The following is a 57671-nucleotide window of genomic DNA, read 5'->3' as shown; positions in this document are numbered from 1 at the left end:
GGTTTTATAACTGAAATCTTAAAGGATGATTATGATGTAATTTATTGTTGTGGACCTAATCCTATGATGAATTCTGTTAAAAATTTAGGCTTTGATATACCTGTTTATGTATCTTTAGAGAGTAGAATGGGTTGTGGAATCGGGGCTTGTCTAGCTTGTAGTTGTAAAACTAAAAATGGAATGCAAAGAATTTGTAAAGAAGGACCGATATTTGAAGTTAAGGAGGTGGATTTTTAATGTTAGAAGTAGATATTTGTGGAGTTAAATTTAAAAATCCAGTTATAGGAGCATCAGGAACTTTTGGTTTCGGTAGAGAATATGCTGAATATATCGACTTAAACAGAATAGGTGGTATTTCTACAAAAGGACTTACTTTTGCAGGAAAAGATGGAAACACTGGAATCAGAATTTATGAAACTCCAGCAGGAATAATGAATAGTATAGGATTACAAAATCCGTCAGTACCAACTTTTATAAAAGAAGATTTACCTTTTATGGAAAGTTATGATACACAGATTTTAGCAAATATTGGAGGTTCACAACTTGAAGATTATTTAAAATCTGTAGAACTTATCAATAAAACAAATATAAAAATAATTGAATTAAATATTTCATGTCCAAATGTTAAATCAGGTGGAATGGCTTTTGGTATAAAATGTGATATAGCTGAGGGAATAGTAAGAAAAGTAAGAGAAAATACGGATAAAGTTCTTATGGTTAAACTATCTCCAAATGCTGAAAATATAAAAGAAATGGCAAAAACTTGTGTTGAAGCTGGGGCTGATTGTCTTTCACTTGTAAACACATTTAATGCTTTGGCAATAGATATTTACAAGAGAAAAGCTGTTTTTGACAATGTAACAGCAGGACTTTCAGGAGCTTGTATTAAGCCGATAGCGCTTAGAATGGTAAGAGATGTTGCTTCAGTAGTAGATGTTCCGATTATTGGAATGGGTGGAATTATGAATTGGCAAGATGCTATTGAATTTATAATGGCGGGCTCAACTGCAATTCAAGTTGGAACAGCAAACTTTATCAATCCAAGAGCTATGATTGATATAATCGAAGGAATGGAACAATTCTGTAAAGAACAAAATATAAAGAATTTACAAGAAATTAGAGGAATTGTTTAGGAGGATATCATGGAAGAAAGAGTATTAGAATTATTAAAAGAAAGTGAAGCATTATTAGAAGGACATTTCTTATTATCATCAGGAAAACACAGCGATAAATACGTTCAATGTGCAAAACTTTTGATGTATCCAGAAAAAGCTGAAGAAGTTTGCAAAGTAATCAAGAAAAAAATTGAAGATGCAAATGTTAAAGTTGACGCAGTTGTTGGACCTGCAATGGGTGGAATTGTAATTGCTTATGAATTAGGAAGAGCTTTAGGAGTAAGAGCAATGTTCACAGAAAGAGAAAATGATTTAATGACTTTAAGAAGAGGATTTTTCATTAACGAAGGAGAAAATGTACTTGTTGTTGAAGATGTTGTTACAACAGGAAAATCTTCATTAGAAACAATCAAAGTTTTAAAAGAACATGGAGCAAATGTTGTTGGAATTGCTTCAATAGTTGATAGAACAAACGGAAAATCAGGAATTGAATATCCACTTTTCCCAGCAATTGCATTAAATGTACAAGCATTTGAAAAAGATGATTGTCCAATTTGTAAAGAAGGAAAAATAGAACTTGTAAAACCAGGAAGTAGAAAAAAATTCTAGTAAAATTATAAGAAAAAAAGCGTACTTTTATAGAAAAAATTATAAAAAGTACGCTTTTTTATTTAGTATTTTATAAATATTTACTTTAGCATAATTTTTGAATGCAGAACTGTTATGAAATATACGACAACAAGCATTGCAAATTTAATTATTTATTTAAATATTTACATAGCGTAATTGACCTTACAGTCTAAAAGTGGTATTATTAAGTTAACAATTAATAGTTGTTTTTTATTTATTTATTTTTTAAATAGTTATTAGTTTAGGAGGCTTCTAATAACTACTTATTAATATATTATTAGTGTTTTTAAGTTAAAACATTGATAAGAATATTCTATTAGGAGGAGCACAATGAAAAAGAGGATTTATTGTTTTATTTTGAGTGCCCTTATGGTGTTGAGCGTTGTTTTTCCTTCCTTCAAAGTTTCAGCTGAAGGCGGAAGAAATATTTCACCAAATGTAACTATAACAGATTTTAAAGTTACAACTGGTAATGGACAAGAATTTAACAGAGCAACACGTTGGGAAAAATTTACACTTAAAATAGAATGGGATGCGAAAAATCAAAGTACATTGAACAAAGGCGATTACTTTGAAGTTGAACTGCCAGAGAATTTTAGATTTTTAAAAGATTCTTCAGCAGTTAATTTTAATGTTTACGGTTTAGACGGAACAACTGTTTTTGGAAAAGGAACACTTAATCTTAAAAATATAGGCGGTGGAACTTTAAGGATCGTTTTAAACGAAAAAGTTGAAAATCTATACAATGTTAAAGGGACAGTTTCCCTAGAATCAGTATTTTTCCAAGATAAAATACAAATTGGACAAGATAATAAGTTTAAAATTGAAATGAACGGAAAATCAGTTGAAAAAACTATTCATATTGACAATCCTAAACCACTTAATGAAGTTTTAGGCAAATGGCCAAGTTTATTAAACGGAAAAAGTGATGTAGTAGATTGGAGTGTACGTTTTAATGTTAATAAAAAGAACTTTAAAAATGTTGTAATTGAAGATCAACTAACAATTACTGATGGTAATTTTGATGGACTACATTACATTAAAGAAAGTTTTAAACTTCAAAAAGCAGAAATTGACGAATTTGGAGATGTTAAAAGGTATATTTCAGAAGAGAATGTTGGAGATAGAATTGAATTATCTGAAAATGGTACTAAGTTTAAACTTGTACTTGGTGATATAGATAATGCAGAACAATATATGCTAAGATATCAATCAACTTATAAATCAGGCATTGTACTAAAAAATAAAGTTAAGATGACATCACAAACTGAAACTTATCAATCAGTTGTTAAATATGGACATGCAATTTCAAGTGCAACTATAGATGGAGATTTACTTGGAAAAATCAAAATTTTTAAAGTTGATGAAGAAGATAATCAATTATTATTAAAAGGCGCAAAATTCAAAATTACTAATAAAGAAAACAATCAATCTTTTGAATTAGTTACAAACGAAAATGGAGAAGTTGTTTCAAGCAAATTAGTTCATGGAAAATATGAAATTAAAGAAATAGAAGCTCCAGAAGGTTGGATAAAGAATGATGAAGCTCTTGAAGTTGAAGTTAAAGATGATGTAGCAGTTATAAAGACTATTACTAATAAGAGAGAAAAAACTGAAGTTAAAGTTAATAAAACTTGGGTTGGAGAAAAGGCTTCAAATGTTGTTGTTAAGTTATTAGCTAATGGTGTAAAAGTTGACGAAGTTACTTTAAATGATGCAAATAATTGGGAACATAAATTTACAAACTTAAATAAGTTTGAAAATGATGGAAAAACTGAAGTAAAATATACAGTTGAAGAAGAACAAATCAACGGATATATTTCAGAAGTAACAGAAAATGCTAAAAATGATTTTACTATTACAAATAAAAAGATTGAATCTGAAAAAGTAAATGTTTCAGTTGAAAAGAAATGGGTTGGAAAAGCCTTAAAAGAAATTGAAGTAAAACTTTTAGCAAACGGAAATGAAGTAGAAAGTGTTAAGTTAAATGATGCAAATTCATGGAAACATACTTTCAATAACTTACCAAAAGTTGATGAAAACAACAAAGAAATTGTATATACAGTAAAAGAAGTACAAGTTCCTGGATATGATACAACAATAGAAGGAAATGCAAAAGACGGTTTTGTAATTACAAATAAAGAAAAGCCTTCAAAACCAAAATTGCCAAAAACTTCAGTAGGAACTAATGCGATAGCTTATATGGCATTAGCTGCAATTAGCAGTGGACTTTTAGTGATTTCAAAAAAGAAAAATAATAGATAAATAAAATAAAAAGAGAGCATAAGCTCTCTTTTTTAATTATATAAATTCTATATGTATCTACGATACATTTACTTTTGCTAAAGCAAAAGTATGAGATCTCTCGACTACGCTCGAGATGACGTATAAGGAAAGAACGTAGTTTTGTAGCTAGACGTTAAAAGTAAATAAACTTACAAAAAATAATAAATAGTTTTATAAAATAAAATAGTTCACGTCATAGCACTTTGCAAAGAGATACCCCCAACACGTCATTTCGACTGTAGCGTTAGCGAAATGGAGAAATCTCAATTATTGTTTGTTTACAAACAATAATATTTCTGAAAGAAATAAAAATTTCTATGTATCTACGATACATTCACTTTTGCTAAAGCAAAAGTATGAGATCTTTCGACTTCGTTACACTTCGCTCAAGATGACGTATATAGAAATAACCTTCGTTTAATAGCTAGACGTTAAGAGTAAATAAGCTTACGAAAAATAATAAATAGTTTTATAAAACAAAATAATTCACGTCATAGCACTTTGCAAAGAGATACCCCCAACACGTCATTTCGACTGTAGCGTTAGCGAAATGGAGAAATCTCAATTATTGTTTGTTTACAAACAATAATATTTCTGAAAGAAATAAAAAAAGCATACTTATTTTTATTAAGTATGCTTTTAAATTACTTAAATTTTCTAAAATTTACCAATATCTTCTCTGTAGAAGAAAGAATCACTTCTTAGTTTTTCAACATCTGCATAGGCAAGTTCCCTTGCTTTTTCAAAATCTTCAGCCATTGCAGTTACGATTAGATTTCTTCCACCTTTAGCATATATTTCATTATTCTTTTCTTCAACACCCATAAAGTAAACTTCACTTTTAACAGGAACAAGATTTATTTTATCTTGGCATTTTTCTTTTGAAGGATATCCTTTAGATGCAAGAACTACACCAATACAAACATCATCAGTCCATTTGATTTCAGGTTCTCTATCTTCCATTACATCAAGAATATTTTGAACGAAGTCGGATTCTAAACGTGGTAATAGAACTTCAGCTTCAGGATCTCCAAGTCTTGCATTAAAACTTAGAACTTTGATTCCGTCTTTTGTTACTATTATTTCTCCATATAAAAATCCTTCAAAACCATAACCGTCTTCATACATAGATTTAGCCATTGGCTTTAAGATTTTTTCAACAACTTGTTCGATTTCGTTATCAGTAATTTTTGCAACAGGACTACAAGCTCCCATACCACCAGTATGTTCAGCTTCATCAGTATCTGAAGTTCTCTTATAGTCTTTAACTATTTGTAATGGATAAACTTTACTATTTTTTACAAGCGCAAAAATAGAAAACTCTTTTCCTATAATATATTCTTCAACTAAAATTTTTGAATTTTCATTTTCGTCAAAAATTTCATTTACGATATCTGTTGCCATTTTATTGCTCCTTGCAATAAAGATTCCCATATTCTTTGGAATTGAGTCTATTTTTATTGTTACTGGAAACTTTTCAATACCAGAAACAAATTTTAATGCTAGTTCTCTATCAGTAAATACAACATATTCTGTTGTAGGAATTTTTAATTTTTCCATAAGTTGTTTAGTAAAATATCTACTTGATTCAATTCTTGTTGCAGATTTTGTAGGTCCAAAAAGACGTAAATCATGTTTATTGAATTCATCTTTTATTCCAAGAGCCAAAACATCAGCTGGTCCAACTAATGTTAAATCAATCTTTTCTTTTAATGCAAAGTCTGTAATTTGCTCAATATCATACATATCAATATCTACTCTTGTTGCACCTTTCATCATACAATTTCCGGGTAAAACGTAGATTTTATCAACTAACTTACTTTTTTTACAGGCCTCTAACATTGCATGTTCACGGCCACCTTTACCAATGATTAATATTTTCATAAAATCACCTCTTTATCTATTATTTTATCTATAATTTTAAAATTCATTTAAGCTAATTTCTATATAATATTTACAATTTAAATTCATTAAATTATAAATATTATATCATATTCTCTTTTTGATTAATTTTTGATGTAAATATGATGAAATTAATATAATTTAATGAAATTAAATTATATTAATTATATCGTGTTCTCTTTTTGATGTTTTTAATGTAAACACGATGAAATATTTACAATTTAATTTCATTAAATTATAAATATTATATCATATTCTCTTTTTGATTAATTTCTAATGTAAATATGATGAAATTAATATAATTTAATTTCATTAAATTATATTAATTATAACATTGATAAAAATTTTTTTCAACTTTAATTTTATAAAGCAGAAATAATATTTTTTTCTTTAATTTACTAATTTAGATTTTTCAATAAAAGGGTATAATAGCTTTATGTTAAAAAATATATATTAAAAGGAGGGCAGGGATGTTACAACTTAAAAATATTAGTAAAAGTTATAAAACTGGTGATTTAATTCAAAAAGCATTAGATGATGTCTCCCTTAATTTTAGGGATAATGAATTTGTATCAATCCTTGGACCCAGTGGTAGTGGAAAATCTACTCTACTAAATATTGTAGGTGGATTGGATAAATATGAACAAGGTGATCTTTTAATTGATGGAATATCCACTAAAAAATATAAAGACGAAGATTGGGATAGCTACAGAAATCATACAATTGGTTTTGTATTTCAAAGTTATAATTTAATTTCTCATCAGACTATTTTAGCCAATGTAGAATTGGCTTTAACTATTTCTGGAATATCTAAAGATGAAAGAGAAAAAAGAGCAATTGATGTTTTGGATAAGGTAGGATTAAAGGATCAGATACATAAAAAACCTAATCAATTATCCGGTGGGCAGATGCAAAGAGTAGCAATTGCTAGAGCGCTTGTAAATAATCCGAGCATTGTACTTGCTGATGAACCAACAGGAGCTCTTGATTCAGAGACAAGTGTTCAAGTTATGGAATTACTTAAAGAAGTAGCTAAGGATAGACTTGTAATAATGGTGACTCACAATCCAAAACTTGCGAATGAATATTCAACTAGAATTGTTGAGTTAAAGGATGGAAAAATTATTTCGGATAGCAATCCATTTCTTTTAGAGGATGATAATAATGGAATTCATAAAAATTTTGGAAAATCCTCAATGTCATATCTTACAAGCATTGCTTTAAGTTTTAATAATTTAAAAACCAAATTTAAAAGAACTCTTATGGTTGCAGTAGCAGGTTCAATTGGAATAATAGGGATAGCTTTGATTTTAGGACTTTCTAATGGGGTTAGTCAATTTATTAAGGATACAGAAGAGAAAACTATGATTTCTTATCCAATAGAAATTGATAGCAGTAGTTTTTCCATTGGAAAAGCATTTGAAAATACGGGAGACGAAAGGACTGATGGAGATATTTCCGAAGTGCAAACTATTCAAAAGATGCTATCGGCAATTAATAAAAACGACTTAGCTTCTTTAAAAGAATATTTTGAAAATGGCGGAAAGGCTGTTTATGATTATTCAAAAACTATTGAATATAAATATGATATAACACCTATAATCTACACTTTAAACAAAGATAAATATGTCAAAGTTAATCCAAATGAGTCATTAAATAATATTCGTGTTCCATCTGGTGGTTTTGCGTTTTCAAGAAGTTCGGTAAAGACTTTTTATAAATTACCGAAGAATGAAGATTTATATAAGGATAAATATACTTTAAAATATGGAAATTGGCCACAAAATGAAAATGAAGCAATAGTAATTACAAATTCAAAGGGTTCTCTATCGGATTTTATTTTCTATTCTTTGGGACTTAGAGACAATGAAGAGCTTTCAAAAATGGTAAAAAGTTTGACAAATAGAGAAAAAAACGAAGTTGAAATTGAAAATAGATCTTGGAAATATGAAGATATTGTTGGTAGAGAACTTAAAGTTTTAAGTAATTCACAACTGTATTCATACGATTCTCAAAATAATATATATATTGAAAATTCAACAGATAGTGAATTTGTTGAAAATCTTTTGAAAAATAAGGCAAAGAATTTAAAAATTGTTGGGATAGCTACACCTAATAGCGATGAAAGCTCCCTAATTTTAACAACTGGTATTTGGTATACTGACGATTTAGAAACGAGTTTAAGAAATATCTCAAAAGAAAGTGAAGTTGTAAAGGCTCAAAAAGAAAAGCCAAAAACAAATATTTTAACAAATACTCCTTTTGGAGAAAAAATTAAGCAAAATTTAGATTTTTCAAAGCTGTTTTCAATAGACCAGAAAAAAATATTTGATGCTTTTAAAATAGATAACTCAAAGATGAATTTTAATGCAAATTCAATGACAAATATTGATTTTTCAAAATATTTAAGCAGTGTTGCAGATAGTGAATACATGAAAAATTTAGATATAAAACTTGATTCTGATAAAATGATTAGCTTGATAGGAGATGTTTTAAAAGGATATTTTAATTATTCTTCTAAAGATCCAACAACTAATTATTCTCAGTTATCAAATTCGATTTACGAGTATATGAAAACAGAATCTGTAAAAAATATTTTATCTGAATTTTTTTCAAAGATAATTGCTAAGAGTAATAGGAATTTAATTACAAGTGAGAAAATAACGGATATAATGAAATCAATTATGTCTGGATATCCTGATTTTGCAAGAAGAAATAATTACAATGATCCTAATAAATTTAATGAATATTTACTTGCATATTTTCAATCATCAGAAGCTAAGTCAAAAGTTTCTGCTGAAACTACAAAATTATTAAAATCATTAGGGGAGAATTTTAAACCAGATAGTAAAGATTTAACTGAATTATCAAATTCTTTATCAAATGGTTATATAAAATATGCAAAAGATAATAATAAGCCCGATCCATCTAAAATTAAAGAGTCGTTTAATTCGTATTTATCAACGACAGAAGCAAAAAGTATGATTTCATCAGGAGTAAAAGACTTATTAAATAGCAGTTTATCTTCTAATAATTCTGGCTCCTCACAAAATTTTGTAGATGGTCTAATGAAAAATATTTCATCAGCTGTTGCTAATGGTATTAAAGACATGCTAACAGGATCTATGAAAAATTTACAAAATGCAATATCAATTGACCCAAGCAAATTTAGTAGCGCTTTTTCTATGAACTTAAATGAAGATGAAATAAAATCTCTAATTAGCGCAATGACTAATAGTAATGAAAGTTCTTACGAAAACAATATGAAATTATTCGGATTTGTAGAGGATAATGATATAAGTAAAATTAGCATATATCCTAAAGATTTTGAAGCAAAACAGTCTATAATAAAATTACTTGACGATTATAATGAAATGAGAAAGAAGAATTCTGAGGAAGATAAAATGATAACTTATACAGATTTAGTTGGAACAATACTATCTTCTGTAACTACAATAATAAATGTAATAAGTTATGTATTAATCGCATTTGTATCCATTTCTTTGATAGTTTCTTCAATAATGATTGGTGTTATAACCTATATCAGTGTACTCGAAAGAAAGAAAGAAATTGGTATATTAAGGTCAATAGGAGCTTCAAAGAGAAATATATCTCAAGTATTTAATGCAGAAACTGGAATAATCGGGTTATTTGCAGGACTTCTTGGAATTGGAATAACATATATATTATTGATACCAATAAATATTATAATAAGAAAAGTTTCTGAAATGCCAAATATAACGGCTTATCTATCAATTCCACAAGCTATAGTCTTAATCTTAATCAGCATGATTTTAACTTTACTTGGTGGATTTATTCCTGCTAAGAGTGCTGCAAAGCAAAATCCAGTCGAAGCATTAAGAACAGAATAGAATTTTAAAACTAAGAAGTTTCACTTCTTAGTTTTTTTATGCGCTTTTTAACTTTTATAAAATAATTCCATAGATTTTAGAAAATTCGACTTTATGTATAAAAATTTTTTTCTTTAAAAATTTACAAAAAATTAATAAAATTATTTTAAAAAATTTTTTGAAAGAGTAATTCTTTAAAAAAGCGAATGACAACGATATTTTTAGTGTCAAACAAAAGATATATCCGAATAAAAGTTTTTTAGCAGTAAAAAAGTTATTACTATTCCTACTTTAATATTATAATAGTATTTGAATTATTAATTCCACTAAAAGCTTTGAAAATATTAAATTTTTCTATATTAGGTGTTGTCAAGTTTAAAAAATTGATGTATAATACAGTTGGATAGTAAAAACTTTACCCGATTATTTTGAAAGGAGAATGAATATGAAAAGGATTTTAATGACAGGAGCACTTGGACAAATTGGTACTGAATTGGCTCTTTATTTAGGAGATATATACGGAAGAGAAAATATATTAGCTACTGACTGTTCAGATGCAAACAAAGCAGCTATCGAAGATATTCGTTTTGAAACATTAGATGTTACTGATCCAAAGAGAATGTTTGAATTAGCTAAAGAATTTAAAGCTGATACAATTGTAAACTTAGCAGCAATACTTTCTGCTAGAGGAGAAAGTATGCCACAATTAACTTGGAAGGTTAATGTTGACGGAGTTGTTAATACATTAGAAGTTGCAAGAGAATTAAATGCACAAGTATTTGTACCTTCATCAATCGCAGCATTTGGAGTTGGAACTCCACTTGACAATACACCGCAAGTTACTATTCAAAGACCTAACACAATGTATGGAGTAACAAAAGTTTCAGGAGAACTTTTATGTGATTACTATTATAATAAATTTGGCGTAGATGTAAGAGGAGTTCGTTACCCAGGAATTATTTCTTATAAAACATTACCAGGAGCAGGAACTACTGACTATGCAGTTCATATTTATTATGAAGCAATTAAAAATAAAGCTTACACTTCTTATATAGGACAAGGAACTCAAATGGATATGCTTTATATGCCTGATGCACTTAAAGCTGTTGTAGATTTAATGGAAGCTGATCCTTCTAAACTTAAAGACAGAAATGCTTTCAATATTACTGCAATGAGTTTAACACCAGAAATTTTAGAAGAAAGTATTAAAAAATATATTCCTGAATTTAAATTAAGCTATGATGTAGATCCAATTAGACAAGCTATAGCTGAAAGTTGGCCAAACTCATTAGATGACTCTGCTGCAAGAGAACAATGGGGATGGAAACCAAGCTTTGATTTAGATAAGATGACAGTTGATATGTTAGAAAATTTAAAGAAAAAATTGAAATAGTTATAGATAGGAGATAAAGATATGAGCATTCATGATTTAGAATTTTTAAAAGAAAAAGTTAATAAGTTAAAAGAAGATGGAGTTTATCGTACATTACCTGTATTAAACGGAAGAAATTCATCAACTATTACTCTTGATGGAAAAGAAATGGTAAACTTATCAGCAAACAACTACTTAGGACTTGCTAATAATCCTGTTTTAAAGAAAAAAGCTCAAGAAGCTATTGAAAAATATGGAGTTGGTGCTGGTGCAGTAAGAACTATCATAGGAAATATGGATTTACATGAAGAATTAGAAAAGAAATTAGCTACTTTCAAAAAATCTCCAAGAGCATTCATTTTCCAATCAGGTTATGATTGTAATATAGGAACTATTCAAGCAATTACTGAAAAAGGCGACTTAATCATTTCTGACGAATTAAACCACGCTTCAATTATTGATGGTATAAGAATGACTAAAGCTGATAAAGCAGTTTTCAAACACAGTGATATGGAAGACCTTGAAAGAGTTTTAAAAGAAGCTCAAGGTAAATATAAAACAATCTTAATCATTACTGACGGTGTTTTCTCAATGGATGGAGACCTTGCAAAATTACCTGAAATTGTAGAATTAGCTGAAAAATATAATGCATTAACTTATGTTGATGACGCTCATGGTTCAGGAGTTATGGGTAGTCATGGTAGAGGAACAGTAGATCATTTTGGATTACATGATAAAGTTGACTTTGTAATTGGAACTCTTTCAAAAGCTATCGGAGTTAAAGGTGGATATGTTGCTTGTAACGAAGTTGCTTACGAATGGTTAAACCACAGAGCAAGACCAGTTCTATTTAGTACAACATTATCTCCTGGAGATACTGCAGCTTGTATCGCATCAGTTGAAACTTTAATTGAAACAGATGAATTACAAAAGAAACTTTGGGATAATGCAAAATACTTCAAAGAACAATTAGGAAAATTAGGATTTAACACTGGTCATTCAGAAACTCCAATTACTCCTGTAATTATCGGAGAAGAAGCAAAGACTATGGAATTTTCTAAGAAATTAAGAGAATACGGAGTATTTGGTTCAGCAATAGTATTCCCAACTGTACCAAGAGGAACAGGAAGAATTCGTTGTATGATTTCTGCAGCTCATACTAAAGAAGAATTAGATAAAGCTGTAAAAGCATTCGAATTAGCTGGAAAAGATATGGGAATTATCTAGTTGAATAATCATTTTTCATAATATTATCAAAAATTTTTAAAGAGGAGAAAAATTCGACTCTATGTCAAATAACGTTGGTGATAATTTAAATCAACAAAATCTATTAAATTATGCGGCAACATCCATAGCAAACGGATAACTATGGATGTTGCCCTTTTGTATTTTATACCTTTCCATTAGCATTATCCTTGCTTTAAAATTCCTAAAACTCCTATATCCGTAGGATACTCTTTTAATTTCCTTTTTCTAATATTTTTAAATTTAGTCTTCCCGGTAAGAATCAATGTATTGATGTTTTATTTTATGTAATACGGGTAATAAACAATTGTAAATATAATACAGGTAATAAACAATTGTACAAAATTAACCATAAAAATTGATATTTTGCGTAATTGTTTATCATTTAGATATTTATATTAAGTGTTATACGCATTGGTATAACACACTTCATCAAGGACAAGTACCTATAGGTGAAGAAGATTTGAATTTTATAAAGTAAGAATTTAGGAGGATTTAAAGAATGAAGAAAGTTTTAATAGCATCGGTCACACTAGCATGTACCCTAAGCTCTCCGCAAAATGTTTTACTCGCGGATGAAGCCATCAGCCCACCAACTTCGGCAAACACTAGCATCAGTACCCCTGCTACAAATAATACAGGGGAAACTACAAATGGAGGCAGCGAAAATGAACTTGCTGGTAAGGAAAATAAACCAGAAAGTAAGTCAGTTGAAAACTATGATGATGCCTGTACAGACACAGTTACCACAACTAAAGAGGAAAATAGTGTCAACCTAAAGGCAAAGATGGAAGCAAGTGACGGAACAGAAAGTGAATTAAACAAGGAAAAGACAAAGAGCCCTTACAACAAGGCCCATGACCATACAAATCCTGACTACGAGAAGTTCTATGGAGCTGGTGATATGGAGTTTAACTACTGGACTAACAAGACAGCTAATCAGGAAAATATCAGGGTTAACTTTGCCACTGATTATAAGATAGATGATGCCAAGCTAGAGGTTGGTCTTCCATATGGGGATTTAAATACACTTATAACTAATGGTAAGCTTAAGATATCTAATGCAAGTAAGTGGTTAACAGAAAGATATTATAGAAATGAATCGGGCTATGATACAATAGACCCTAACGTAATACCAGACTATGTAATAGATGCTAATAAGATAATCTTTAATCTTGGTAAGCTAGAAGCAAGGACTGCAGGGAGCCTACAGTTCCACAGGACGTTTGATACAAATGAAGAATTCAACAATGCCATAAAGGATACTAAGGCCACTGCTGAAATGAAGGGAAAATGGAACTTTGATAATCTAGTCCTACCTGGAAACAGCACAACTTACAAATATAAGATCAACGAAACTAAGGAAAATACAATAGACGAAAAGGACTATAAGTCACGTCAGAATGTCTTCTACAACGAGGATGGTACTCCAACTAAGAATGGATACGTAGTTGGTGAAGATATTAGTATCGTAAAGCAGGGCAAAGACGGAGCTTGTGATATCATAACAGTTGAAAAGAAAATAAATGACAAGGTAAATCTAAATGCATCTGCAAAAATAGATACTCGCCTAAAAGATTATTCAAACAATGGATATACAGAAAAAATTATAAATGAAAATAACCACAGTATCACTACTGAAACTGAAAAGAAGGCCGCTGAAAAGCTATCAGGACCAGGTAACCTTGAAGTTCAACACTGGCAAGATGGACCAAATGAAAGCACAAAGCAGCAGCATTGGAGATTCGTATTTGCGACTGACTATGCTATCAAGAATGGTAAAATCACTGTAAAGCTACCTTACGAATTAAAGGATAACTTTACAATAGAGGATACAACTGATTGGCTTGTAAATAGGTACTATCCAGCAGTAACTGGTAAGAAGTTCTATTCAGACCTAAATGTAGTAAACAAGGATACGTACAAGTCAAAGATTCAGATAAATGGAGACAACCTAACGATTGATATTGGAGACATTCCAGCTAGAACTGCCCTTTCATTTACAGTTCATAAAAAGTTTGCTACTCCTCAGGACTTTAGCAAGGATATAAAGGAAGCAAGCATTAATGTTTCAGGTAACTGGAGATTAGACGAAAAGTATATCAAGCTACCAACTACTAAGATTTCTCATGATATAAAGTGTGGTACTTGTGAACTTCCAAATACTCCTGTTCCAAACAAGCCAGAGGAACCTAAAAATCCAGTGCCAAGTAAGCCAGTACCAAACAAGTATGTACCTAGCAAACCACAGGATACTTACAAGATAACTAAGGTTTCTGAAAATAGCTTACCAGACACAAACTCAAGCATTTGGTCATTAGGGGCAGGTGGGGTTTTATCGTTAGCTCTAGGCTTTGTTCTATCACGTAAGAAAAAACAGGATAAATAATGAGATCAAAAATAAGTAAAATACTAATGATTCTAGGCTTAGCAGTCATTATCTATGTAGGGGTTAACCTATATAAGATGGAGGTTACTCAAAATCATTACTTGAAGCTTGCCAAAACTAAAATAGAAAAGGAAAGCAAGGCTCAAGCTAAAGAAAAAAATAATGACAAGGCAGACAGTGAAGATGTTAAGGAAGAAGTAAAGGTTGGAGATGTTATTGGAATACTCAATATACCAAGACTAGATAGGGAAATACCTATCATTGAAGGAACAGATTCTGATAGCCTAGACAAGGGTGTAGGTCACCTATCTAGTTCTTATATGCCTAGAGAAAATAACATGATATTCTTGGCAGGTCATAGGAATACAGTATTTACGAATTTCAATAAGATACAAAAGGGTGATAGCTTTTATTTTAAAAACTCAAAAGGCAACTACAAGTATACAGTCAAGAATATTAAGATAGTGCCTAGGGATGATAAGAGCATCATCAAAAATTATGACGAGGAGGTTTTAATAGTCTGCACCTGCTATCCTTTTGGATACCTAGGAGATGCACCGTACAGGATTATTTTTTATGCCTACCCTAGCCAAGACTAAACTTGTCATATTTAACTAAATAGCAAAATAAAACCACCAGCCTAACTGGTGGTTCTTTATTCCTACAATAAGGGCTATGCTTAAAGCATAGCCCTAGTTTGTTACTTATAAAAATCAGCCTTTATAGCGGTCAACCTCTTTGGATAAAAGTCCACCTACTACTAGGTTTGTATTTTCCCTGATAAGCTTAGCATTAAAGCTTGATATATTCCTATTATTGAGCAAAACTATCTTGTTGCTACCATTTAATAGGTTGACCGCTGAAAGGGCATCAGCATAATTACCTCCATAGGTCAATATATTCTGGTTGAGATCAGATAGTTTGGCATTTATCCTTTCATTTGTTTCATACCTTGATTGACCCGAAATCCTCTCTACTCGTATATTCTATCCCCTTAATATTTTCTTTTTCGTTACCTAAAATTACTAAATATTATACAACCAAAAATTCTTCTTTTTTTTTAAGTTCATTTAAGTTTCAGATTATATAATATAGTCAGTAAAAGGGATAATGTATTCGAGAATTATTTATATATCACTAAATTTCAATGAAAAGTAGATGTTTTAAAAATTAAAAAATTTTTTTAAAAAAGTTTTTTTCTTTAAGTTTGTTTTAAGGTTAATGTTTTATAATATAACCAAGATAATAAAAAATTTTAAAAATGAGGTGATAATATGAATGATAATAGAAATAATTTCAATGAAAATGAAAATATTCAAAACGAAATAAATGAAACACAAAAACTTTTTACTGAAGAAGAAATAAATGACATAGTTGATGAAGACTATTTAGGAAACACAGAAACAAATAATAAAAATTTTGAAGCTTATGTTGATAGACTTGTTCAAAAAGAATTTGAAAAGAGAAAGAAGCAAGGTAGAGTAAAATCACTTGCAAAATATGTATTAGCTATTATTCTAGCTAGTTCAATAAGTATTGGTGGAACAGGTTTATACCTAAATAGTAATAAATCTGAAAAGTCAAGTCTTAATCAGTCTCCGACTGATAAGAATGCAAATAAAACCACTGTAAATAATTCCGGAAGTACAACAGTAGAAAAAGCAGTTGCAGAAAAAGCAATGAGTTCCGTAGTTGGAATTACAACTGTTGGAGTTTCTGAAGATATGTTTTCTAATCAAAAACAAACAAGTGGACTTGGTTCTGGGGTAATCGTGAGTTCAGAAGGATATATTTTAACGAATAATCACGTTGTTGACCCTTCCAAAACAACATCCGTAACAGTAATTTTAAGTGACGGTACAAAAAAAGAAGCTAAGGTATTATGGAGTGATAAGACTTTAGACTTAGCAGTTATTAAAATAGATCCGAAAGGACTTGATTTAAAAGCTGTTGAATTTGGAGATAGTTCACAAGTTTCAATTGGTGATAAAGCAATAGCAATCGGTAATCCGCTTGGTATAAATTTAAAATCAACTTTAACATCTGGATATATTTCAGGAAAAGATAGAGTAATTACATTACAAGACGGTTCTACAATGGAAGGTTTATTCCAAACAGATGCCGCAATAAATCCAGGAAATAGTGGTGGTGGATTATTCAATGATCAAGGTCAACTTATCGGAATAAATACAGCAAAAGCTGGTAACAGTGATGGAATCGGATTTTCAATACCTATAAACCTTGCAAAACCTATTTTAGAACAAATTATTCAAAATGGTAAGTTTGAAAGTGTTGTTTTAGGAGTTCAAGGAATAGATGTTACAAAATATAATGTTTTAGGACAAGAAAAACTACCAGTTGACTCAGGAGTTTATGTTCATGAAGTGTTATCCGGTTCACCTGCTGACAAAGCAGGATTACAATCAAAAGATATTATTACAAAAGTTGGTGACTCAAAGGTTACATCAAATTCTACTTTAAAAACAGCTTTATTGAATTACAAAATAGGAGATAAAGTAAAGATTGAAGTTTATAGAGATGGGAAATCTACAACATTAGAAGTTACTTTCACAGAATTTAACTTAAATAATGTTGAAAAAAAGACTAACAGTTATAACCGTAACAGAAACAATCGTAATGATATAAATAACGATAATAACGGTAATGACGAAGATTAAATAGCATACTAGTAGAGATTTTTTTATAAATCCTCCGTAAAAATAAATAAATGCGAAAAAAGTTATGAAAATATTTTCATAACTTTTTTTGTTATATAAATTTTTTAAGCATTTAGTTAATTTTTTTAATAAATTTTGTGTAAAAGTATTTTGAAATAGTATTTATTTTTTACTTAATCATTATTTTTTAATTTAATATTTGAAGAAAACTTTACTAAAAAAACAATTTATGACATTTTTATTCATTACTTGTGAAAAAATTTAACTTATTTTTAAAAAAGACGAAATACTTTATTTTTACTATTGAATATTAAAGTGATATACTAATGATAAGGTTTTTTGCAAAAAAACTGTACATATTATTATTTACATAGGAGAAATTTGAAATGGCAAGATTTAAATTACCTAGAGATTTATATCATGGTAAAGGTTCCATTGAAGAATTAAAAATTTAAAAGGAAAACATGCTTTTGTTGCAGTAGGCGGAAGTGCGATGAAACGTTTTGGTTTCTTGGATAAAATAGTTAATAACTTAAAAGAGGCCAAAATGGAAGTAGAAGTATTTGAAGGTATTGAACCTGACCCAATCGTAATAACTGTAATGAGAGGTGCAGAGGCTATGAAAAGCTTTGAGCCTGATTGGATTGTTGCGGTAGGGGGAGGCTCTCCAATAGATGCTGCAAAGGCAATGTGGGCATTTTATGAATATTCAGAAGTTACTTTTGAAGAATTATGTATTCCTTTCAACTTCCCAACATTAAGAACAAAAGCTTTATTCTGTGCTATCCCATCTACATCAGGAACTGCAACAGAAGTTACTGCTTTCTCAGTTATTACTTACTATGATAAAGGAATTAAATATCCTTTAGCTGACTTTAATATCACTCCTGACATTGCAATCGTAGATTCAGATTTAGCAGAAACAATGCCAAAGAAATTAGTTGCACATACAGGAATGGACGCTATGACTCATGCTATTGAGGCTTATGTATCAACTCTTCATTGCGATTATACAGACGGACTTGCTCTTCATGCAATCAAAATGATTAGAGAAAACTTAATTAATTCATTCAACGGATATGGACGCAAGAGCAAAAATGCATAATGCACAATGTCTTGCATGAATGGCATTTTCAAATGCTTTATTAGGAATCGTTCACTCATTGGCTCATAAAACAGGTGCAGCTTATAGTGGTGGACATATTGTTCATGGTTGTGCAAATGAAATGTATCTTCCAAAAGTAATTAAATTTAACGCAAAAGAAAAATCAGCAGAAGTAAGATATGCAGAAATTGCAAAATTCTTAAGACTTGAAGGAGCAAATGATACTGAAAGCACACAAAACTTAATTAACGAATTATTAAGAATGAAAAAAGAATTAGAAATTCCAACTTGTATTAAAGAATATTAAGGTGGAATCATTGACGAAAAAGAATTCAATGAAAAACTTCCAAAAGTTGCAGAACTTGCAGTAGGAGATGCTTGTACTGGTTCAAACCCAAGAGCAATTACACCTGCTGAAATGGAAAAATTATTAACTTGTTGTTTCTATGATAGAGAAGTAGATTTCTAATAATGGTTTAAAATTCAAAAAGACGAGGGTTTCCTCGTCTTTTTTGCTATTGTTTTAATTTTTATTGTAAGATGGATTTTTAGGACTATGCATTTTTTTCTTTGCAAGGTCTAATTGCCTTAAATCCTTTTGTGAGAAATTGTCTAAAACTTTTTTGCAGATATCTTTTGATTTTTCTAAATCTTCAGGTAAATAACCACTTAACTTATGAAAATTAAAAAGTGGAAAAAAAAGTTCTTTTGGTTTATTGTAACTCTTTAAATAATACAAAATTTCATCTGTTCCTGTTGTATAGAAAGAATAAAAATAGGCATCATCAAGATTTATATTATTAAAAAAAGTATTCATCTCAACGACTCTATCATAAGTCATCGCCCTTTTATATTTTTTTGTTTTTTCTAAGTACCAAAGTTCAGTTCCGGGAATTACCATAAGACCTGTAAAAGTTATAATTTTAGGTTTTATCATATTTAAATATTTTGCATTGGTAAGTCCTGAAAATTCTCCCATACCTTCGCCTAAAAGACCCGGAATTAACATTATATTTATATCGATATTGGCTTGTTTGACTTTTTCAATTTGTTCAAGACAAGTTTTTAAATCATAACCTTTATTGGCAAGTTTAAATCCCTCATCAGAAATATTTTCAAGCCCTATGTAAATATCTGTTAGACCATGTGATTTTAAAGATTTTAATTCTTCCAAAGTCTTTTTTCTTATATTATGTATAGTTGCGAACATTGTAAAAGTTTCTACCGTTGGAATATATTCTCTAACAGTATTGAAAACCCACATTAATTCATCGTAAGTTAAATTTAAAGGGTCGCCGTTTGTTAAGTAAATTCTATTAATATCATCTTTTTTAGAAAGTTCTTTTATATCTTCCAATATTTCGTCTTTATCACACATTGAGTAAGACATTTTTCCGTATAGGCTACAAAAACTACATTTATTGTAAGAACAGCCATGTGTTACTTGAAGGGCGGGATTTCTTGCCTCAGGAGCTAATCTATAATTTTGGTCATCGTAGTGCATAAATACCTCCTTTAAATTCTAAAAATCTGTAATATATTTACCCAAAAGAAACAAATAAATAACAGAATAATATGGTATTTAGCTAATTCGTAAATTTATTCACAATTTTTGTGGATAAGTTAATAAAATTGTGGAAAAATATATTTTTTAAAGTGTATAAAATATAAATTTATCCACAGAAATTTAAAAAAATGCTTTAAAAATCAATATTTTTTTATTATGTTAACAAAATTATGATAAAGTGGTATCATAAACGCAAATGCAATTTATTCCTATTAATAATAGGGTTTAGGAGGGTTTATGAAAAAAAGAACGATAGCTATGTTGTTACTTAGTGCTTTAGTTTTAAGTGCTTGTGGTAGCAAAAAAGAAGTTAAAGAAAAAGAAAAAGAAAAGATAGATGGGAGTCTTTTTGAAGAAAATGATTCAAAAAGGCGTAAGTATAAGGGATATACTGTTGAGGAAGTATATATTAATGGAAAAAAAGTTAAAATAGATGTCCAATCTTATGGCGACTATTATCATATTATTTATAATGGAAAGAAATATAGCTTAGATAAAGAAAAATATGAAGAGCTTTTTAAAAAAGATAATAAAATTGTTCTTGAAAGTGAAAATATGGAAAAGAGTTTAAAAGATATTTCTCCTGATGAAATTATTTCATATTATAAGCATGGCGACCATTCTCATACTTATGCAGGAACTCAAAGCGTTAATCCGACAAAGGTTAAGTTTAAGTTTGATAATTCAGAAATAATCGGCTTTGATGAAACAGGATACTTTATTAATCATAAAGTTGCTACTTTGTCAGACGGTTCAGAATATTTCAATATTTATCATATTGACGGTTTCCCAAAAGGAGCGTTTGAACTTCCTAATTCTATTAGTGAAAAATTAAAAGTTTCAGAAGAAATTGTATCAAAATTAGTTAAGCATAGAATTTCAGAAGTGGAAAATTTAATCAAGTCTAAAGAAAATCAAACTGAATTATTGAAGAAATCAAAAAAATGGAAAATACAAATGAAAAATTAAAAAAAATAAATGAGTTTGAAAAGAAAGTTTCCGTTGAAAAAGAAATTAAAAAAGATAATAAAAATGCTGAGTTTGAAAAATATAAAAAGTTATATGAATAGAATAAAGAAAAAGTTTCCGTTTCAGACCAAGCATATATTGAAAGTTTGATTAATGCAATAGGAACTGCATTGACAAAAAATAATGAATCTTTTGCTAAAGAAAAGCTAAAAGCCTTAAAGACAGAGTTATCAAAATATATTCAAATTTCTGAAGAAAAGGTTGAAAACCAAAAAGAAGATTCAAGAAAAGCAGACTTTGAAAAATACAAAAAGTTATATGAAGAAAACAAAGATAAAATTCCAATGTTTAGTCAAGCCTATATTGAGGGATTAATTCCGTCATTAGAAACTGCTTTTTCAAACGGAAATAAAAATTTTATAGACAAGAATTTTCCACTTTTGAAAAAAGAATTGTCAATGTTTATAATAATTAATTAAAACGAAAGCCACGATTGTGGCTTTTTTGCTTTTAAAATTTTACTTTTCTCTTTGATTATGCTATAATTAATGCTTAAGTTATTACTCAAAAATAAGTCGTGATATTTAATGTGTAGTTTGTTTTTGTCTTTTTCTTTCGGAACTAACGTTAAGGTTCACGAAAGAAAGAAAGGAAAAAATATGATAGAAAATTTTAGTGATTTTAATTTGTCGAAGGAAGTTTTAAAAGCCATTGTTGAAATGGGATTTGAAGAACCTTCTCCAATTCAAAAACAAGCAATACCAACTATGTTAAATGATGAAGACATTATCGGTCAAGCACAAACAGGAACAGGAAAGACTGCGTCTTTCGGTATTCCAATAGTAGAAAAAGTAGATAGAAATAATAAGACAACTCAAGCTATGGTTCTATGTCCAACAAGAGAATTGTCAATTCAAGTTGCAGAAGAAATTTCAAAGCTTGCAAAATATAAAGGAGTTTCAGTTATTCCAATTTATGGTGGACAACCAATAGAAAGACAAATTCGTTCTTTGAAAATGGGAGTACAAGTTGTTGTTGGAACTCCAGGACGTGTTATAGACCATATCAAGAGAAAAACTTTAAAAACAGAAAATATTAGAACTTTTGTACTAGATGAAGCTGATGAAATGTTTGACATGGGCTTTAGAGAAGATATTGAAAAAATTATAGGATTTTTACCTTATGAAAGACAAACAACTTTCTTCTCAGCTACAATGGATCAAGAAATGATGGATTTTGCTGCAAGATATCAAAGTGAGCCAAGACTTATTAAAGTTGTGCCAAAGGAATTAACAGTTCCAAAGGTAACTCAATACTATTTTGCACTTAAACACAATATGAAACTTGAAATTTTATCTCGTATTCTAGATGTTCAAAATCCAAAACTTACAGTTGTTTTCTGTAATACTAAAAAAATGGTTGATGAACTAACAGCAGGACTTCAATCTCGTGGATATTTTGCAGATGGACTTCATGGAGACTTAAAACAAATCCAAAGAGATGGAGTAATGAATAAGTTTAGAAATTCAACAATTGATATATTAGTTGCAACAGATGTTGCAGCTCGTGGTATTGATGTTGATGACGTAGATTTAGTTATAAATTATGATATGCCTCAAGATGTTGAATATTATGTTCACAGAATAGGTAGAACTGCAAGAGCTGGTAGAGAAGGAACTGCTATAAGTTTTGTTTCTCCAAGAGAAATGAATACTTTATCACAAATCCAAAAATATACAAAGACAAAAATAGAAAAAAGAGATATGCCAACTCTTAAAGACTTAATAAAAAGACATGAAGAAAGATTTATAGAAGAAATAAAGGAAGAAATCAATAAGAATGAGCATACAAAAGAGTTAAATCTTATAAATATTTTAATGAGTGAAGATTATTCTCCGATTGATATTGCAGCTTGTCTTTTAAAACATTATAATGAAAATAATAAGCTTAACAATCATGAAGAGCTTATGGATGTCGATATTAAGAAAAATAATAAGAAAAAAGGAAATGATAAGACTTCAATTTCAAATAAGGGTGGAAAGTCTAATGTTACTGAAAAGAACTCTGGAAGAATTTATATCAATATAGGTTCAAGAAAGGGAGTTTCTCAAAGACATATAGTTTCAGCGCTTTGTAATGATGCAAATATCAGCTCAAGAGATATTGGAGATATTGAAATTTTCGAAAAGTTCAGCTTTGTAAACATTCATAAAAACGCACTTAAAGATGCAGTAAATAACTTAAATAATGCTCATATAAAGGGCTTTAAGGTTTTAGTTGAACTTGCAAATAAAAAAGAAGATTCTTCAAAATTTTCTGCAAAATCAAAAGATAAGAAATTTAAAAAGGATAAAAAAGGCGAAAAGGGTGAAAAACCTAAACGTGATAAAAAGAGAAGATAATTTAAAAATTAATTTAAGGTAAATTATGGAATTTTGTAAATATAAAAAAGATTTGAATTTTTCATACACAATGGGAGCTTTCCCTACAATCGAGCTATTGCAGTCAAAGAAGTACAAAACTATTGCAGTTTTAGTACATTCAAAATATGACGATAAAAATAGACTTGAAGAAATTTGTAATGAAAAAGGGATAGATTTAATCTACAATGATAAAATTGTAAATAAACTTCAAAGCAAAGAAAATACATTTGTAATAGGAGTTTTTGAAAAGAATTTCGTAAAAATAGAAAAAGACAATCACATACTATTATGTGAGCCGAGAGATAAGGGAAATTTAGGTACAATTTTAAGAACTGCTTTAGGATTTGGCTTTAAAAATATTGTAATAATAGATGGTTGCGATGTTTTTGATCCAAAAACTATTAGAGCATCAATGGGAGCAATCTTTAAGATGAATGTAGAAATCTTTAAGACTTTTGAGGAATACAAAAAAACTTTTGAAGAAAATAATATTTATTCTTTCATTTTAAACAAAGACTCAGTATCTCTAAAAAATGTAGAAATCAAAAAGCCTTTTACATTAATGTTTGGAAATGAATCACATGGACTTGAAAACTTTGACTTAAGTGGAACAACTCCAGTATTCATAGAACAAAGCGAGGATATAGACAGCTTTAATTTGCCAATAGCAAGTTCAATAGCAATGTATAAATTTACAGAAAAATAATAAGAAATAAAGGTCTGGTTTGCAATTTAATTGTAGACTAGACCTTTTTTATAATTTGTTTAGCTTATTTACTGTTCACGTCTAGCTACTAATCAAAGTTACTTCCTTTACACGTCATCTCGACCAACGCGAATCTAGCCCTAACTTTGCTTGTTTACAAGCAATAGTAGGTCTAAGGCAGTTTTTATATAATTTTATACAATAGCTATGGGAATCTCTTAGTGACATTATTAATAAAATGTGACATTTATATACCGTTAACGTCTATTTTTTAAACAAAGATACTTCCTTTATACGTCATCTCGACCAACGTGGAGAGATCTCATACTTTTGCATTAGCAAAAGTAAATGTATCGAAGATACATATAATGTAAAAGGCTTATTCATTAAAAGTCTTTTAGATAATTTTGTTGTAATTGCATAAAGATTTTTTTATTATATAAGTCCTTTACAGGACTTACTATTATTTGTAAACAAATAATAGTTGAGATCTCTCCACTACGGTCGAGATGACGTGTTGGGGGCATCTCTTTGCAAAGAGCTATGACGTGAAACATTTCAATTAATAAAATATATAAATAAAAAGATTTTATTTTTTAAAATAAATAAAAAAAGTTTTTCTTATATTATTTTTTTGTTTTCTACTTATTTAAAATTATATTAGAAGTTAATTTACTTTTAACGTCTGTCTTTTAAACAAAGTTATTTCCCTTATACGTCATCTCGACTGTAACGAAGCGAAGCTGAGTGTAATGGAGAGATCTCATACTTTTGCACTAGCAAAAGTAAATGTATCGAAGATACATCGGATAAAAATTCCATAATCATATTTTTTTACAACAACAAAAAAAACAGGGTAAACCCTGCTTTTTTGTCTTAGTATGGATGCATTTAAGCATTAATAAAATTTTCTATTTTTTCTTTTAATTCGTCGTATTCAAATCCACCTTTAATAGCAACCATTTCAAGAGTTGCAATATCTTTCATCATTGCAAATAATTCTGGGTTATCAAGATTTGAATATTCTGGACTTAAAGTTTTTAAGAAGTTTTTAACTTCAGGATAATTTTCAACTAATTCACCAATTTTTGTGCTTTTTTCTAATTTCATTTTTAATTCTCCTTTATATTTGATTTTATTAATTATTTTTTATTGTAATAATATTATAATCTAATTTAGAATGAAAATCTGTTGCATTTGAAACGAAAATAAAAAAAATCATAAAAAAAATCCTATGAGCAAAACTCATAGGAATTGGTCGGGGTGAGAAGATTCGAACTCCCGGCCCCATGGTCCCAAACCACGTGCGCTACCAAACTGCGCTACACCCCGTTACGATTACCTACATATTATATACCTTTTATTTTGATTTGTCAACACTTTTTTAAAATTTTTTGTTTAAATCATTGGTAATATAATATTTTAATCGCAATTATTTGTTTTTTTGGTGTAAGTTTATTATATCCATTGTTGTTGGTTTATCTTTGAGATATGTTTTTACAACTGCAAAAGTTTCTCTGAAATATGATGAAATAAAAGCTCCTGTTGGTGTTTTTGCAGGAACAGTTTTTGCCAAAACTCCAAATCTATAAACTATAAGTTTTGCTCTAAATAAATGATAACTTGATGAAATTACCATAATTTCTGAAGGTTTTTTATCAAGTTTTTCTAATGCAAACTTTATGTTTTCAAAAGTGTTTTTGCTTTTTGTTTCAAGGATTAATCTATCTTTATCAATTCCTTTTTCAATTAAGTATTTTTGCATATATTCAGCTTGAGAAAGCTCGTTGTTATTTTCTTTTCCTCCACAAAGAACAGCCTTTGCTGTTTTGTGTTTGTTTAAGTATTCGATTGTTGTATCCAGTCTATTTATTAAAGTTTTTGAAAGATTTCCATTATTTGCCTTTGCTCCAAGAACTAGAACATAATTTTCATAAGTATCCATATCGTTTTTTTGTGAACCGAAAATTAATGACTGAATAAGGATTATTAAGCAAAAACCTACGAATAGAAAAAATTTAAATAGTCTTTTCATAGTGCCTCCTTAAATGTGATTTTCTAGTTGTTTAACAAATGCTTCTAAGAATATTTGTTCTTCATTTGAAAATCTGTTGAAAATTGGTGAGTCAATATCCAACACACCAAATAATTTATCGTCTTTAAAAATTGGGATTACAATTTCTGAATTACTCTTACTGTCACAGGCAATATGACCTTCAAAATTGTGAACATTTTCGATATTCAAAGTCTTTTTAAGACTTGCGCTCGTTCCACAAACACCTTTTCCATTCTGAATTCTAACACAGGCTGGAAGTCCTTGAAAAGGTCCTAGAACAAGAGTATCTGTCTTTTCATCTAGTATATAAAATCCTACCCAATTGATTTTTTCTAAAAAGAAATTTAATAGGGCAGATGCATTTGATAAATTTGCTATTGTATTTTCTTCGTTATTACATAATTCGTAAAGATCTTTTATTAAATAGGAGTATTGTTCTCCTAAGTTTCCTTCATATTTAATTGGATTAAACATATAACTCTCCTTTTTGGTTAATATAATAATATTAACACAAAAGTCTATTAATTTCTAGTTTAATACTCAATTTAATACTAAAAGCTGACTAAAAAGTCAGCTTTTTTAAATTAGGTCTGATAAACTATTCATATTGCATTCGTTAAGCAAGTCTTTTATGCCTGTTTTTATCTCTTCTCTATCAAAATCATGTTCGTTTAAGAATTTTGAACTCTTTTCATTTAGATATGAATAAAATAAAAGTCCTATTAATAAACTATCTTGAGTTTTGAATTTAATTAGGTTAAATAAAGCATCTTCTGCTTCGTTTATATTACCAGCATCAATTTTTGATTTTAAATCTTTTAAAATTTCTTTACTTGCTTCTAGTTTCAATAGTTTTTCTGGTGAAGAATTTTTGTCGATTTTAAAGACAAACTCTAAAATCATACTTATCCATTCTTCAATTTTTCTCATTATATAATCATTTTTTAGCATATTTTCTCCTAGTCAACTACTTCAAGATATGCTAGGTAAAAGTAAGCGGTAGAGCATATCAAGCCTAAGTTTAAAATTATCCACAATCCTACTTTTTTTGAATATCTTGAAAAGTAAGCTCCAACTGCTCCAACTATCTGTGGGAAAAAGAATCCTAAATACCCAATATAATCTGGCAGATGAATTCCTTGTCCTGTTTCAAAGGATTTTACATATAGGAGTAAAATTGATTCTACTATAGCACCTATTGAAAATAGTATTATTGATAAATTTTCTTTTTTCATATCAAACCTCCAACTCATTATACGTTCTAGATTAAAGGTAATTAAGAAAAGAATTACACTTATTAAAGAGTAAATCTTTCTAGAATTTCTTGAAAAATACATTGAAAATCCAAGTAAAACTAAAGTTATAGGTTGTAATGCCAATAAAATTTTTACATTTAAGTTTGAAAAGTGTACAGCAACAGCCCAAAAGGCTGTGATACAAAATGAAATCAAAGATAGTGTAAAAACTATTTTTGGTAAATTGTTTTTTTGTTCCATAGTAACCTCCAGAAACCAATATAAAATACATTATAAATATAACTCTGTTATCGCGATAATATTTTTACTAAATTATCTTAATTTAAATTTAATAAAATCAATATAAAAATCATAATACTTTTAATATTAAATGTAATTAAGAAAAAAATTACAGATATTATAGAGTAAATTTTTGCTAAATTTCTTGTAAAATATATTGAAAATCCAAGTAAAATAAGAGTTGATACATATAGTACTAAAAAATATATTCCATCTATATCATTTGTATAATCTGTAAGATAATTTACAGAATATAGTAATATGGTAATTAAAAATGAAATCAAAGATAGTGTAAAAACTATTTTTGGAAATTTTTTTGCTTCCATAGTAACCTCCTTTATTTAGAAGAATCTAAAAAAGTTTCTTAAATTCCTCTTGTGCTAAAATAAGCTCGTGAGTCATTGCAGGATCGAAAGAAGTGTGACCTGAAATAGGGAAAATCAATTTTGAATTATTTAGTTTTTCATGCAATAAATAAGCTCCAACAGGTCTGCAATCTACATCATATCTGCCATGAACAATTATTGTAGGAATATCCTTAATCTTTTCAACATTATTTAAAATGTAATTTTCTTCAAAGAAACAATTATTTACAAAGTAATGGCATTCCATAATTGCCATTGAAATATCTTCATCAGTGATTTCTTCTGAAATAACTCTCGGTTCAAGAGCAACAACTGAATTTTCAAATGCACTAAAAGATTTTCCGTATTTTTTCTTTGTTTCGTAATCGTCTGAAGTTAAGTATTTATAGTAACTTTTAATATAATCTTTTCTTTCTTCTTCGTTAAAAGGAGATTTAAAGATTTCAAAAGCTTCAGGGAAGAACATTCCTGCTCCACCTTGATATAACCACTTAACATCTTCATCTCTTCCTAAGAAAATTCCTCTTAAAATTAAACCTACAACGCTTTGTGGATAATTTTCTGCATAGTATAAGGAAAGTGTAGTTCCCCAAGAGCCACCATAAACAAGCCATTTATCAATCTTTAAATGTTCTCTTATCTTTTCCATATCCTTTGCAAGATTTTGTGTATTATTGTCTTTTAATTCCAAAAATGGTTTACTTTTACCGCAACCTCTTTGGTCGATTGTTATAATTCTATAAAAAGATGGATCTAAAAATCTTTTAGATTTGTCGCCACATCCACAACCTGGTCCGCCGTGAACAAAAACAACAGGTGCTCCATTTGGATTTCCGGATTGTTCATAATAAACTTCGTGAATATCATCAACCTTTAAATATCCTTTATCGAATGATTCAAATTCAGGAAAAAGTGTCTTAAATTCCATATTTACCTCCTAATTAGCTATTTAGTCTATACTATAATAAATAAAATCTTTTGTCAAGTTGTTTTTTATGGTCAAATTGTGATAAAATCATTAAATGAAGATTAGGAGGATATATGATAGGAATAATTGCAGCTTGCCTTACAACTTTCGCATTTGCACCGCAAGTAATAAAGATAATAAAAGATAAAAATACACAATCTCTTTATTTGATAATGTGTATTATGCAAACAACAGGAATTTTTCTTTGGTTAGTTCACGGATTAATGATAAAAGATTTTCCACTGATTTTTGCAAACAGCATTTCATTTGTTTTAGTTTTAATAATACTTATTCATAAAATCAAATATAAATAGATTTATAACTGAAAATATGTTAAAATATACTTAGAGTAAAATTTACTTAATAATTTTTAAGGAGCGAAAATATGGATTTACAAAAATTTAACAGAATCAAAAACGATGAAGGTTTTATAGCAGCTTTAGATCAAAGTGGTGGAAGTACACCAAAAGCGCTTAGATTATATGGTATAAACGAAGATGCTTATTCAAATGAAGCTGAAATGTTCGATTTAATTCACGAAATGCGTTCAAGAATTGTTACTTCAAAGGCGTTTAATAAAGAACGTATATTAGGAGCAATTCTATTTGAAATGACAATGGAAAGAAAAGTTAACGGTAAATTCACTCCGGACTATTTATGGAATGAAAAAGGAATAGTTTCATTTTTAAAAGTTGACAAAGGCTTAGCAGAAGAAAAAGATGGTGTTCAACTTATGAAAGAAATTCCAAATTTAGCTGAAATAGTAAAAAAAGGCGTTGAATATGGAGTTTTTGGAACAAAAATGCGTTCAGTAATTAAAAAAGCAAATGAAGAAGCTATTAAAGAAGTTGTAGCTCAACAATTTGACTTTGCAAAACAAATAATTGCTGGTGGACTTGTTCCAATAGTTGAACCTGAAGTTGATATAAATTCAGATGAAAAAGAAAAATGTGAAGAAATTTTAAAAAGAGAAATTTTAAAAGAACTTGATAAATTAGAAGAAGGACAAGAAGTGATGTTAAAACTTACATTACCAACTGTTCCTAATTTCTACAAAGAATTAGTTGACCATAAGAGAGTTGTTAGAGTTGTTGCTCTTTCAGGTGGATATTCAAGAGAAGAATCAAATGAACTTCTTGCTAAAAACCATGGAGTTATTGCAAGTTTCTCAAGAGCTTTATCAGAAGGACTTAATGTAAATCAAACTCAGGAAGAATTTGACAAAATGTTAGACAGTTCAATTCAAAGTATATTTGAAGCATCAATAAAATAGTTTATAATACAGCCGAGAAATCGGCTGTTTTTTTATGGGATAATTTAAGAAAAAATTAAAAAAATGTTGACAGATATATCGAAGTGTGATATATTATAGATACATCGAGATACGATATATAATGATTTGATATAAGGAGTCAAATATGGATTTAAAATTAAAGAAAATATATGCGCCTATGTCAGAAACTGCCTTTTATATTCTGTTTAGTTTACAAGTTCCTAATCATGGATATGGTATAGGGCAGGAAGTCAAAAAAATGACTCAAAATGAAATAAATATAAGTCCGGGAACAATGTATGGAACTTTGTCAAAAATGGAAAAAGACGGACTTATCACTTTCGTTAGAGAAGAAGATAAAAGAAAAATTTATTTAATAACTGAAATAGGTAGAGAAATATTAAATTTAGAATTAGATAGAATAAAAAGATTGTATAAAAATAGCATTGGAGATGAATATTATGGCTAGAAGAAAAACTAAAATAAGATTTTTTACAATTGGTGATTATGTTGAAATAGAAAAATGGCTAGAGGAAAATCATAGAAATGGCTGGAAGTTGGTTAAGTCTAGATTTCTTTGTTTCTTCATTTTTGAAGAATGTAAGAAAGAAAACTCAAATTATAGATTAGATTTTAAAAATGAAAAAGTAACAGAAGATTATGTACAAATGTATAAGGACTATGGTTGGGAATATATTGGTTCCTGTTTTGGTTGGAATTACTTTAGAAAAATAAATATTAATGATGATTCAGAAGCTGAAAAAGAGATTTTTTCTGATTCTGAATCTAAACTAAATATGATTAATCATATTTTTAAAACTAGAATGTTTCCTTCATTAACTTTTTTCTTTATCGCTATAGGTGTAAATGGTTTAAGACTTGCTAATGATACTCATAGAACTGTAGATATATATTCTGGAGTATTTTTGCTAATTTTATTTTTGATATACTTATTTGCTTTTGTTCATTGTTTAATTAAACTAAAAAGGTTGAAAAAAGAATTAGAAAGATAAAATTTTTTAAAAATTCTGAAATTGAATTTAATAAGAATATAATTAAATAATTTATAATACAGCCGAGAAATCGGCTGTTTTTTTATGTAAAAATTTATGTTGAAATAAAAGTATATATAATGTAAAATATATAGGAAATGAAATGCTAAAAAGTTATTGATTTAAAAAGTTTAAATAATATATTTTATAGGAGGCTTTATGTTATTAATAATAGCAATTGGAGGAGTCATTTTCACGATAATTGGTCGTGTTATGGAAATTCAAAATAGGAGTTTCATATTTTATAAACTTATAAGTTATTTAATAGCGATATTATGCTTAACTAAATTTATTTACGATGTTATAAAATATGATAGTTACTTTACTAATACAAGTTGGGAAGCGTTTTTTGAAGTAGCATCAACGGATTATAGAAGAATATTGATTTATGTTCTTATAATATTTATTTTTAATCTTATTCCTAGTTCGTTTTTTAAAAAATAATTAGAAAGTTGGTGTAGAATGAGTGATTTTAATATAAATGAAATGCTTGAAATGCAAAGAATATTACAAGATAAGTATAAGGATAAATGGGAAAAAATTTGTCCAGAAGTTGGCAAGAATAAACTACTATGGATGATTGGTGAAATTGGAGAAGTTATAGATATAATAAAAAAGAATGGAGATGAAAAATCTCTTAAAGACAAAGAACTTCGTAAACATTTAGTAGAAGAAATGGCAGATGTTCTCATGTATTACAATGACGTTCTCCTTTGCTATGGAATAGATGCTGAGGAACTAAAAGAAGCATATACGACAAAATTTGAAAAAAATATGAAACGTTGGTAGATAGTATAAGTTAAAAGGCGATAGAAATCGTCTTTTTTGTTGTGGAAATGAGATTGACGCGAAACTTTTTATTTTTATAGAATTTCTAATAATAATACTTGAAGTTAATTTACTGTTCACGTCTATCTCTTAAACAAAGGTGCTTCCTTTACACGTCATCTTGAGCGAAACGTAGCATAGCGAAGTGAAGTCAATCTAGCCCTAACTTTGCTTGTTTACAAGCAAAAGTAGGTCTGACGCAAAGATTGTTCAAATCTTTGATTTGAGTACAATCGACTGAGAAGATCTCATACTTTTGCTTTAGCAAAAGTAAATGTATCGAAGATACATCGAAAAAAATTATTTGCTAAAAGTTTTTAGGATATTTTCATAGAAGTTATATAAATATTATATTGTTAATATAAGTCCTTTACAGGACTTACTATTGCTTGTAAACAAGCAATAGTTGAGATCTCTCCACTACGTTTCACTTCGGTCGAGATGACGTGTTTGGAGTATCTCTTTGCAAAAAGTTATGACTTGAAAATTTTCAATTAATAAAACATATAAATAGAATGACTTTATTTTTTAAAATAAATAAAAAATTTTTCTTATAATATTTTTTGTTTTTATATAAGTCCTTTACAGGACTTACTATTGCTTGTTTACAAGCAATAGTTGAGATCTCTCCGCTCCATTCGTTTCACTCCGGTCGAGATGACGTGTTAGGAGGATTTTCTTTGCTTAACATCCTCACGTGAATTATTTTATTTTTTATGCAATTTCTAAATTCATTTTTTTTTAATAATATTTGATGTTTATTTACCTTTAACGTTAAGCTATTAATCGAAGATATATACCCCAATACGTCATCTCGACCAACGTGGAGAGATCTCACACTTTTGCTTTAGCAAAAGTAAATGTATCGAAGATACATAAAATATGTAAATCTTATAAGCCACAAGCATATCAACTTAAATTGAATGAAATATATTCTTATGATATAATCAGAATAAAGTATTTACAATGAAAATTTAGATATAATCTTCTTAAATAGAAAGGAGTAAAAAATGGTTTTAAATGAAAAACAATTAATATACGGTTATGATTATTACTTCAAAAATGAAAATAGACCTAGAAGTATTGTTGAGGTTTCTGAATATAATGGAGAAAATGCAATTATAATTAATTGTACTCAATTGGATGATAGTTCTACTTCAAAGTACAAAACTGCAAAGGCAAGAAAAAATGTTGTAAATGAATGGTGTGATTTTTTAATTAAAAATCCAACAGCTTTTACAGAACTTACATTTTGTACAAGAATGCCACAAGAACTTTTTGATGCGGTATGCTCTCAACAAAATCTTAAAAAATTATATATTAAATGGGGAGTTTATCCAGATATTTCAAAGATTTCAAATCTTGTTAATCTTGAATTTCTTCATTTAGGTTCAGGTTCAAGTGTAGGGAGTGTTGAACCAATTTCGAAGTTAGAAAATTTAGTAGCTTTAACTGTTGAAAATTTTCAAAAAATTCTTGACTATACTCCACTTACAAATCTAAAAAAATTGGAAAGTCTTACAATTGAGGGAGATTCCTTTGCTCCGAAAAATATTCATATAGATTCTATTGATTTTTTGAAAGATATGAAGCAATTAAGATTTTTTAGATTTTTTACAAGTGTTGTAAAAAGTAAGGATTACACTCCACTTTTAAGTCTTGAAAATATAGAGCATTTATCTATAAAGCCGTCTAAAGAGGTTAATGAATTATATGATGATATACTTAAACTTCCAAAATTAAAATATGGAACAATTGTATTTAATCCTGAATTTTATAAAAAATAGAAAAAATTTATTATACAGTATCTTATAAATTAAAAAAATATGGTATAATATATTCTATATTTTAAAAAGAAAGAAGGAAAAGTAATGAGTCAAAAAACTCTTAAAATTTTGGGATGGATAGCAACATGTACTGCAATGCTTATGTACATTTCTTATTTTCCACAAATTATTAACAATTTAAATGGTAATAAGAGTGGATTTTTACAACCTATGGTTGCTGCAATTAACTGTATTTTATGGTGCAGTTATGGATTTTTTCAAAAGAAAAAAGATTGGCCAATTATTGTTGCCAATGTACCAGGAGTTGTTTTTGGAACAATAGCTGCAATTACAGCTTTATAAGAGGATAAAATGTCGATATAATAAAAAAATATCGACATTTTTTGTTAAAAAAATGATTTATTTATGATTTTTGGTAAAAAAATTGCTATTAATAAAAAATTTTATGACTAAAAGATATAAAAATATTTGACTTTTACAAGACAAAATGATACAATTTAAAGTGATTATTTAGAGAAATTTTTAATTTTGAATAATAATTAAATAAATTCAAGGAAAATTTTAAAAAAGGAGGAATTTAATGAACAAGAATTTAAAAAAGATCGTTCTTTGTATGGCTTTATCTACAAGTGTTCTAGTTTCAGGAAATACCGTTAAATATTTTAACGTGATAGATACAGTTAAAGCTGATGAGAACGTAACAACAACACCTGTAATTACAGATCCAAATAATGCGTCAATTACAGATGCTCCGTTCAACAAAGCGGGTTATGCATTAGATCCAAATGCTAGTCGTTACACATTTGGAGTTTGGCAGTTCCTTAGAACAGATCCAAACACAAAAACAAAAACAAATTTTGATTACTATGCAACTCTTTCTGTAGATAGAGATGCTATCACAGGTAATCCTGGAGATAATCCAAAAGTATACTTACGTATAGTTAAAAAATCAACAGGTGCTGAAGTTTATACTAGAGAACTTAATGCGGGAGATAGCGATATTCAATTACCAAGCTACATTACAAACAACGCTGCAGGGGTTACAAATACATTGACTTATGTACCTGCAAATGGACCAACTCCTGGTACTTTAACATTCTCATTAGTACATGCAAATCTTGAGTATGAAACACTTCAAGTTCGTGATACTGAACTTCCAGGAAACGAAAATGAAGACAAACCTAATGTTCAAACTACAGTACCATTTAAAAAACCTGAACAAATAACTTACTACAGAGAAATTGATGAGTCAAAATACACTGAAGGACAACCTTATAAACCAACAGGTGATGAAGAAGTTATTACAAAATACGTTCAAAATGGTATTTCTGGTCAACAATATGTTGCATCAGATAACAGAGATATTGAAAAATATGAAAGAATAGAAGCTACAACTGACAACAACCAACCAAAAACAGGTCTTGTTAAACATGTAGCAGGTCAAAAATTAGTTGAACTTAAAGGTGGAGCTAACCATTACTATGTTAAACGTATTTCTGAAGTTGTAGATTCAAAAGGTTCAACAGTAACTAAACTTTATGCTCTTGACCCATCAGAAGTTGACAATTTCAATGGAGATGATGTTGGATCAACAGATGTTTCAAAATACACTTTATTATATACAACTAAAGTAAATGCTCCGGGAGAAATATGGACAGCTCCGGAAAGTAAAGTAACTAGAGTAGACAGCAAAAATGGGGACTACTATATTGATGTTACTGAAACAGCAGGTAGCAGATCTCTTGTTATAACTGGATGGTTTTCTAAAACTGAAAAAGTTACTTATATAGCTGATGAAGATAAGCAACCAAGACAATATGATAAGCCATTTACAAAGGGTCCAGATGTTGCACTTACAGCAGCTGGTAAAGGTAATAACGCAGAGAATGTAATTGCTGGAAAGACTACTGCTATTGTAGCAAAAACTAAAGTAACTCAACCAGATGGAAGTTTTACTTATATAGGATTGGAAGGATTTACTTCATTCTCAAATAACTATTCAATTCCAACTCCACCAAACGGATCTACTGATGTAAACTATTATTTCCGTAAACTAAAAGGTGAAGTTGAAATCACATATGTTGATGATAAGGGTAATAAACTTCAAGATCCTAAAAAAGACACACCAAAATCACCATATGATACACCATATAATGCAGATGAACCAGGCGAAAGACCTGACACTATCGAAAAAGATGGTAAGACATATAAGAGAGTACCAAAGGGAGATTATCCAGTAGGTAAAGTTGATGAAAATGGACATCTTGAAAATTCTGATCCAATTAAAGGAAAAGTTGAAAAACCAAAATCAACAATAACTTATGTATACAAACAAGTTGGTAATGTATATGTTCATTACAAAGATACAGAAGGAAATGTACTAAAAACTTCTGTAACTGATATGGATAAAGAAATAATAGATTCAGATTATGATACAGTTGTTGATAATAGACCAGCTAAAATTGAAAAAGATGGTAAGACTTATGTACTAGTAACAAAGGGAGATTATCCAGTAGGTAAAGTTGACGCTGAAGGACATCTTGAATCATCAGACTCTACAATTGGAAAAGTAGCTGAAAAAGATAAGAATGTAACTTATATTTACAAACTTAAAGAAGATCCAAAAGAAGGCGAAGTTGTTATCACTTATGTAGATGAAAATGGTAATGAACTTCAAGATCCAAAACAAGATACACCAAAATCACCATATGATACACCATATGATACAACTGAAGAAGGTGAAAAACCAAATACTATCGAAAAAGATGGTAAAACATATAAGCTTGTACCAAAGGGAGATTATCCAGTAGGTAAAGTTGATGAAAATGGACATCTTGTATCTTCTGATCCAATAACAGGAAAAGTTGACAAACCAAAATCAGTTATAACTTATGTTTATAAAGAAGTTAAAGAAGATCCAGTACAACCAAAAGGTAATGTATATGTTCATTATAAAGATACAGAAGGAAATGAATTAAAAACTTCTGTAAAAGATATGGATCAACAACCAGTTGATTCTGATTATGATACAAAGGTAGATAATAGACCAAACGAAATCAAAAAAGATGGTAAAACTTATGTATTAGTACCAGCAGGAAACTATACAGTAGGTCAAGTTGACGCTGAAGGACATCTTGAATCATCAGATCCAATAATTGGAAAAGTAGCTGAACAAGATAAGAATGTAACTTATATTTACAAACTTAAAGAAGATCCAGCACCACAACCAGATCCAGCACAACCAAAAGGTAATGTATATGTTCATTACAAAGATACAGAAGGAAATGAATTAAAAACTTCTGTAAAAGATATGGATCAACAACCAGTTGACTCTGATTATGATACAAAGGTAGATAATAGACCAAACGAAATCAAAAAAGATGGAAAGACTTATGTATTAGTACCAGCAGGAAACTATACAGTAGGTCAAGTTGATGCTGAAGGACATCTTGAATCATCAGATCCAATAATTGGAAAAGTAGCTGAACAAGATAAGAATGTAACTTATATTTACAAACTTAAAGAAGATCCAGCACCACAACCAGATCCAGCACAACCAAAAGGTAATGTATATGTTCATTACAAAGATACAGAAGGAAATGAATTAAAAGCTTCTGTAAAAGATATGGATCAACAACCAGTTGATTCTGATTATGATACAAAGGTAGACAATAGACCAAACGAAATCGTAAAAGATGGAAAGACTTATGTATTAGTACCAGCAGGAAACTACACAGTAGGTCAAGTTGACGCTGAAGGACATCTTGAATCATCAGATCCAATAATTGGAAAAGTAGCTGAACAAGATAAGAATGTAACTTATATTTACAAACTTAAAGAAGATCCAACTCCTCAACCACAACCAGATCCAGCACAACCAAAAGGTAATGTATATGTTTACTATAAAGATACTGAAGGTAATGTAATTAAATCTAGAGTAACTGATGAAGATGCTCAACCAGTAGATAAAGATTACGATACAGTAGTAGACAATAGACCACAAGAAATTGTAAAAGATGGTAAAACTTATGTATTAGTACCAGCAGGAAACTATACAGTGGGTTCTGTAGATAGTGAAGGACATCTTGAATCTTCAGATTCTACAACTGGAAAGGTAATTGAAGGAGATAAGCACGTAACTTATATCTATAAACTTAAAGAAGAACCAGTAGTTCCAGGAAAACCTGGAAAACCGGGAGAACCAGGAAAACCTGGAAAACCAGGAGATCCAGGAAAGGGTAATAGATTACCAAAAACTGGTGTTGCAAGCTCATCTGCATTACTAAGTTTAGTAACTGTTTTAACAGGAGCAATGGGTATTGTAATTAATTCTAAAAAAAGAAAATAATTAAATATTATTTAAAGAATAAAGCCTTTAGAAATTTCTAAAGGCTTTTCTTTTTCTAAATATATGCTTAAATTTATGCTAAAAACAGTAAAATTTAATTGACTTTTTATTTTTTAAATGATACAATTAAGCATATTGTTCACATTTTTTTATGTGATATTTTATAAAATTAAAAAATTTTTTTATTTTTAATTAGGAGGAATTTTAATGAAAAAGAGTTTGAAAAATATAGTTCTTTGCATGGCAGTTTCAGCTAGTGTTCTAGTATCTGGAAATGCTTCTAACTATGTTAAAGCTGAAGATCCAATACCGCAAGCTGATAATTTAATTAGTGAAGGTGGACATATTAATGTTGAAGGACAAGGAGCTAGATTAAGCGAAGATGGTAAAAGTGTAATCTACTCTTATATCATTGCTTTTCAAAGAATGCATTCAAGTGACCATGGTCAAACAGTAAGTGATGTTACAATTCGTTTTGCACCTATACCAAATGCTAAAATAAATTTAACATTAATAGGAACTAGAGACGAAAATGGGAAACCTGTAAATGCAAATCTACCATTAAAAGGATTGAAAATGGATGATCCGTCACTTGATGACCCTGATGATATTGATTTACCAAGTGCAGAAGAAGTTGCTGCAGGAAAAAAAGGTTATTATCTTTTAGGATATAATTATGATGATCAAAAATATATAACTACATTAGGTGTTTTTCATAATGTTAATGGAAGTCAAGCAGTTAAACTTGAAATTAGTGTTCCTTTAGAACAAGCAAAGAAAATTAAATATTTACCGATTGATGCTAGAATGGTATGGAAAGCAAGTCAAGAAGATGGAGCGCCTGGTTATGAGTCTGGAGCTCAAAGCTTAGAAGAATACCATAATCACGTTTTAGGTTTGCCATCTGAAAAGGAAGATGAGGAAGGAACTCCAATTCCTAATTATGGCGGAATAGGAGACCCTACTTTAGTAACAGAAGAGTATGTAAAAAATGGACATCTTATCAAATCTGTTGCAAATCCAAGTACTTATATAACTCCAAATAATGGAGATTGGACTAATATTCCAGAAGATACAAATATTAAAGAAGAGACTTTCTTCCATTATGCAAAAATCTTTACTTTAAGAGCTAATCCGGGTGTAACTTACTATATTTCTGAAAAAGAAGATATGGCAGACCAAGATGTTTCTGCATTATATTTAGGAAAAGTTGATGTTGATTATGTTATCCAAGGAACAAATACAAAAATTAAAGAAACTTATAACGATACAAAAGAAACTCCTATTTATGGAGAAAATGGAAAGTTAGTTAAGTATAATGCTGCAGAAAATGAAAATGAACGTCCTGCAAAAATTACTTATGATGGTAAAGAATATGAATATGTTGGAGTTTCAGCTACATCTGCTCCAGAAAATGGTAATTTAAAAGAAGGTACAACTAATGTGGTTTTCGAATACAAATTAGTTGAAAAAACATCTGAACCACAACCAGAACCACAAAAGCCAACACCTCAACCGGAACCACAAAAACCAGTTGAAAAAGAACCACAAAATGGTCAATTACCAAAAACTGGAATTGCAAACTCAAGCGCATTACTAAGCGTAGCAACTGTTTTAACAGGAGCAATTGGAGTTGTAATTAGTTCTAAAAAAAGAAAATAATCAATTTTATTTAAGATTAAAAAAAGCCTTTAGAATTTCTAAAGGCTTTTGTTTTATCTATTTACTTATTACAAATACTACTGACGGAGAGTTTTCTTCGTCAAATTCTTCTTTTTTGAAGCTTCCGTAGATTTCGTATTTTAGTCCGAGTGTATTTACAAATGAAATTATGTCGTCAACCAATAGAGGAACTAGAAGTTGAGTATTTTCAAAACTTTCATTTTCTGTAGTAAGAACTGTATTAAAACGGATTTTGCTATTTTCTCTATAATAATTTCTTGTGAATTTTACTTTTGTTCCAAGTGTTGGTAATGCTCCAAGAAATAGGTCATGTTTAAGGATAAATGGTTTAAAATTTACCCAACTTAATACTAATTTTCCATCTTCTTTTAAAAGTTCAAGAGTTTTTAGTATAAAGCTACATATTTGATTTATGTCTTCCAAATGGGCAATTGTTGTTCCAATGCAATAGCAAACGTCAAATTTTTCTTCAAAGTCAAGTTCAAGCATATTCTTCTCATATACTTTAAGTCCTTTTTTCCTTGCTTCATTTACCATGCTTTCTTCTAGGTCGATACAAGTAACATTTTTACCTAATTCTTCCAGGTTTTTTGCAACAAGTCCTGTTGCACAGCCAATGTCTAAATAGTCCTTTCCTTCTGAAATGCTATTTAAGAAATTTAGTTGTGCTTCATTTTTTGGAAAAATATCTTCATAATATTTACATATTTCTTTATAAAACTTATTCATATAATCCTCCACTCCCAAATATAGTTATGTATTAATTATACCCATTTTTACAAAAACAACTTTCTTATTAAGTTGTTAGCATTTTAAATAATTTTGTGGTAAAATATAAACGAATAGATTTATTTTTTTAGGAGGCAATAGATGAAATTTTTTATTGACACAGCTAATGTTGATGAAATAAGAGAAATTAGCAAATGGGGAATTCTTGATGGAGTTACAACAAATCCATCTTTAATCGCAAAAGAGGGAAGAGATTTTGTTGAAGTTATAACTGAAATCACTTCAATTGTTGATGGACCTATTTCAGCAGAAGTTATCAGTCTTGAAGCAGAAGGAATGGTAAAAGAAGCTAGAGAACTTTGTAAGATTAATAAAAATATTGTAATTAAAATTCCAATGACTGAAGAGGGATTAAAGGCTGTTAATGTTTTAAGTAAAGAGGGTGTTAAGACAAATGTTACTTTAATTTTCTCTGCAACTCAAGCACTTCTTGCAGCCAAGGCAGGAGCAACTTATGTAAGTCCTTTCTTAGGAAGACTTGATGATATAAGTTCTGATGGAATGATTTTAATTGAAGATATTTTTGAAGTATTTAGTAATTATGCAATTACAACTGAAATCATTGCTGCATCTGTAAGAACTCCTATGCATGTTCTTCAAGTAGCTAAGAGCGGTGCAGATATTGCAACAGTACCTTATAAAGTGTTCAAACAAATGTTAAAACATCCACTTACTGATATAGGAATTGAAAAGTTTTTAAAAGATTGGGAAAGTGTTAAATAATAGGAGGAAACTATGGATAGAAATTTAAGTTTAAATTTAGTCAGAGTTACAGAAGCTGCGGCAATTCGTTCATCTTACTTTTTAGGAAAAGGAGATAAAAATGGAGCAGACGGTGCTGCCGTTGAAGCCATGAGATCAATGTTCAACGAACTTCCAATGGAAGGAACTGTTGTTATCGGTGAAGGAGAAATGGATGAAGCTCCTATGTTATATATCGGAGAAGTTGTAGGTAATGGACAACAAGGTGCTACAAAAGTTGACATTGCAGTTGACCCAGTTGATGGTACATCTCTTGTAGCAAATGGATTACCAAATGCGATTGCAGTTGCTGCATGTGCGCCTAAGGGATGTTTGTTACATGCTCCTGACATGTATATGGATAAAATTGCGGCTGGTCCTTTAGCAGTTGATTGCATACATATTGATTTACCAATTGAAATGAATATTAGAAGACTTGCAACAGCCTTAGGAAAAGAAGTTGGTGAAGTTACTGTAAGTATTTTAAATAGAGAAAGACATCAAGATATTATTGATAGAGTTAGAAAACTTGGTGCTAGAATTAAACTTTTTGAAGCTGGAGATATAGCACAAGCTATTGCAACTTGTATTGAAAACAGTGGTTGTGATTTAATGGTTGGTATTGGTGGAGCTCCTGAAGGAGTTTTAGCTGCTGCTGCAATTAAAGCTTTAGGTGGTGTTTTCCAAGGAAGACTTGTTCCAGCTGATGAAGAAGAGTTTAAGAGATGTGAAGCTATGGGACTTGAAGATCCACTAAAAGTTTTAGAAATGAATGACTTAGTAAAAGGTGATGAAGTTCTATTTGCAGCAACTGGAGTAACTGACGGAGAATTATTAGACGGGGTTAGACATATCGGTAATGATAGAGTTAAGACTTACTCAGTTGTAATGAGAGCTGAAACAGGAACAGTTAGAAGAATTGAGGCAACTCATAGAATTTCTAAAAAACCTGAATATACAAAGATTAAGAGATAGTATGAATATAGAACTTTTAAAAGGAAAATATCTTGACGAATTAAAAACTATTGCAAAGTCCTATGGAATTGCAAATGTTTCAAAGTATAAAAAGGATGAGTTGATTTCTGAAATTTTAAAAGCTGATAATGGCTTTGAAAGCGAAGATTCTGAAAAAATTATTATTAATGAACCAGATGAAAATGATTCAAAGAGCAATACTACAACAGTTTGTGGACTCATTGATATAACAGCAGATGGTTATGGTTTTTTACGTTCAAATGGCTATGATTCTGGAGAGGAAGACACTTATGTTTCTCCAACTCAAATAAGAAGATTTAGACTTAAAAAGGGAGATAAGATTTTAGGATTAACTAGAGAAAGAAAAGAAACTGAAAAATTTTCTCCACTTATCTATATAAATGAAATAAATGACATTAAGGTTTCTGAACTAAAAGCTAGAAAAGATTTTGATGATTTAATTCCAATTTATCCAAATGAAAAATTTACTTTGGAAACAAAAAAAGAAGAGGTTTCAACTAGGATAATTGACTTTATAGTTCCTATTGGAAAGGGACAGAGAGCTTTAATTGTTGCTCCTCCAAAGGCAGGAAAGACAAGCCTACTTCGTTCAATTTTAAAAGGTATAGAAATCAATAGTCCAAAGAGCAAGATTTTTGTTTTACTTATTGGAGAAAGACCTGAAGAAGTTACAGAAATGAAGAGATTTACAAAAGCTGAAGTAATTGCTTCAACTTTTGATGAATTGCCTCAAAATCATATAAGACTTGCAGAATTTGTACTTGAAAGAGCAAAAAGACTTGTAGAGCTTGGAGAAGATGTTGTTATTCTAGTTGATAGCATAACAAGACTTTCAAGAGCTTACAATGTAAATACACCTTCCTCTGGAAAAACTCTTACAGGAGGACTTGATCCTTTTGCATTGCATAAGCCAAAAAGATTTTTTGGATCTGCGAGAAATGTTGAAAATGGTGGAAGTTTAACTATAATAGCGACAACTCTTGTAGATACTGGAAGTAAAATGGACGATATGATTTATGAAGAATTTAAGGGAACTGGAAATATGGAAATTCATTTGAGTAGAAAACTTTCAGAACTTAGAATTTTCCCTGCCATAGATATTTATAAATCAGGTACTAGAAAAGATGACTTACTTTTGAGTGAAGAAGAAATTCAATCTGCAAATTTAATTCGTAGAAAACTTTCAAATACAAATACAAATGAAATTATGGAAAATCTAGTAAAAAACATAAAGAAAACTGAAAACAACGAAGAATTCTTCAAAGCTATCTTAAAAAATAATTAAAAATTTAGTTTCAATTTGAAACTTAAGGAGATTTTGATGAAAATTTTAGTTGTGTATTATTCCTATTCAGGAATAACTAGGAGATTAGCGGAAGATATTGCTTTAATCACAGACGGAGATTTATTGGAATTAAAACCACTAAGACCTTATTCTTTTTCATATAATACTGCTGTAAAAGAAGCTAGAATTGAAATTGATAAGGGATACTGTCCACCTCTAACTGAAGAAATAGGGAATCTTGATGATGTAGATGTATTTTTTATAGGCTCACCTAATTGGCTTAAGACTTTTGCACCACCAGTTCTTACTTTTTTACGTTCTGCCAACTTGGATGGCAAAATAATTATTCCTTTCTGCACTCATGGTGGTGGGGGATTTGGAAGAATGATTGATGATATAAAGAAAGAATGTAAAAATTACGTAGTAAAAGATGGATTAGCCTTAAGTGGATTTTACGATTTTGATGAATTACAAAAATGGTTAGAAAATAATTTATAGAATTAGGGATTTTAAAAAACTCAACTTTGAAAAAAGCTGAGTTTTTGTTTTTATCTATTATTTATTTATGATTTGACAGTCCAAATTTGTTTAAGAAATGGAATATTAGGCTTAATACTACTGCGACCATACTTGCAAGAACCATTCCTTTTAATTCCATTCCGAAGAAATTAATTGATATTCCACTAAGTCCTGTTACGAATACAACTGAAGTTAAAATCAAGTTTTGGCTATTTGAGTAGTCAACTTTTGAATCAACTAAAAGTCTTATTCCTGACGTACCAATCATTCCATAAAGTAAGAATGTTATTCCACCGATTACATTTCCAGGTATGCTTTGAATTAACATACTTAAAGGTGCTATAAATGCCATGCAGATTGAAACTACTGCTGCACCTGCAATTACATAAACTGAGTACACTTTCGTAACAGCCATTACACCGATATTTTCTCCGTAAGTTGTTGTTGGAACGCCACCAACAAGAGCAGATAGCATAGTTGAGAAGTTATCAGCAAAGATACTTCTATGTAAACCAGGATCTTCTAAAAGATTATGACCTATTATATTACTAGTTACAACTTGGTGACTTATATGTTCGGAAGTTATTACAAGTAATGCTGGAAGCATTATTAAACTTGCTTTGAAGTCAAAAATAGGGAATTGAAAATCTGGTATTGTAAATAATGTTGAAGAAGTAACTGCTGAAAAGTCTATCATTCCAAAAGCAAGAGCTGCAATATATCCACAAATAATTGCTATAAGTATAGGAATAGTTCCTAAAAACTTTCTAAATACTACTGAACCTAAAATCGCAACAGAAAGTGTTATTAAGAACACATATACATCAGCATTAGTTGAAGTTTCAGTCAATATATTTGCACCAATTTTTCCACCTCTTATTGTATTTCCTGCAAGCTCAAGACCTATAAGAGATACAACAGCACCCATTGCTGCAGGTGGAAGTACTATATTTATCCAATCTGTTCTGAATTTATAGATTATATACGCCAGAATACAACCTAGAAAACCAGTAGTTGCAAAAGCACCAAGCGCATATCTATAACCCATAGTGTTTATGATAACACCGCCAACTCCCAAAAAGGCAAAGCTTGAACCTAAATATGCAGGAGCTTTTCCTTTTGTGATAAAGATAAACAACAATGTTCCAATACCATTCATCAAAAGAACAATACCAGGGTTAACATTGAATAGAATAGGAACTAAAACAGAAGCTCCAAACATAGCAAAAGTATGTTGCAAACTTAAAGGGATAAGCATTGAAAAAGGAACTTTGTCCCTTACGCCAATAATTTCTTTGTTATTCATAAAACCTCCATAGACTTAAGTCTAAAAAATATATAAAAAAAATGAAATAACAAAAGTTATTCCATTAAAAATTAAATATAATATTTTTTAAGACAAAAAGTCTGTTATTAAAATTGAAAAAAGGAGTCGTCAAAACAAAATAAAAATAGTTAGATTTATTTGTAACAAAAAGCTTAACTAAATTTGTCATAACTAACCTCCTTAAATTTATCTTCACAATTATACATCATAAAAAGGAAAAAGTAAAGTTTTAAATTGCATAAATTTATTAAAAATTAAAGATTTTATTTTGACTTTTAGTATGATATAATTAAATTTACCATAAACAATTTAAAAAGAGAACTTAATTTCATCATACTTAACTGCTAAAAAAGTTATAGAAATGAAAAGTATGATATAATTTAATTAATTATGTATAGTTAAAAAAAGAGTTTTATTTTACTATAAATATTTAGGAGTAAGAAATGAAAGATTATTTATCTAAAGTTAAAAAATATATTATTCTTCAAGTAGTATTGGATTTTATAGGAGTTATTTGTTTAGCATTAACTCCATTGATTCAAAAGTGGTTATTCGACTATGGATTGCAAAGTACATCAAGTCAAATATTTTTAGCAATTCTATTATATGCTTTATTACTTGGAATTTATTCACTAATGCAATATTTTTGCATTTTAGTAGCATTTAAATCAGGAATTTCGTTTGAAACAAGACTTAAAAAGAATTTTTTTGATAAAATTTTTAATATGAATAATAAAGTTTTTCACGAAAAACCAATAGGGGAATATATTTCTATTCAATCAAATGATATTACTGCATTAGAACAAGATTATTTACAACCTATTGTAGATGTGATTCGTTCTGTAAATATGATGTTGATTTATGGAGTTATTATCTTTATGAATATCAACTATAAAATTGGTCTAGTTGTAGTTTTATCTTCTATTTTTGCAATTTTTATTCCAAAGATATTCGGAAAAATGTTAGATAATAGCAGAAGTAATTACCAAAGGCATCTTGGAAAATATACTTCAACTATTTCCGATTTGCTTGAAGGTTTTGGCTTAATAAATTCTAAAACGATTGAAAATATAAAAAACAGACATAATGAAATTCTACATAAAACTGCAGATAAAAGATATGAATTTGGAAAGAAAAAGGCACTGGTACTTGGATTAAGTGATTTAATGACTAAAATGGTTAGGGCTTTTACTTTTGCGATTGTAGGATATTTATTCTATAAAAAGGAGATAACTGTAGGTGTTGCAATAGCGACATTAAGCTATTCTTCAGCTTTTATTGACCCTATTGATAGCTTGCTATATGATATTACGGCTATCCGTTCAGTAAATTCTACAAAACAAAATATACTTTCATTTTTAAATAAAAAATCAGAAACAGAAAGCAAAAAAGAATTGGAAAAATTTAAAAATGAGCTGATTTTTGATAATGTAAATTTCACAGTTGATAAACTACAACTAGAAGATATAAACTTAAAAATAGAAAAAGGTAAAAAATATGCAATTGTTGGTAAATCAGGTGCAGGAAAGTCAACTTTTTTAAATTTATTACTTGGAATACACAAGCCAATTCGGGGGGAAGTAAGTATTGACGGAGAAAATGTAACAGAGCTTAATTTATCAAATTCATTGCTTTATATGAGTCAACATGAGCATATTTATAGTGCATCTGTAAAGGAAAATATAACGGTCTTTGATTCATATTCTTATGATTACATTCCTAATAATGCTCATGAAATTTCAATAATCAATGATATTCTTAATAGAAATACTACAGACTGTTCAAATTTTAGTGGAGGAGAGAAAAGAGTTCTAGCACTACTTCGTATATTGTGTAGAAAAGGAGATATATTAGTTTTAGATGAACCTTTTACAGGTGTTGATACAGAAAGCATCTCAAAATTAGAAGATGTTTTATTAAAATCTGATCAAACAGTATTGATTGTAACTCATAATACATCAATTGAACATCTTAAAAACTTTGATAATGTGATTAAAGTGATAGATGGAAAGGTATTTATGGAAAGAATTAATTAATAAAACATTTAATAAAAAACGACAAATCTTCAAGATTTGTCGTTTTTTTATATGATTATTAAATTTATTTTCTTTTTAATATTGGTGATATTCTTTTGTATAATAATGATGTTACTATTGAAGTAACAGCTGTTTTAACTAAGTTAAAAGGTAATATTGAGAATAACATTAATGTAAAGTAACTTTTTACAAGTGGATTTATCTTTGCAACCATTCCTACAAAAGCATTTAAGTCAATCTTTAAAAGTTTTGCATAAAGTGGGAAAATAACAAAATAATTGCTTAATGTTGCAACTAAAGACATTGTAATACTACCTATTACAAGTCCTAGTAAAGCAGATTTTTTGCTTTTATTGTGTTTGTAGATAAAAGCTGTTGTTAAAACTAAAGTTGATGAAACTATTAAGTTTGAAAGCTCTCCAACATAAAAAGTTTTTGTTCCATTAATTATAATATTTAATAAAAGCTTGATACAAACGATTAAAAATCCTGCAAGTGGTCCCATTGCAAATCCACCTATTAGAGCAGGTAGCTCTGCAATATCTATTTCCATAAAAGTTGGTGCAAATGGTAGTGGAACTTTAATAAACATCAAAAGTACGGATATAGATGCAAGAATTGCAATTTTTGTGATTTCTGAAATACCAAATTTTTTATTCATAATAACCTCCTAAATTTTAGCAAAAAAAAATGCCATCTTTAGGGCATGACAATTTCTTCTCTCATCCAGACTTTAACTGTCGGTATTGGAATTTCACCAATTCAGCATAATGCTCGCAGACTTTACTGCCGGTGAGGAAACGACCCTCGCCCTGAAGACAATTTGAGTATATCACAATAAATAAGCATTGTCAATAAAAGATAAAAATTTTTTAACTTTAATAAGATATCCTTATATATAAAGCTGTATTCATAAGGAACGCTAATCAATTGTCAAAATATTTGCAATTTATTTTTTTATGGTATATAATTTAATAGCACAAAATTTATTTTATGGAGGCAATTTATTATGAAAATGCTAAAAAAGATTTTTGCATTCGTACTATTGTTCTCGATAGTATTTAGTTCTATTGGAATAAGTACATATGCAAAAGAATCAAGTGCTCTAACGGAAGTTGTGGATTCTAGTATTACATCTCCAGAAGAAGATGGAAAGAGAGTTTTCACACTTAAAGGTTCTGATTTAGAGGATAATGATATTAAGGCAAAGGTAGTTGTTAAAGGTCAGACAGAACGTCTAGCAGATGTCGAAAACTCAATTACTTTTTCTGAAGACACTAAGGAAAGTTCAAGTAGAAAGGTAGTTACTTTAACTTTTCCAAAAAATGAAACTGCAAAAAGTATACAATATGAAGTTTCTTTTAGTGTAAACGGTGATAATGGTTCATTCTATGAAGAATTTAAAAAAGTTGTTAGAATCAGAAAATCTACAACAGATAATGGTGGAGTAGTAACTCCAGTAGAACCAGTATTTCCAAGACCTGTTATTGAAAATGCGATTGTAAATGTAGATTCAGATGTTGAAAATCTTTCAGCAGAAGGTGGAGAAGTTAATCTAACTGTATTTACTAAGAGAATTAATGATAAACACATTTCTCCAGATAAAATAAAACTTCAAGTATCATTAGATGGAGTTGTAACAGATTTAGGAAAAAATGTAGAAGTGAAGGGTGAAAAAGCTAAAAAGACAATGACTTTAAATTTCCCTAAAAATACTACTACAAAAGAACAAGTTTATACAATTAAATTTAATACTATTGGAGTTGATACAGAATATCAAGACGAACCAATTATAACTATTAAAGTTGCTCCTGGTGAACAAATAATTGAAGAAAATGCAATTGTTAGAGTTACGCCAGAAAATCAAAACTTACCTACAGAAGGTGGAAAAGCTAATTTAGAATTAATTACTAAAAGAGTTAATGATAATCATATTACTGCTGACCAAGTAAAGGTACAAGTATTATTAAATAATGTTGATACAAACTTAGGTAAAAAAGCAGTAGTAGAAGGAGATAAAGCTAGAAAGACAATCTCAATAGATTTTCCTAAAAATAATACTACTAGTGAACAAGTTTATACTTTAAAATTCAATACAAATGGATCTGAAACAGCATTTCAAGATAATCCAACAGTTACTGTAACTGTTGCTCCTGGTGCTGAAGAAAATAAAATGGTAATTAATGAGCTTAAAGCAAAAATTCCAAATATGCCAAAAGATGGTGGAGTTAATACTATTACTGTTAAAGGTGAAAATTTAGAGTCTGATAAGCTTAAACTTGAAATTTTTAAAGTTGAAAATGGTGTTGAAACAAAAGTTAATATGCCATATACTTTTAATGGTACAAGTAAAGTTCAAAGTGCTTCTTTAGATTTCCCTAAGGCAACTTCAAATAAAGAAGAAGTTTATAAGGTTAAATTAAATGATAAAGAAGTTACTGTTACTGTAGGTGGCGAAGAAAGTGGTGAAATCATTGATTTACACCCTAGTAATGTATATATTGACAATACTAAAACAAAAATAACTTTAAAATTTGATGAAAAAATATTTACAGTTAAGGATGTTGAAACTTTAAAAGCTGGAATTTCATATAAGAAAGAAACTTCTGATATTTTTGCAAAATTAAAAGCAGAAGATAAGGTAGAAATTGTTGAAGATAAAATTGTTGTAACTTTAGCAAATCCAGTTGAAATTAAAAATGGTGCAGCAATTAGACTTGAAGAAAGAATAATTAAAGATGCTAATAACAGAGAAAATAGAGCTGTTGAACAATTTATCAAAGGCGCTCTACCAATAGTTAATGAAGCAAATATTGTTGAGGGCGAAGTTTTAACTAAAATTGGTGGAAATGTAAAAGTAAAATTAGTTGGTGAAAATTTAAGTGAAGCTGTAATGGTTAAAATCTTAAAGAATAATAAAGATAAAACTTCTAATTCTGAAATTACAGATACAGCAAATGTAAAAGTAGAAGTAGTAAATAATAAAGAACAAAATATAACTTTTGTTTTACCACAAAATTCTACTGAAAAAGCTGAAACTTATTCAGTTATGGTATCTTTAGATAAAGGTAAAACATATTCTTCAGCAATTGGAGTTAATATTTTACAAAATAGAGCAAAAAGATTAGTTGCAACAGTTTTACCAACAGAAAAATTGACTGATAAGCCTATTTTAAGCTTTATGTCAATCCAATCTTATGGAACAACAGGTGGCGGAACTGAACATCCTGATGTTACTCATACTTTCACTCCAGTTGGCCAAGAAAGTAAAAAGACTTGGGTTACTATGTTTGGAGCTAATTTCAATAAAGCATTAACTAAAATTAAAGTAGTTGATGAAAATGGAGTAGAATGGTATCCATTACAAAATGAAGGTACTTCTGATAGTATGGACAACTTTATTATGGTAAGTCCTGATGGTACTGGAATTTACGGGAATGGTAATACTCAAATGTTTGAGCTTATTTGTCCAAGAAATATTACAAGTCCATCAAATCCAAATGGAGATGTTACTTTTAAATATTTAGTAGCGGTTGATGGAGTAAACTTCGACCAAGAAATTTTTGTAAAAGCAACTGTTGTAAATGACCAAGTTGGGAAAAAAGAAAATCTTACTCCTGATGAAATTTCTGAAGTAAAAGTTAAACATGAAACAGCTGATGGAAAAGTAGCTTTTCCTGAAACAACTGTTAGAGGTTACAAATGGTCTAAACTTAGATCTTTTAATGTAAGACCTATTGAAAATAATGAAGATTTTGACGCTATAAAATATAAGGTTGTTAGAGCTGACGGAAGTATTGAAGAAAAAGAAATTGGATATATTCATGAAGAAAAAGTTAAAGATATTAAAGAAGTAACTTTTATTTACAAGAGTAAAATAAATCCAGAAGAAGAAATAACACTTACAGATGAAGAAACAAAGATTTCTGTAACAGGAAAAAATCTTGTTGGAAAAGAAATAGTAGTTAATAAAGTAGATATAATTAAGTCAAAAGATGTTGTTGTTTTTGATATTTACTTTATAGATTCAGTTACAAAAGAAAAAGTTCAATTACCAATAGATGAATATACTGTTAAAATTCCAAAAGAAAATGGTCGAGAAGCTATTAAGGTATTCTATTTGAATGATAATAACGAGAATAAAGAAATTGAATTTACACAAGACGAAAGTTTTGTAACATTTGTAGCGACTCACTTCTCTAAATATGGAGTAGAATATAAGGCAAAAAATCCAGAAAATCCAGAAACATATAATTGGGTTCAAAATGATGATGGATCATGGACATACCAATCAGCAGATGGAAAAGTAGCTGTAAAAGATAGCTGGAAATCAATAGATAATGAATGGTATAGATTTGACAAAGATGGAAAAATGCTATCAAATCAATGGTTTGAAGAAAATGGAAAATGGTACTATATTGAAGCAAATGGAACAATGTCTAAAAACGAATGGATAATCGTTAATGGAAAATGGTACTATGCAAATGCAGATGGTAGAATTTCACAAAACGAATGGGTATTGGTAAATGGAAATTGGTACTTTGCAAATGCAAGTGGACGTATTGCTGATAGTGAATGGTTCATGGTAGGTGGAAAGTGGTATTATGCTGAAAAAGGCGGACTAATCGCACAAGGCAAAACTCTTAAAATCAACAATGTAAACTATACATTTGACTCAAATGGTGTATTAGTTAAATAAATAATAGTATTAAAAACTCCGATAATATAATCGGAGTTTTTTAGTGTTTACTATTATAAAATCAATGTTTTATTATTAATCTTTATTATGAATAAGCATTATTCATTAAAAATTCTAATTTTACTTAATAATACATTAGTGTTATAATACAATTATAGTAATACAAGGTAATGTGTTTGGCTAAATGATAATATTTTTTTGGAGGTGATGGTTAAAAATTGCCAAATACTTACTTTTAAAGATTGAATTTATCATAGAAATTCTTGAAAAATATCTAAATGATAATGTACTATAAAGAAGGGAATATGATTATATCAAAGAGATTATGGAAAATTTGAGAGAAGAAATTTTAGAGCTAAGAAGAAATGCATTTATAGAGACAATAATGGGATTAGATAATGAAAGATACATAATTGGATACTTGGGGAAAACTGTTCCAAAAGAGATTTTTTATGGTTTTGACTTAGTACCTCTACCTTTGGATGGGGTAGATAAATACATATTAAATTATTCTAATGAAAAAAATTTATGTAGCATAGTTAATTCAACACTAACTTATGCTTTAACAAAAAAATGTCCTCTAATTTATAATGCAAAATTACTTGTTGTAGATAATTCCTGTCCTTTACTTTTGAAAACAATGAAAGAAAATCTTAAGGATAAGATTTATTTCTATGACGGAAATATAGAAAAATTAAAAAATAGAGTTGTAGAAGTCTACAATAGAGATTTTTTTGAAAATAAATTTTTAAATGCAGTTGAACTATCCAAAATTATTTCTTCAAAACTTCAAAAACTTTCAAAAACAGATATAGATTCCAGATTTTTATACGAAGTTGAATTCTATACTCAATTTATTTTCTCGTTGGAAGATAAAATTACTATGATTGATAGGGTATTGTCGAATTATAAAGATGTAGACAAAAAAAGACAAAAGCTATATGTACCAAGAGCAATTCAAATTTTGGATGATATTGATAAGGAATATAAAAACTATCAGATTATAGAGAATTTTTGTCTAGGCGAAGTTTTTAAAACTTATAAAAAAAGTGGCTATGAGTTTTTAAAAGAGAAATATAATGAAAATAGAGTTGATAAATTAGATATTTTATTTGAGAATTGTCCCTATGATAATAAATAAAAATTTATTTTAGGAGGCAAAAAATGGCTGATTACAGAAAAATGTGGGAAGATTTAAATATGGACGTTGATACTCATGATATCTTATGCGAAGTTTTACCTGTTGCATTTGGAGATGTTTTTTTAAGTCAAGAAAACAGACCAGAGAGTATGGATTATTTCAATATGGTTGTAGCTGAAATTCATGGAATTAGACCTGCAGAATTAATTGAATTCCAAAAACAAGGTGGAAAAGTTGTAGGCTCTTTCTGTATCCACGTTCCTGATGAAGTTGTACTAGGAGCAGGAGCAATTGCCACTGGACTATGTAGTGGATCTCAATTCTGGGTTCCTGGTGGAGAAAAAGTTCTTCCAACATCAACTTGTCCATTAATTAAAGCATCACTTGGAGCAAGATTTGATAGAACTTGTCCTTTCTTTAGAATAGCTGACCTTTTTGTTGGAGAAACAACTTGTGATGGAAAGAAAAAAGCTTGGGAAATTTTGGCGAAAGATGCTCCAATGTATATTATGGATATTCCACAAATGAAAAGAGAAAAAGACTTTGCGAAGTGGAAAGAAGAAATTATTTCCTATATGGCTGAATTAGAAAAATTAACTGGAAATAAGATTACTGAAGAAAGTTTGAAGAATGCTATTGTAACATTGAATAATAAGAGAAGAGCTTTACAAAGATTAAATAGCTTTAGAAAATTAGAAAATGTTCCTATTTCAGGTAGAGATGTTTTACTTATTACACAAATTGCATTTTATGATGATCCAGTAAGATTTACAGCACAAGTAAATAGACTTTGTGATGAACTTGAAGAAAGAGCTAAAAATAATGTAAGTGTTTATCAAAAAGGAGCAAAGAGAATTTTATTAACAGGAACTCCACTTTCAATTCCTAACTGGAAGATTCATCAAATAGTTGAAAATATCGGTGGAATGGTTGTATGTGAAGAAATGTGTACAGGTAATAGATATTCAGAACATCTTGTTGACGAAAGTGGTAATACTATTGATGAAATGGTAGAAAACTTAACTCGTAGATATTTAGGAAGTATAAACTGCGCATGCTTTACTCCAAATACTGAAAGAGTTGATGATATAATGAGATTGGTTAAGGAATACAATATTGACGGAGTTATTGATATTAACTTAAAATTCTGTACACTTTATGACACAGAGGGAACAATTGTAGAAAAAGCTTTGAAAGAAGCAAAAATTCCTGTTCTTGGAATCGAAACTGACTATACAGATTCAGATAGTGAACAATTAAAAACTAGAATTGGTGCATTCATAGAGATGATGAGCTAATGTTATATTATATATTTTTTAAAGACACAAAAAACGGTCAGGAGCTTTATCAATTAATGAAAGAACAAGGTATAAAATGCACAATAGCACCTACACCAAAAACAGAGGATCACTGTTGTGGAATAAGCATTTTATATTATAATTTTGAAGATAGAGAATTGATAGAAAAGTTGATTTTAGAAAATAAAATAGAGATTTTAAAATTCTACGAAAAAGAAAAAGATATTAATCCTGATAGAATGAGATTTTGTTAGAAATAACCCTAGCTATTACTTACGCTAGGGTTTTTCTTATAAAAAATATAAAAAACTTCGGCTATGTCGAAGTTTCAGATTATTATTTTTCGTAAGCTTATTTACTTTTAACGTCTTGCTACAAAACTATGTTATTTCCCTTATACGTCATCTCGACCGTAGTGAATCTAGCCCTAACTTTGCTTGTTTACAAGCAAAAGTAGGTCTGACGCAAAGATTGTTCAAATCTTTGATTTGAGTACAATCGACTGTGGAGATCTCATACTTTTGCTTTAGCAAAAGTAAATGTATCGTAGATACGTTGGGTACCCGGGAACCTTGTTGTTTCACAATAAAAACAAAAATATAAAAAAAGCAAAGACAAAAATTATACTTTGTCTTTGCTCTGAAACTTCGACTATGTCGAAGTTTTTTTTATCTTTGTACATTAAATTTAAAAGTTTCTTCATCCTTATCGAAAGTTAATTCATAAGTTTTTCCCTTTTCAACTTCAAGTGAAAGTTTAGTAGGTCCCCAAGTTTTAGTTACATTCTTATGTACTAAGCCTGGTCTTGTATAACTATAAGCAAGTTCAACATCTACTGTTCCTGGTAATGCATAAATTACTGATTTAGTTCCTTCATATGCTATTTTTGGATAAGCATTTGAACTTAAAATTCTTCCAGCAAGACTATTGTTTGAAAATGCACTAAAGCTAGTAACTAGATAAATTTTAACTGCATCAGGATGGTCAGAAAGCCATTTTTCGTATCCTTGTTTTCTTTTTTTCATCCAAATTACAATTCCGATAACATAAACTATTAAAACCGCAGGAATTATATAAGCCATAACTCCCATATTTTTAATCATTTGTGAAATATTATCCATAATTTCCTCCTATATATTTATTTTGCTTTTAAAGTAATTGATTCTGATTTATTTCCGACGATTCCAAGGTCTTCGATAAGGTTTTTAAATTGTTTATAACCTAATAATGATACATCGTAGCTTTTTGTCTTTCCACTTGAATCAATAACGATTAGATTTAAAATATCATTATTCTTTGACGTAGCTTTAAAATCACATTCTTCAATCCTGTATTCATCAACTTTTTTACCTTTAATAACTGTTAGAGTGTCATCAGTTACTTTTAAATATAATTTTCTATCGCTAAATGTAAAATACAATGATATAATTGCAACTGCTGCAACTATAATTGCATTAACATGTGGCTGAACAAAAAACTTTAGAATAAAAGCTAAAAATATACATGCACAGACTAAAATAAATAATTCTTTGACTACTTGTAAAGATGTTGATTTGTATATTCTTTCGTTCATAAATTTCTCCTTTTAATAAGATTTTAAAATAATCATCATATTTAACTCTATATAACAAATTGTTTCCTTAAAAAACTATTTTAAATTCTTTCTAGTAAATATCATTTTTCCCGCAGGTGTTTGCAATATGCTTGTTACTGTTGTTTCAATAGTTTGTCCAATATAATCTTTTCCGTCTTCAACTACAATCATAGTTCCGTCGGAAAGGTATCCAAGACCTTGTTCAGGCTCTTTACCACGGTTTATAACTTCTACAATAAGTTTTTCACCTTGAATTACAACTGGCTTAACTGCAAGAGCTAATTCATTTACATTAAGTATTGAAATTTGTTGAAGAGAAGCTACTTTATTCAAATTATAATCATTTGTAATTAGCTTTCCATGATAGTCTTCTGTAAGCTTTAAAAGCTTGTGATCAACTTCTTTAATGTTCTTATAATCTTTATCTACAATTTTTATTTCAACATCTTTTTCGTTTTGAAGCAAATCTAAAATATCTAGACCACGTCTTCCTCTTTGTCTTCTATTAGGATCTTCAGAATCGGCTATATATTGCAATTCTTTAACCATAAACATCGGAATAATAATAGGTCCTTCTAAAAATCCAGTTTTAACTATATCGTAAATTCTACCATCTATAATAACTGAAGTATCTAAAATCTTAGGACAAGATTGTCCTTTTTTTACTGATTTTTCTCTTGAAAAAAGTTTGAACTTTAATAATTCCTCTTTTTTATCAACTGCAATTTTAATTCCTGCAAAACCAAGTCCAATATAAATGAAAATTGTAATTGTTGCACTTAATAGGCTTCCTACAACAGGAAGCTCTATATTAGAAATCGGTAGAGAAATTAAAAAAGCTATAACTAAACCAACTAAAAGTCCAACAATTGCACTAACAATATCTGAAGTTGGAGTTTTCTGAGCCTTTTTTCTAACATCTTCAAATGTGTCTGTAAGTTTCTTAATTATGACAGGGAATAAAAAATAAAAAATAATACCAAAAATAATTGCAAAAACTCCATAAATTGAAACTAAAACATCTTTACTTAATTCTAACGACGTAACTTGACCAAAGCCATAGGCAATCAGGATGCCAATAAGGCCACCAAAAACAAAGGTCAAGTACCTTAAA

At 29.2% G+C, this 57671-nt stretch carries 52 protein-coding genes, 1 tRNA gene and 1 riboswitch (2 of these 54 only partly in view); of the genes, 36 read left to right on the top strand and 17 right to left on the bottom strand.

Going from position 1 to position 57671, the window contains the following annotated elements; translation table 11 throughout:
- The 4 genes from ACLGL0_RS03440 to ACLGL0_RS03425 all read left to right on the top strand — a co-directional run.
- A protein-coding gene (locus ACLGL0_RS03440; RefSeq protein WP_411013638.1) for a dihydroorotate dehydrogenase electron transfer subunit crosses the window boundary here: on the top strand, positions 1-237 show its 3' end. The gene continues 492 nt to the left of window position 1, outside the view; the window shows 237 of its 729 coding nt (coding positions 493-729); its start codon lies beyond the left edge, outside the window; the stop codon is at positions 235-237.
- On the top strand, positions 237-1133 hold the full coding sequence (locus ACLGL0_RS03435) for a dihydroorotate dehydrogenase (RefSeq protein ID WP_411013637.1): 897 nt from the start codon (positions 237-239) through the stop codon (positions 1131-1133). The genes ACLGL0_RS03440 and ACLGL0_RS03435 overlap by 1 nt, the downstream gene beginning before the upstream one ends.
- A gap of 9 nt (positions 1134-1142) precedes the next feature.
- Positions 1143-1724: an orotate phosphoribosyltransferase gene (gene pyrE, locus ACLGL0_RS03430; RefSeq protein WP_233055950.1), complete on the top strand. Its 582-nt coding sequence runs from the start codon at positions 1143-1145 to the stop codon at positions 1722-1724.
- 351 nt (positions 1725-2075) lie between these two features.
- Complete coding sequence (locus ACLGL0_RS03425; protein ID WP_411013636.1) at positions 2076-4010, top strand: Cna B-type domain-containing protein; 1935 nt, start codon at positions 2076-2078, stop codon at positions 4008-4010.
- 678 nt (positions 4011-4688) lie between these two features.
- Here the strand turns inward: ACLGL0_RS03425 and purD are convergent.
- Positions 4689-5915 (bottom strand): phosphoribosylamine--glycine ligase, encoded by a 1227-nt coding sequence (gene purD, locus ACLGL0_RS03420; protein ID WP_411013635.1) that lies wholly within the window; start codon positions 5913-5915, stop codon positions 4689-4691.
- Between the two features lie 488 nt (positions 5916-6403).
- Between purD and ACLGL0_RS03415 the strand changes: the two genes are divergently transcribed.
- From ACLGL0_RS03415 to ACLGL0_RS03395, 5 genes are all read left to right on the top strand, one after another.
- Positions 6404-9805 carry an ABC transporter ATP-binding protein/permease gene (locus ACLGL0_RS03415; RefSeq protein WP_411013634.1) on the top strand — a complete coding sequence of 1134 codons (3402 nt, stop codon included), beginning with the start codon at positions 6404-6406 and terminating at the stop codon, positions 9803-9805.
- A gap of 424 nt (positions 9806-10229) precedes the next feature.
- Positions 10230-11177 carry an NAD-dependent epimerase/dehydratase family protein gene (locus ACLGL0_RS03410; RefSeq protein WP_233055954.1) on the top strand — a complete coding sequence of 316 codons (948 nt, stop codon included), beginning with the start codon at positions 10230-10232 and terminating at the stop codon, positions 11175-11177.
- Positions 11178-11198: 21 nt separating this feature from the next.
- A complete protein-coding gene (locus ACLGL0_RS03405; protein WP_314559129.1) occupies positions 11199-12383 on the top strand; it encodes a glycine C-acetyltransferase in 1185 nt (394 codons plus the stop codon).
- A 520-nt stretch (positions 12384-12903) separates the two neighbouring features.
- Positions 12904-14790: an LPXTG cell wall anchor domain-containing protein gene (locus ACLGL0_RS03400; protein WP_411013633.1), complete on the top strand. Its 1887-nt coding sequence runs from the start codon at positions 12904-12906 to the stop codon at positions 14788-14790.
- Positions 14790-15389, top strand: coding sequence for a class D sortase (locus tag ACLGL0_RS03395; RefSeq protein ID WP_411013632.1), 600 nt, complete (start codon positions 14790-14792; stop codon positions 15387-15389). The genes ACLGL0_RS03400 and ACLGL0_RS03395 overlap by 1 nt, the downstream gene beginning before the upstream one ends.
- A 114-nt stretch (positions 15390-15503) precedes the next feature.
- Here ACLGL0_RS03395 and ACLGL0_RS03390 read toward each other — a convergent pair whose 3' ends face one another.
- A complete protein-coding gene (locus tag ACLGL0_RS03390; RefSeq protein WP_411013708.1) occupies positions 15504-15758 on the bottom strand; it encodes a cell wall-binding repeat-containing protein in 255 nt (84 codons plus the stop codon).
- Positions 15759-16064: 306 nt separating this feature from the next.
- Here ACLGL0_RS03390 and ACLGL0_RS03385 point away from each other — a divergent pair, with 306 nt between their 5' ends.
- The 3 genes from ACLGL0_RS03385 (at position 16065) to ACLGL0_RS03375 (ending at position 18880) form a co-directional block, all read left to right on the top strand.
- On the top strand, positions 16065-17468 hold the full coding sequence (locus tag ACLGL0_RS03385; protein WP_411013631.1) for a S1C family serine protease: 1404 nt from the start codon (positions 16065-16067) through the stop codon (positions 17466-17468).
- A gap of 493 nt (positions 17469-17961) precedes the next feature.
- On the top strand, positions 17962-18573 hold the full coding sequence (locus ACLGL0_RS03380) for an iron-containing alcohol dehydrogenase (protein ID WP_411013630.1): 612 nt from the start codon (positions 17962-17964) through the stop codon (positions 18571-18573).
- Positions 18574-18592: 19 nt separating this feature from the next.
- Positions 18593-18880, top strand: a complete 288-nt coding sequence (locus ACLGL0_RS03375) for a dehydroquinate synthase/iron-containing alcohol dehydrogenase family protein (protein WP_314559140.1) — start codon at positions 18593-18595, stop codon at positions 18878-18880.
- Positions 18881-19096: 216 nt separating this feature from the next.
- Here ACLGL0_RS03375 and ACLGL0_RS03370 read toward each other — a convergent pair whose 3' ends face one another.
- Positions 19097-20077: a radical SAM protein gene (locus tag ACLGL0_RS03370; protein WP_411013629.1), complete on the bottom strand. Its 981-nt coding sequence runs from the start codon at positions 20075-20077 to the stop codon at positions 19097-19099.
- Positions 20078-20377: 300 nt separating this feature from the next.
- Between ACLGL0_RS03370 and ACLGL0_RS03365 the strand changes: the two genes are divergently transcribed.
- The 5 genes from ACLGL0_RS03365 to ACLGL0_RS03345 all read left to right on the top strand — a co-directional run bounded on the left by ACLGL0_RS03365 (position 20378) and on the right by ACLGL0_RS03345 (position 24238).
- Positions 20378-21109 carry a hypothetical protein gene (locus ACLGL0_RS03365; protein WP_411013628.1) on the top strand — a complete coding sequence of 244 codons (732 nt, stop codon included), beginning with the start codon at positions 20378-20380 and terminating at the stop codon, positions 21107-21109.
- The gene (locus ACLGL0_RS03360) at positions 21085-21210 is read left to right on the top strand and encodes a hypothetical protein (RefSeq protein ID WP_411013627.1); all 126 of its coding nucleotides are present in this window, start codon (positions 21085-21087) and stop codon (positions 21208-21210) included. Before ACLGL0_RS03365 ends, ACLGL0_RS03360 begins: the two co-directional genes overlap by 25 nt.
- 45 nt (positions 21211-21255) lie before the next feature.
- Positions 21256-21588 carry a hypothetical protein gene (locus tag ACLGL0_RS03355; protein ID WP_411013626.1) on the top strand — a complete coding sequence of 111 codons (333 nt, stop codon included), beginning with the start codon at positions 21256-21258 and terminating at the stop codon, positions 21586-21588.
- A 180-nt stretch (positions 21589-21768) separates the two neighbouring features.
- Positions 21769-23511, top strand: coding sequence for a DEAD/DEAH box helicase (locus ACLGL0_RS03350; protein ID WP_411013625.1), 1743 nt, complete (start codon positions 21769-21771; stop codon positions 23509-23511).
- Between the two features lie 25 nt (positions 23512-23536).
- The gene (locus ACLGL0_RS03345) at positions 23537-24238 is read left to right on the top strand and encodes a TrmH family RNA methyltransferase (protein WP_411013624.1); all 702 of its coding nucleotides are present in this window, start codon (positions 23537-23539) and stop codon (positions 24236-24238) included.
- Positions 24239-25129: 891 nt separating this feature from the next.
- Here the strand turns inward: ACLGL0_RS03345 and ACLGL0_RS03340 are convergent.
- The 8 genes from ACLGL0_RS03340 to pip all read right to left on the bottom strand — a co-directional run bounded on the left by ACLGL0_RS03340 (position 25130) and on the right by pip (position 29122).
- Complete coding sequence (locus tag ACLGL0_RS03340; RefSeq protein ID WP_411013623.1) at positions 25130-25348, bottom strand: DUF1858 domain-containing protein; 219 nt, start codon at positions 25346-25348, stop codon at positions 25130-25132.
- Positions 25349-25493: 145 nt separating this feature from the next.
- Positions 25494-25570: transfer RNA gene (locus ACLGL0_RS03335), tRNA-Pro, on the bottom strand.
- Between the two features lie 100 nt (positions 25571-25670).
- Positions 25671-26273 (bottom strand): YdcF family protein, encoded by a 603-nt coding sequence (locus tag ACLGL0_RS03330; protein ID WP_411013622.1) that lies wholly within the window; start codon positions 26271-26273, stop codon positions 25671-25673.
- A gap of 9 nt (positions 26274-26282) precedes the next feature.
- A complete protein-coding gene (locus tag ACLGL0_RS03325; protein ID WP_411013621.1) occupies positions 26283-26768 on the bottom strand; it encodes a GAF domain-containing protein in 486 nt (161 codons plus the stop codon).
- Positions 26769-26873: 105 nt separating this feature from the next.
- On the bottom strand, positions 26874-27245 hold the full coding sequence (locus ACLGL0_RS03320; RefSeq protein ID WP_411013620.1) for a DUF6483 family protein: 372 nt from the start codon (positions 27243-27245) through the stop codon (positions 26874-26876).
- 8 nt (positions 27246-27253) lie between these two features.
- Positions 27254-27790 carry a hypothetical protein gene (locus ACLGL0_RS03315; RefSeq protein WP_411013619.1) on the bottom strand — a complete coding sequence of 179 codons (537 nt, stop codon included), beginning with the start codon at positions 27788-27790 and terminating at the stop codon, positions 27254-27256.
- Positions 27791-27867: 77 nt separating this feature from the next.
- Positions 27868-28155 carry a hypothetical protein gene (locus tag ACLGL0_RS03310; RefSeq protein WP_411013618.1) on the bottom strand — a complete coding sequence of 96 codons (288 nt, stop codon included), beginning with the start codon at positions 28153-28155 and terminating at the stop codon, positions 27868-27870.
- Positions 28156-28180: 25 nt separating this feature from the next.
- Positions 28181-29122, bottom strand: coding sequence for a prolyl aminopeptidase (pip, locus tag ACLGL0_RS03305; RefSeq protein ID WP_411013617.1), 942 nt, complete (start codon positions 29120-29122; stop codon positions 28181-28183).
- Positions 29123-29235: 113 nt separating this feature from the next.
- Here pip and ACLGL0_RS03300 point away from each other — a divergent pair, with 113 nt between their 5' ends.
- The 10 genes from ACLGL0_RS03300 to ACLGL0_RS03255 all read left to right on the top strand — a co-directional run bounded on the left by ACLGL0_RS03300 (position 29236) and on the right by ACLGL0_RS03255 (position 40111).
- Entirely contained in the window at positions 29236-29475 is a 240-nt protein-coding gene (locus tag ACLGL0_RS03300; protein WP_411013616.1) for a SemiSWEET transporter, read from the top strand.
- 71 nt (positions 29476-29546) lie between these two features.
- A complete protein-coding gene (locus tag ACLGL0_RS03295; RefSeq protein ID WP_411013615.1) occupies positions 29547-30434 on the top strand; it encodes a fructose bisphosphate aldolase in 888 nt (295 codons plus the stop codon).
- Between the two features lie 145 nt (positions 30435-30579).
- Complete coding sequence (locus ACLGL0_RS03290; RefSeq protein WP_313962456.1) at positions 30580-30903, top strand: PadR family transcriptional regulator; 324 nt, start codon at positions 30580-30582, stop codon at positions 30901-30903.
- Positions 30896-31447, top strand: coding sequence for a DUF2812 domain-containing protein (locus ACLGL0_RS03285; RefSeq protein ID WP_411013614.1), 552 nt, complete (start codon positions 30896-30898; stop codon positions 31445-31447). The genes ACLGL0_RS03290 and ACLGL0_RS03285 overlap by 8 nt, the downstream gene beginning before the upstream one ends.
- A gap of 198 nt (positions 31448-31645) precedes the next feature.
- Complete coding sequence (locus tag ACLGL0_RS03280; RefSeq protein ID WP_314559173.1) at positions 31646-31930, top strand: hypothetical protein; 285 nt, start codon at positions 31646-31648, stop codon at positions 31928-31930.
- 18 nt (positions 31931-31948) lie between these two features.
- Positions 31949-32275: a MazG nucleotide pyrophosphohydrolase domain-containing protein gene (locus tag ACLGL0_RS03275; RefSeq protein ID WP_314559175.1), complete on the top strand. Its 327-nt coding sequence runs from the start codon at positions 31949-31951 to the stop codon at positions 32273-32275.
- A 1049-nt stretch (positions 32276-33324) separates the two neighbouring features.
- Entirely contained in the window at positions 33325-34101 is a 777-nt protein-coding gene (locus ACLGL0_RS03270) for a leucine-rich repeat domain-containing protein (protein ID WP_411013613.1), read from the top strand.
- 84 nt (positions 34102-34185) lie between these two features.
- Positions 34186-34443, top strand: coding sequence for a SemiSWEET family transporter (locus ACLGL0_RS03265; protein WP_411013612.1), 258 nt, complete (start codon positions 34186-34188; stop codon positions 34441-34443).
- A 238-nt stretch (positions 34444-34681) separates the two neighbouring features.
- Complete coding sequence (locus ACLGL0_RS03260) at positions 34682-38449, top strand: collagen-like triple helix repeat-containing protein (protein ID WP_411013611.1); 3768 nt, start codon at positions 34682-34684, stop codon at positions 38447-38449.
- A 207-nt stretch (positions 38450-38656) separates the two neighbouring features.
- A complete protein-coding gene (locus ACLGL0_RS03255; protein WP_411013610.1) occupies positions 38657-40111 on the top strand; it encodes an LPXTG cell wall anchor domain-containing protein in 1455 nt (484 codons plus the stop codon).
- 57 nt (positions 40112-40168) lie between these two features.
- Here the strand turns inward: ACLGL0_RS03255 and ACLGL0_RS03250 are convergent, their stop codons facing one another.
- Positions 40169-40861, bottom strand: coding sequence for a class I SAM-dependent methyltransferase (locus ACLGL0_RS03250; protein WP_411013609.1), 693 nt, complete (start codon positions 40859-40861; stop codon positions 40169-40171).
- Between the two features lie 141 nt (positions 40862-41002).
- Here ACLGL0_RS03250 and fsa point away from each other — a divergent pair, with 141 nt between their 5' ends.
- The 4 genes from fsa to ACLGL0_RS03230 are packed head-to-tail and all read left to right on the top strand — an operon-like array spanning position 41003 to position 44441.
- The gene (fsa, locus tag ACLGL0_RS03245; protein ID WP_411013608.1) at positions 41003-41644 is read left to right on the top strand and encodes a fructose-6-phosphate aldolase; all 642 of its coding nucleotides are present in this window, start codon (positions 41003-41005) and stop codon (positions 41642-41644) included.
- A gap of 12 nt (positions 41645-41656) precedes the next feature.
- Positions 41657-42637, top strand: a complete 981-nt coding sequence (gene glpX / locus ACLGL0_RS03240) for a class II fructose-bisphosphatase (protein WP_314558618.1) — start codon at positions 41657-41659, stop codon at positions 42635-42637.
- 1 nt (position 42638) lies between these two features.
- Complete coding sequence (gene rho, locus ACLGL0_RS03235) at positions 42639-43943, top strand: transcription termination factor Rho (protein WP_411013607.1); 1305 nt, start codon at positions 42639-42641, stop codon at positions 43941-43943.
- A gap of 36 nt (positions 43944-43979) precedes the next feature.
- The gene (locus ACLGL0_RS03230) at positions 43980-44441 is read left to right on the top strand and encodes a flavodoxin (protein ID WP_411013606.1); all 462 of its coding nucleotides are present in this window, start codon (positions 43980-43982) and stop codon (positions 44439-44441) included.
- Between the two features lie 61 nt (positions 44442-44502).
- On the opposite strand, the gene uraA is transcribed toward ACLGL0_RS03230, so the two are convergent.
- On the bottom strand, positions 44503-45768 hold the full coding sequence (gene uraA / locus ACLGL0_RS03225) for a uracil permease (RefSeq protein ID WP_411013605.1): 1266 nt from the start codon (positions 45766-45768) through the stop codon (positions 44503-44505).
- 464 nt (positions 45769-46232) lie between these two features.
- Here uraA and ACLGL0_RS03220 point away from each other — a divergent pair, with 464 nt between their 5' ends.
- Positions 46233-47825, top strand: coding sequence for an ATP-binding cassette domain-containing protein (locus ACLGL0_RS03220; protein ID WP_411013604.1), 1593 nt, complete (start codon positions 46233-46235; stop codon positions 47823-47825).
- A 64-nt stretch (positions 47826-47889) separates the two neighbouring features.
- On the opposite strand, the gene ACLGL0_RS03215 is transcribed toward ACLGL0_RS03220, so the two are convergent.
- On the bottom strand, positions 47890-48486 hold the full coding sequence (locus ACLGL0_RS03215) for an ECF transporter S component (protein ID WP_411013603.1): 597 nt from the start codon (positions 48484-48486) through the stop codon (positions 47890-47892).
- 49 nt (positions 48487-48535) lie between these two features.
- Positions 48536-48649, bottom strand: a riboswitch (FMN riboswitch).
- Positions 48650-48834: 185 nt separating this feature from the next.
- Between ACLGL0_RS03215 and ACLGL0_RS03210 the strand changes: the two genes are divergently transcribed.
- From ACLGL0_RS03210 to ACLGL0_RS03195, 4 genes are all read left to right on the top strand, one after another.
- Positions 48835-52524 carry an N-acetylmuramoyl-L-alanine amidase family protein gene (locus ACLGL0_RS03210; protein WP_411013602.1) on the top strand — a complete coding sequence of 1230 codons (3690 nt, stop codon included), beginning with the start codon at positions 48835-48837 and terminating at the stop codon, positions 52522-52524.
- A gap of 325 nt (positions 52525-52849) precedes the next feature.
- The gene (locus ACLGL0_RS03205; protein WP_411013601.1) at positions 52850-53665 is read left to right on the top strand and encodes a 2-hydroxyacyl-CoA dehydratase; all 816 of its coding nucleotides are present in this window, start codon (positions 52850-52852) and stop codon (positions 53663-53665) included.
- Positions 53666-53688: 23 nt separating this feature from the next.
- On the top strand, positions 53689-54963 hold the full coding sequence (locus tag ACLGL0_RS03200) for a double-cubane-cluster-containing anaerobic reductase (RefSeq protein ID WP_314558636.1): 1275 nt from the start codon (positions 53689-53691) through the stop codon (positions 54961-54963).
- On the top strand, positions 54963-55217 hold the full coding sequence (locus ACLGL0_RS03195; RefSeq protein WP_411013600.1) for a putative Se/S carrier protein: 255 nt from the start codon (positions 54963-54965) through the stop codon (positions 55215-55217). The genes ACLGL0_RS03200 and ACLGL0_RS03195 overlap by 1 nt, the downstream gene beginning before the upstream one ends.
- Before the next feature lie 414 nt (positions 55218-55631).
- Here ACLGL0_RS03195 and ACLGL0_RS03190 read toward each other — a convergent pair whose 3' ends face one another.
- From ACLGL0_RS03190 to ACLGL0_RS03180, 3 genes are all read right to left on the bottom strand, one after another.
- Entirely contained in the window at positions 55632-56084 is a 453-nt protein-coding gene (locus ACLGL0_RS03190; protein ID WP_411013599.1) for a hypothetical protein, read from the bottom strand.
- 17 nt (positions 56085-56101) lie between these two features.
- The gene (locus ACLGL0_RS03185) at positions 56102-56536 is read right to left on the bottom strand and encodes a hypothetical protein (protein WP_411013598.1); all 435 of its coding nucleotides are present in this window, start codon (positions 56534-56536) and stop codon (positions 56102-56104) included.
- Between the two features lie 75 nt (positions 56537-56611).
- Positions 56612-57671 carry the 3' portion of a PIN/TRAM domain-containing protein gene (locus ACLGL0_RS03180; RefSeq protein WP_411013597.1) on the bottom strand. It continues 11 nt past the right edge of the window, so 1060 of the gene's 1071 nt are visible here — the last part of the coding sequence; its start codon lies off the right edge, out of view — the gene reads right to left on this strand; the stop codon is at positions 56612-56614.

Source organism: Parvimonas pharyngis, assembly GCF_046569675.1.
Classification (GTDB): Bacteria; Bacillota; Clostridia; order Tissierellales; family Peptoniphilaceae; genus Parvimonas.
The sequence above is the reverse complement of the archived record's forward strand: the minus strand, read 5'-3'. Positions and strand labels throughout refer to the sequence as shown.

Excerpts from the sequence above, each read along its gene's own strand:
- ACLGL0_RS03435 (WP_411013637.1), top strand. The coding sequence starts at position 237 with ATGTTAGAAGTAGATATTTGTGGAGTTAAATTTAAAAATCCAGTTATA.
- pyrE (WP_233055950.1), top strand. The coding sequence starts at position 1,143 with ATGGAAGAAAGAGTATTAGAATTATTAAAAGAAAGTGAAGCATTATTA.
- ACLGL0_RS03425 (WP_411013636.1), top strand. The coding sequence starts at position 2,076 with ATGAAAAAGAGGATTTATTGTTTTATTTTGAGTGCCCTTATGGTGTTG.
- purD (WP_411013635.1), bottom strand. The coding sequence starts at position 5,915 with ATGAAAATATTAATCATTGGTAAAGGTGGCCGTGAACATGCAATGTTA.
- ACLGL0_RS03415 (WP_411013634.1), top strand. The coding sequence starts at position 6,404 with ATGTTACAACTTAAAAATATTAGTAAAAGTTATAAAACTGGTGATTTA.
- ACLGL0_RS03410 (WP_233055954.1), top strand. The coding sequence starts at position 10,230 with ATGAAAAGGATTTTAATGACAGGAGCACTTGGACAAATTGGTACTGAA.
- ACLGL0_RS03405 (WP_314559129.1), top strand. The coding sequence starts at position 11,199 with ATGAGCATTCATGATTTAGAATTTTTAAAAGAAAAAGTTAATAAGTTA.
- ACLGL0_RS03400 (WP_411013633.1), top strand. The coding sequence starts at position 12,904 with ATGAAGAAAGTTTTAATAGCATCGGTCACACTAGCATGTACCCTAAGC.
- ACLGL0_RS03395 (WP_411013632.1), top strand. The coding sequence starts at position 14,790 with ATGAGATCAAAAATAAGTAAAATACTAATGATTCTAGGCTTAGCAGTC.
- ACLGL0_RS03385 (WP_411013631.1), top strand. The coding sequence starts at position 16,065 with ATGAATGATAATAGAAATAATTTCAATGAAAATGAAAATATTCAAAAC.
- ACLGL0_RS03380 (WP_411013630.1), top strand. The coding sequence starts at position 17,962 with ATGAAACGTTTTGGTTTCTTGGATAAAATAGTTAATAACTTAAAAGAG.
- ACLGL0_RS03375 (WP_314559140.1), top strand. The coding sequence starts at position 18,593 with ATGGCATTTTCAAATGCTTTATTAGGAATCGTTCACTCATTGGCTCAT.
- ACLGL0_RS03370 (WP_411013629.1), bottom strand. The coding sequence starts at position 20,077 with ATGCACTACGATGACCAAAATTATAGATTAGCTCCTGAGGCAAGAAAT.
- ACLGL0_RS03365 (WP_411013628.1), top strand. The coding sequence starts at position 20,378 with ATGAAAAAAAGAACGATAGCTATGTTGTTACTTAGTGCTTTAGTTTTA.
- ACLGL0_RS03360 (WP_411013627.1), top strand. The coding sequence starts at position 21,085 with ATGGAAAATACAAATGAAAAATTAAAAAAAATAAATGAGTTTGAAAAG.
- ACLGL0_RS03350 (WP_411013625.1), top strand. The coding sequence starts at position 21,769 with ATGATAGAAAATTTTAGTGATTTTAATTTGTCGAAGGAAGTTTTAAAA.
- ACLGL0_RS03345 (WP_411013624.1), top strand. The coding sequence starts at position 23,537 with ATGGAATTTTGTAAATATAAAAAAGATTTGAATTTTTCATACACAATG.
- ACLGL0_RS03340 (WP_411013623.1), bottom strand. The coding sequence starts at position 25,348 with ATGAAATTAGAAAAAAGCACAAAAATTGGTGAATTAGTTGAAAATTAT.
- ACLGL0_RS03330 (WP_411013622.1), bottom strand. The coding sequence starts at position 26,273 with ATGAAAAGACTATTTAAATTTTTTCTATTCGTAGGTTTTTGCTTAATA.
- ACLGL0_RS03325 (WP_411013621.1), bottom strand. The coding sequence starts at position 26,768 with ATGTTTAATCCAATTAAATATGAAGGAAACTTAGGAGAACAATACTCC.
- ACLGL0_RS03320 (WP_411013620.1), bottom strand. The coding sequence starts at position 27,245 with ATGCTAAAAAATGATTATATAATGAGAAAAATTGAAGAATGGATAAGT.
- ACLGL0_RS03315 (WP_411013619.1), bottom strand. The coding sequence starts at position 27,790 with ATGGAACAAAAAAACAATTTACCAAAAATAGTTTTTACACTATCTTTG.
- ACLGL0_RS03310 (WP_411013618.1), bottom strand. The coding sequence starts at position 28,155 with ATGGAAGCAAAAAAATTTCCAAAAATAGTTTTTACACTATCTTTGATT.
- pip (WP_411013617.1), bottom strand. The coding sequence starts at position 29,122 with ATGGAATTTAAGACACTTTTTCCTGAATTTGAATCATTCGATAAAGGA.
- ACLGL0_RS03300 (WP_411013616.1), top strand. The coding sequence starts at position 29,236 with ATGATAGGAATAATTGCAGCTTGCCTTACAACTTTCGCATTTGCACCG.
- ACLGL0_RS03295 (WP_411013615.1), top strand. The coding sequence starts at position 29,547 with ATGGATTTACAAAAATTTAACAGAATCAAAAACGATGAAGGTTTTATA.
- ACLGL0_RS03290 (WP_313962456.1), top strand. The coding sequence starts at position 30,580 with ATGGATTTAAAATTAAAGAAAATATATGCGCCTATGTCAGAAACTGCC.
- ACLGL0_RS03285 (WP_411013614.1), top strand. The coding sequence starts at position 30,896 with ATGGCTAGAAGAAAAACTAAAATAAGATTTTTTACAATTGGTGATTAT.
- ACLGL0_RS03280 (WP_314559173.1), top strand. The coding sequence starts at position 31,646 with ATGTTATTAATAATAGCAATTGGAGGAGTCATTTTCACGATAATTGGT.
- ACLGL0_RS03275 (WP_314559175.1), top strand. The coding sequence starts at position 31,949 with ATGAGTGATTTTAATATAAATGAAATGCTTGAAATGCAAAGAATATTA.
- ACLGL0_RS03270 (WP_411013613.1), top strand. The coding sequence starts at position 33,325 with ATGGTTTTAAATGAAAAACAATTAATATACGGTTATGATTATTACTTC.
- ACLGL0_RS03265 (WP_411013612.1), top strand. The coding sequence starts at position 34,186 with ATGAGTCAAAAAACTCTTAAAATTTTGGGATGGATAGCAACATGTACT.
- ACLGL0_RS03260 (WP_411013611.1), top strand. The coding sequence starts at position 34,682 with ATGAACAAGAATTTAAAAAAGATCGTTCTTTGTATGGCTTTATCTACA.
- ACLGL0_RS03255 (WP_411013610.1), top strand. The coding sequence starts at position 38,657 with ATGAAAAAGAGTTTGAAAAATATAGTTCTTTGCATGGCAGTTTCAGCT.
- ACLGL0_RS03250 (WP_411013609.1), bottom strand. The coding sequence starts at position 40,861 with ATGAATAAGTTTTATAAAGAAATATGTAAATATTATGAAGATATTTTT.
- fsa (WP_411013608.1), top strand. The coding sequence starts at position 41,003 with ATGAAATTTTTTATTGACACAGCTAATGTTGATGAAATAAGAGAAATT.
- glpX (WP_314558618.1), top strand. The coding sequence starts at position 41,657 with ATGGATAGAAATTTAAGTTTAAATTTAGTCAGAGTTACAGAAGCTGCG.
- rho (WP_411013607.1), top strand. The coding sequence starts at position 42,639 with ATGAATATAGAACTTTTAAAAGGAAAATATCTTGACGAATTAAAAACT.
- ACLGL0_RS03230 (WP_411013606.1), top strand. The coding sequence starts at position 43,980 with ATGAAAATTTTAGTTGTGTATTATTCCTATTCAGGAATAACTAGGAGA.
- uraA (WP_411013605.1), bottom strand. The coding sequence starts at position 45,768 with ATGAATAACAAAGAAATTATTGGCGTAAGGGACAAAGTTCCTTTTTCA.
- ACLGL0_RS03220 (WP_411013604.1), top strand. The coding sequence starts at position 46,233 with ATGAAAGATTATTTATCTAAAGTTAAAAAATATATTATTCTTCAAGTA.
- ACLGL0_RS03215 (WP_411013603.1), bottom strand. The coding sequence starts at position 48,486 with ATGAATAAAAAATTTGGTATTTCAGAAATCACAAAAATTGCAATTCTT.
- ACLGL0_RS03210 (WP_411013602.1), top strand. The coding sequence starts at position 48,835 with ATGAAAATGCTAAAAAAGATTTTTGCATTCGTACTATTGTTCTCGATA.
- ACLGL0_RS03205 (WP_411013601.1), top strand. The coding sequence starts at position 52,850 with ATGGAAAATTTGAGAGAAGAAATTTTAGAGCTAAGAAGAAATGCATTT.
- ACLGL0_RS03200 (WP_314558636.1), top strand. The coding sequence starts at position 53,689 with ATGGCTGATTACAGAAAAATGTGGGAAGATTTAAATATGGACGTTGAT.
- ACLGL0_RS03195 (WP_411013600.1), top strand. The coding sequence starts at position 54,963 with ATGTTATATTATATATTTTTTAAAGACACAAAAAACGGTCAGGAGCTT.
- ACLGL0_RS03190 (WP_411013599.1), bottom strand. The coding sequence starts at position 56,084 with ATGGATAATATTTCACAAATGATTAAAAATATGGGAGTTATGGCTTAT.
- ACLGL0_RS03185 (WP_411013598.1), bottom strand. The coding sequence starts at position 56,536 with ATGAACGAAAGAATATACAAATCAACATCTTTACAAGTAGTCAAAGAA.